The organism is Brevundimonas sp. A19_0 (assembly GCF_017744255.1).
GTDB lineage: Bacteria > Pseudomonadota > Alphaproteobacteria > Caulobacterales > Caulobacteraceae > Brevundimonas.
Map to the genome: position 1 here is coordinate 52,501 of NZ_JAGHQP010000011.1, position 41,958 is coordinate 94,458.

Annotated in this window: 41 protein-coding genes and 1 rRNA gene (1 of these 42 only partly in view); 22 read left to right on the top strand and 20 right to left on the bottom strand. The window is 67.5% G+C overall.

Annotated elements, in window-relative coordinates:
* From J7346_RS10810 to J7346_RS10820, 3 genes are all read right to left on the bottom strand, one after another.
* A 16S ribosomal RNA gene (locus tag J7346_RS10810) occupies window positions 1-42 on the bottom strand; it reaches 1,421 nt to the left of the window's first position.
* 742 nt (window positions 43-784) lie between these two features.
* Window positions 785-1,213, bottom strand: coding sequence for a CBS domain-containing protein (locus J7346_RS10815; RefSeq protein ID WP_209119943.1), 429 nt, complete (start codon window positions 1,211-1,213; stop codon window positions 785-787).
* A gap of 108 nt (window positions 1,214-1,321) precedes the next feature.
* Window positions 1,322-2,005, bottom strand: a complete 684-nt coding sequence (locus J7346_RS10820) for a rhomboid family intramembrane serine protease (protein WP_209119944.1) — start codon at window positions 2,003-2,005, stop codon at window positions 1,322-1,324.
* Between the two features lie 116 nt (window positions 2,006-2,121).
* Here J7346_RS10820 and hfaA point away from each other — a divergent pair, with 116 nt between their 5' ends.
* The 4 genes from hfaA to J7346_RS10840 all read left to right on the top strand — a co-directional run bounded on the left by hfaA (window position 2,122) and on the right by J7346_RS10840 (window position 7,785).
* Window positions 2,122-2,556 carry a holdfast anchoring protein HfaA gene (hfaA, locus tag J7346_RS10825; RefSeq protein ID WP_209119945.1) on the top strand — a complete coding sequence of 145 codons (435 nt, stop codon included), beginning with the start codon at window positions 2,122-2,124 and terminating at the stop codon, window positions 2,554-2,556.
* Entirely contained in the window at window positions 2,553-3,566 is a 1,014-nt protein-coding gene (hfaB, locus tag J7346_RS10830) for a holdfast anchoring protein HfaB (RefSeq protein ID WP_209119946.1), read from the top strand. Before hfaA ends, hfaB begins: the two co-directional genes overlap by 4 nt.
* Window positions 3,493-4,743, top strand: coding sequence for a holdfast anchor protein HfaD (gene hfaD / locus J7346_RS10835; RefSeq protein WP_209119947.1), 1,251 nt, complete (start codon window positions 3,493-3,495; stop codon window positions 4,741-4,743). Before hfaB ends, hfaD begins: the two co-directional genes overlap by 74 nt.
* A gap of 147 nt (window positions 4,744-4,890) precedes the next feature.
* On the top strand, window positions 4,891-7,785 hold the full coding sequence (locus J7346_RS10840; RefSeq protein ID WP_209119948.1) for a M16 family metallopeptidase: 2,895 nt from the start codon (window positions 4,891-4,893) through the stop codon (window positions 7,783-7,785).
* Between the two features lie 117 nt (window positions 7,786-7,902).
* Here the strand turns inward: J7346_RS10840 and J7346_RS10845 are convergent, their stop codons facing one another.
* Window positions 7,903-8,775 carry a hypothetical protein gene (locus J7346_RS10845; RefSeq protein WP_245157804.1) on the bottom strand — a complete coding sequence of 291 codons (873 nt, stop codon included), beginning with the start codon at window positions 8,773-8,775 and terminating at the stop codon, window positions 7,903-7,905.
* 144 nt (window positions 8,776-8,919) lie between these two features.
* Between J7346_RS10845 and J7346_RS10850 the strand changes: the two genes are divergently transcribed.
* Window positions 8,920-9,447 carry a PAS domain-containing protein gene (locus J7346_RS10850; protein ID WP_209119949.1) on the top strand — a complete coding sequence of 176 codons (528 nt, stop codon included), beginning with the start codon at window positions 8,920-8,922 and terminating at the stop codon, window positions 9,445-9,447.
* Here J7346_RS10850 and J7346_RS10855 read toward each other — a convergent pair.
* The gene (locus J7346_RS10855; RefSeq protein ID WP_209119950.1) at window positions 9,444-9,971 is read right to left on the bottom strand and encodes a gamma carbonic anhydrase family protein; all 528 of its coding nucleotides are present in this window, start codon (window positions 9,969-9,971) and stop codon (window positions 9,444-9,446) included. The genes J7346_RS10850 and J7346_RS10855 overlap by 4 nt on opposite strands.
* A gap of 315 nt (window positions 9,972-10,286) precedes the next feature.
* On the opposite strand from J7346_RS10855, the gene J7346_RS10860 reads away from it, so the two are divergent.
* Together J7346_RS10860 and J7346_RS10865 are read left to right on the top strand one after the other, a co-directional pair.
* Window positions 10,287-11,105: a PhoH family protein gene (locus J7346_RS10860; RefSeq protein ID WP_209119987.1), complete on the top strand. Its 819-nt coding sequence runs from the start codon at window positions 10,287-10,289 to the stop codon at window positions 11,103-11,105.
* Between the two features lie 89 nt (window positions 11,106-11,194).
* Entirely contained in the window at window positions 11,195-12,283 is a 1,089-nt protein-coding gene (locus J7346_RS10865; protein ID WP_209119951.1) for a mechanosensitive ion channel domain-containing protein, read from the top strand.
* On the opposite strand, the gene J7346_RS10870 is transcribed toward J7346_RS10865, so the two are convergent.
* The 6 genes from J7346_RS10870 to J7346_RS10895 form a co-directional block, all read right to left on the bottom strand.
* A complete protein-coding gene (locus tag J7346_RS10870) occupies window positions 12,255-13,472 on the bottom strand; it encodes a cation:proton antiporter (RefSeq protein WP_209119952.1) in 1,218 nt (405 codons plus the stop codon). The two genes, J7346_RS10865 and J7346_RS10870, sit on opposite strands and share 29 nt — an antisense overlap.
* 88 nt (window positions 13,473-13,560) lie before the next feature.
* Window positions 13,561-16,251 (bottom strand): pyruvate, phosphate dikinase, encoded by a 2,691-nt coding sequence (gene ppdK, locus J7346_RS10875; protein WP_209119953.1) that lies wholly within the window; start codon window positions 16,249-16,251, stop codon window positions 13,561-13,563.
* A gap of 133 nt (window positions 16,252-16,384) precedes the next feature.
* Complete coding sequence (locus J7346_RS10880) at window positions 16,385-16,765, bottom strand: DUF559 domain-containing protein (protein WP_209119954.1); 381 nt, start codon at window positions 16,763-16,765, stop codon at window positions 16,385-16,387.
* 157 nt (window positions 16,766-16,922) lie between these two features.
* Window positions 16,923-19,247 (bottom strand): glycine--tRNA ligase subunit beta, encoded by a 2,325-nt coding sequence (glyS, locus tag J7346_RS10885; protein WP_209119955.1) that lies wholly within the window; start codon window positions 19,245-19,247, stop codon window positions 16,923-16,925.
* Window positions 19,248-19,628: an endonuclease domain-containing protein gene (locus J7346_RS10890; RefSeq protein WP_348521498.1), complete on the bottom strand. Its 381-nt coding sequence runs from the start codon at window positions 19,626-19,628 to the stop codon at window positions 19,248-19,250.
* Between the two features lie 95 nt (window positions 19,629-19,723).
* The gene (locus tag J7346_RS10895) at window positions 19,724-20,611 is read right to left on the bottom strand and encodes a glycine--tRNA ligase subunit alpha (RefSeq protein ID WP_209119957.1); all 888 of its coding nucleotides are present in this window, start codon (window positions 20,609-20,611) and stop codon (window positions 19,724-19,726) included.
* A gap of 106 nt (window positions 20,612-20,717) precedes the next feature.
* Here J7346_RS10895 and J7346_RS10900 point away from each other — a divergent pair, with 106 nt between their 5' ends.
* Window positions 20,718-21,473 carry a polysaccharide deacetylase family protein gene (locus J7346_RS10900; protein ID WP_209119958.1) on the top strand — a complete coding sequence of 252 codons (756 nt, stop codon included), beginning with the start codon at window positions 20,718-20,720 and terminating at the stop codon, window positions 21,471-21,473.
* On the opposite strand, the gene J7346_RS10905 is transcribed toward J7346_RS10900, so the two are convergent.
* The 4 genes from J7346_RS10905 to J7346_RS10920 are packed head-to-tail and all read right to left on the bottom strand — an operon-like array spanning window position 21,470 to window position 26,897.
* Entirely contained in the window at window positions 21,470-22,393 is a 924-nt protein-coding gene (locus tag J7346_RS10905) for a hypothetical protein (RefSeq protein WP_209119959.1), read from the bottom strand. The two genes, J7346_RS10900 and J7346_RS10905, sit on opposite strands and share 4 nt — an antisense overlap.
* A 35-nt stretch (window positions 22,394-22,428) precedes the next feature.
* Window positions 22,429-23,319 (bottom strand): 4-(cytidine 5'-diphospho)-2-C-methyl-D-erythritol kinase, encoded by an 891-nt coding sequence (locus J7346_RS10910; protein ID WP_209119960.1) that lies wholly within the window; start codon window positions 23,317-23,319, stop codon window positions 22,429-22,431.
* 8 nt (window positions 23,320-23,327) lie between these two features.
* Complete coding sequence (locus tag J7346_RS10915; RefSeq protein WP_209119961.1) at window positions 23,328-25,079, bottom strand: tetratricopeptide repeat protein; 1,752 nt, start codon at window positions 25,077-25,079, stop codon at window positions 23,328-23,330.
* A 60-nt stretch (window positions 25,080-25,139) separates the two neighbouring features.
* On the bottom strand, window positions 25,140-26,897 hold the full coding sequence (locus J7346_RS10920) for an electron transfer flavoprotein-ubiquinone oxidoreductase (protein ID WP_209119962.1): 1,758 nt from the start codon (window positions 26,895-26,897) through the stop codon (window positions 25,140-25,142).
* Window positions 26,898-27,022: 125 nt separating this feature from the next.
* On the opposite strand from J7346_RS10920, the gene J7346_RS10925 reads away from it, so the two are divergent.
* Both J7346_RS10925 and J7346_RS10930 read left to right on the top strand, forming a co-directional pair.
* Entirely contained in the window at window positions 27,023-27,871 is an 849-nt protein-coding gene (locus J7346_RS10925; RefSeq protein WP_209119963.1) for a uracil-DNA glycosylase, read from the top strand.
* Window positions 27,872-27,997: 126 nt separating this feature from the next.
* Window positions 27,998-29,644, top strand: a complete 1,647-nt coding sequence (locus J7346_RS10930) for a lytic transglycosylase domain-containing protein (RefSeq protein WP_209119964.1) — start codon at window positions 27,998-28,000, stop codon at window positions 29,642-29,644.
* Window positions 29,645-29,831: 187 nt separating this feature from the next.
* On the opposite strand, the gene J7346_RS10935 is transcribed toward J7346_RS10930, so the two are convergent.
* Window positions 29,832-30,485 carry a glutathione S-transferase family protein gene (locus tag J7346_RS10935; protein WP_209119965.1) on the bottom strand — a complete coding sequence of 218 codons (654 nt, stop codon included), beginning with the start codon at window positions 30,483-30,485 and terminating at the stop codon, window positions 29,832-29,834.
* 103 nt (window positions 30,486-30,588) lie between these two features.
* Here J7346_RS10935 and purB point away from each other — a divergent pair, with 103 nt between their 5' ends.
* Together purB and J7346_RS10945 are read left to right on the top strand one after the other, a co-directional pair.
* Window positions 30,589-31,890, top strand: coding sequence for an adenylosuccinate lyase (purB, locus tag J7346_RS10940; RefSeq protein ID WP_209119966.1), 1,302 nt, complete (start codon window positions 30,589-30,591; stop codon window positions 31,888-31,890).
* Window positions 31,891-32,009: 119 nt separating this feature from the next.
* Complete coding sequence (locus J7346_RS10945; protein ID WP_209119967.1) at window positions 32,010-32,597, top strand: fasciclin domain-containing protein; 588 nt, start codon at window positions 32,010-32,012, stop codon at window positions 32,595-32,597.
* 149 nt (window positions 32,598-32,746) lie between these two features.
* On the opposite strand, the gene J7346_RS10950 is transcribed toward J7346_RS10945, so the two are convergent.
* A complete protein-coding gene (locus tag J7346_RS10950) occupies window positions 32,747-33,070 on the bottom strand; it encodes a DUF1476 domain-containing protein (RefSeq protein ID WP_209119968.1) in 324 nt (107 codons plus the stop codon).
* 278 nt (window positions 33,071-33,348) lie between these two features.
* Between J7346_RS10950 and purC the strand changes: the two genes are divergently transcribed.
* The 3 genes from purC (at window position 33,349) to J7346_RS10965 (ending at window position 34,882) form a co-directional block, all read left to right on the top strand.
* Window positions 33,349-34,107: a phosphoribosylaminoimidazolesuccinocarboxamide synthase gene (purC, locus tag J7346_RS10955; protein WP_209119969.1), complete on the top strand. Its 759-nt coding sequence runs from the start codon at window positions 33,349-33,351 to the stop codon at window positions 34,105-34,107.
* Entirely contained in the window at window positions 34,107-34,352 is a 246-nt protein-coding gene (gene purS, locus J7346_RS10960; protein WP_209119970.1) for a phosphoribosylformylglycinamidine synthase subunit PurS, read from the top strand. Before purC ends, purS begins: the two co-directional genes overlap by 1 nt.
* 65 nt (window positions 34,353-34,417) lie before the next feature.
* Entirely contained in the window at window positions 34,418-34,882 is a 465-nt protein-coding gene (locus J7346_RS10965; RefSeq protein ID WP_209119971.1) for a YbhB/YbcL family Raf kinase inhibitor-like protein, read from the top strand.
* A 3-nt stretch (window positions 34,883-34,885) separates the two neighbouring features.
* Here the strand turns inward: J7346_RS10965 and J7346_RS10970 are convergent, their stop codons facing one another.
* From J7346_RS10970 to J7346_RS10980, 3 genes are all read right to left on the bottom strand, one after another.
* Complete coding sequence (locus J7346_RS10970) at window positions 34,886-35,236, bottom strand: hypothetical protein (RefSeq protein WP_209119972.1); 351 nt, start codon at window positions 35,234-35,236, stop codon at window positions 34,886-34,888.
* Complete coding sequence (locus tag J7346_RS10975) at window positions 35,233-35,766, bottom strand: DUF4199 domain-containing protein (protein ID WP_209119973.1); 534 nt, start codon at window positions 35,764-35,766, stop codon at window positions 35,233-35,235. The genes J7346_RS10970 and J7346_RS10975 overlap by 4 nt, the downstream gene beginning before the upstream one ends.
* A gap of 92 nt (window positions 35,767-35,858) precedes the next feature.
* Window positions 35,859-36,272, bottom strand: a complete 414-nt coding sequence (locus J7346_RS10980; protein ID WP_209119974.1) for a LuxR C-terminal-related transcriptional regulator — start codon at window positions 36,270-36,272, stop codon at window positions 35,859-35,861.
* A 130-nt stretch (window positions 36,273-36,402) separates the two neighbouring features.
* Here J7346_RS10980 and J7346_RS10985 point away from each other — a divergent pair, with 130 nt between their 5' ends.
* From J7346_RS10985 to J7346_RS11015, 7 genes are all read left to right on the top strand, one after another.
* Window positions 36,403-37,050, top strand: coding sequence for a hypothetical protein (locus J7346_RS10985; protein WP_209119975.1), 648 nt, complete (start codon window positions 36,403-36,405; stop codon window positions 37,048-37,050).
* A 33-nt stretch (window positions 37,051-37,083) separates the two neighbouring features.
* The gene (purQ, locus tag J7346_RS10990) at window positions 37,084-37,746 is read left to right on the top strand and encodes a phosphoribosylformylglycinamidine synthase subunit PurQ (protein ID WP_209119976.1); all 663 of its coding nucleotides are present in this window, start codon (window positions 37,084-37,086) and stop codon (window positions 37,744-37,746) included.
* A 46-nt stretch (window positions 37,747-37,792) separates the two neighbouring features.
* Window positions 37,793-37,987: a hypothetical protein gene (locus J7346_RS10995; RefSeq protein ID WP_209119977.1), complete on the top strand. Its 195-nt coding sequence runs from the start codon at window positions 37,793-37,795 to the stop codon at window positions 37,985-37,987.
* 44 nt (window positions 37,988-38,031) lie between these two features.
* A complete protein-coding gene (locus J7346_RS11000; protein WP_209119978.1) occupies window positions 38,032-38,841 on the top strand; it encodes a hypothetical protein in 810 nt (269 codons plus the stop codon).
* A 33-nt stretch (window positions 38,842-38,874) separates the two neighbouring features.
* Window positions 38,875-41,088, top strand: a complete 2,214-nt coding sequence (purL, locus tag J7346_RS11005; protein WP_209119979.1) for a phosphoribosylformylglycinamidine synthase subunit PurL — start codon at window positions 38,875-38,877, stop codon at window positions 41,086-41,088.
* Window positions 41,089-41,168: 80 nt separating this feature from the next.
* Complete coding sequence (locus J7346_RS11010; protein WP_209119980.1) at window positions 41,169-41,486, top strand: hypothetical protein; 318 nt, start codon at window positions 41,169-41,171, stop codon at window positions 41,484-41,486.
* Window positions 41,483-41,812 (top strand): DUF305 domain-containing protein, encoded by a 330-nt coding sequence (locus J7346_RS11015; protein ID WP_209119981.1) that lies wholly within the window; start codon window positions 41,483-41,485, stop codon window positions 41,810-41,812. Before J7346_RS11010 ends, J7346_RS11015 begins: the two co-directional genes overlap by 4 nt.
* Window positions 41,813-41,958 lie beyond the last annotated feature (146 nt).

Consider the following 41,958-nt stretch of genomic DNA (forward strand, 5'->3'; position numbering starts at 1 on the left):
CCGCCAGCGTTCGCTCTGAGCCAGGATCAAACTCTCAGGTTGAGTTGACTTCTGACCTAAGCATGACGACCCGAAGGCCGTCTGGCATTAGTTCTACGTATTCTTGACGAGATCCCACGTTCACCGATCCGAAGACCGGTTACATGGTATGTCTTTTCAAAAAGACCGCAGATGTCAGTGTCGATGTCGGTTCCGTGGAACCGACGCCAGAACACCGCCGCCTGCGTTTCTCTTTCCAGATCAACGATTTCAAAGACCGTGAGCCACCGGAGCGGCCCGACCGTTTAGCGCCCGGCTGCGGCGGAGGCGGCGATGTAGTCGCCTCGGTTGTTGGTGTCAAGCGCCCCGAAGAGAACTTTTTCACCGGTCCGCCGTGGGAGCCTCGAGAGGCCCGTGGGCGGCGGGAGCGGCGTCTCTAGAGAGGTGCCTTTCCCGTGTCAACCGAACCTTCGGAGTTTTTTTGCTGCCCGTTCAACCCGTTCAGGTGACCAGGCCGCAAAGCACCAGGGGGAGATGGTAGGCACCTCCCCGAGGGCGATCCGACGATTCGATCGAAGGCGCGGAACCTAACCGAAGACATTGAAGGAAGCAAGAACTTCGAAGCTCTTTTTCCACCTGGATCACTGTGCGCCGTGGCGCCCCGCGTTCCGTCGTCGGCCCGTTTCCGAGCGAGGCGGCGATATACGAGGGGGACTTTCAGACCGCAACCCCGAAAAGGCCTTTCATGACGATTTTCTGAAAGACTCAGGGTCGCCGAATTCCGGCATCTTTCAGGCGCCTGCCGTCAGCCTGCGGCGATATAGGTCCTGAGGCTCTCGGCCTCGCGCGTGGCCTCGGCGATCTGGCACTTCACGATGTCGCCGATGGAGATCACGCCGATCAGCCGCCTGTCCTTCAGCACGGGCAGGTGACGGATGCGGCGGTCGGTCATGCGTTCCATCAATATGGTGACGGTCTCGGTCGGCTCGGCGAACACCACCTCGGCCGTCATATAGGCCGAGACCGGACGGGACAGGGCCCCTGCCCCCTCCCGCGCCACGGCGCGCACGACGTCCCGCTCGGACAGCACGCCCACCACGCGGTCGCCGTCACAGACCATGACGGCCCCGATCCGGCGAGAATGGATTTCGCTGCAGGCCTCAAGAAGGGTCTGGTCCGGCGCCACCGAGAAGACGGCGTCGCCCTTGTCCTTGAGAATCTCGGTCACCAGCATGCGTCGCTCCTCCCTGACGAGACCTGAACGACCGCGGACCGGGCCGCTCGCGCACCAAGGATCGCTCAGACCCGCCGGTTACGCAAATCCGGAGGGATTCGGGGCCTCTCAGCCCACCAGCGGCAGCCACCGGCGCGTGCGACGGAACAGCGGCCCGACCGTCAGATAGCCGACCAGCATGCCGGCGGCGTGCGCTTCCCAGGCGATACGCGCCCCCTCGGTGCCCGGGGCATAGCCGATCAGGCCGACGGCCACGTTGATGGCCATCAGGACACCCAACATGGTCAGGGCGCGGCGGTCCTTCATTGGGCCCGGTCCCGCCCAGGCCGGACGGCCCATCAGGCGCAGGGCCGCGCCCAGCAGGCCCGATACCGCACCGGAAGCTCCGACCATGGGATCGGTGCCGGACAGGTGCAGCAAGCCATACCCCAGGGAGGCGACGATCCCGCACCCTGTATAGAAGAGGAGAAACACGGCGGCGCCCCGCCCGCCCGGCAGCATGCGCGCAACGGGCGGCGCAAAGCACAGACAGGTCACCGCATTCAGCGCGGCGTGGCTCCAGCTGGCATGCAGCAGCATGGCCGTGACCAGCCCTGGCAGCCCCAGCGTGCGTGCAAGGTCGGCAGGATAGAAGGCCCAGTTCAGCCCTCCGTCCGGCAACTGAAGCTGCACGGCGTACAGAAGCGGCATCGACAGGGCCAGAAACAGGGCGGCGGCCGGAATCTTCAGGATCGGTTCGCGGACGGGGGGCTGCGGCTGGAGCGGGCCGGAACCCCAAGGCTGGCTGTTCATGGGCCTGAGATGCGCGCGCCGGTCCGCAATCTCAAGCGCTTCTTAATAACCATGATCCATTTTGGCACGGGGCTTGCTGTGCCTGCCCCACAGACCAGACAGCGCGGGAGCGCCTCATGCGACTCAAACTGGCGGCTGCGGCTGCAGTGACATTTCTGGCCCTGCCGGCCGCCGCCCATGCCCAGTCGGCGGGCAGCGCGGGCACCGGCAGCTATCAGGCCGGCTACGGTGGTGCGCGCTATACGACAGCGCGGCCCCAGACCGGCTCGACCCGCGACCAGAACGGCAACCGGCTGATCGTCAACGGCCTGATCCAGACCGGCGCCTCGGCCTATTCGCAGAGCAGCGGCGGCGTGAGCAGCTGGGGCAACTGGGGATCGAACGGCAACGGCAACGGCGGCACGACCATCGGCGGCGCCACGGCCATCGGCAACAATCTGAACGTCGTGGTCCAGGGCAATTGGAACACGGTGATCGTCAACTCGACCCAGACCAATACGGGCGATGTCACGGCCGGGACGGCGCTGAACGGAACGATCGACCTGCCATGAGCGCACTTCCGACCTTTCGCTGGTTGAAACCGGCCACGGCGGCCTGCGCGGCAGCGGCGCTGCTGAGCGGCTGCGTCCCCTCCGCCGGCAGCAACGGCCTTTATGCCGCGCCCATCGGCAATGCCCCGGTGACGGCCAATCCGACCGCCTATTCCACCGCCCTGTACTGCCTGGCCGACTATGCGCGGACCTATAATCTGCCCTCGCCGCGCATCGCGGTCGGCGCAATACCGGACTATACGGGAACAATATCGGCGGACGGCGGGCGTCAAATCACCGGCGGGGCATCGGTGATGGCAACAACAGCCTTGGCCAAGTCCGGAGCTGTTCTGGTCGAGCGGCTGGACACTTCGGTGTCCGAGCTGGAGCTGCGCTATGCCAACAACAAGCTGATCGGTGACGAGGGCACGGGCGCCGTCGATGACCCGGGCTACCGCCGTATCCTGGCCGGCCAGGTACCGGGCTCGGACTTCTATATCGTCGGTGGCATCACCGAGGTGAACTATAATATCCGCTCGTCGGGCTTTGATGTCGGCGGCGGGGAGGCGGACACCAACACCCCGTTCTCCGGCGTTTTCCAGGGCCGCACCTACATCATGAACGTGGCGCTGGACCTGCGCCTCGTTCAAACGACCTCGCTCGAGATCGTCGATGTGGTCTCCTACCAGAAGCAGATCGTCGGCCACGAAATCTCGTCGGGCGTGTTCGACTTCCTGAACGGCAATGTGTTCGACATCTCGGCAGGCGAAGGCGGCTTCGAGCCCGTCCAACTGGCCGTCCGCGCACTCGTGGAACGCGCGGTCATTGAAATCATGGCCAATCTGTACGGCGCCCCCGGCCCAGAGATCTGCCTCGATACGCGCAATGAACTGCTGCGCGACACCTATGGCCCCACGGGCAACTATTACCCCGCCTATCCCAATACGGAGACGAACAATGGCCAGACACGCGCCGATCCGTCTCGCTGGCATGATCGCCGCGACGGTGACGTGCGCCGCAGTCGCTACTGAGGCTGCCGCGCAGGACCAGGACCCGTCGATCGTCCTGAATGAGCAGATCCAGTTCGGCGACGTGTTCGCCGAACAGACGCTGGACGTGATCGATTCCTCGGAACAGGTGACCGTCAGCAATTCGGCCACCGGCAACAGCCTGGCCGGCGGGGTTGAGGGCGGCGACATGAGCGTCACCTCGATCCAGACGATGCAGGGCGATGTCCGCGCCGATACGACCTTCGTACTGGGTGGCGATACCGATGGCGTGGTCAGCGCCGTCACTCAGGCCAATGGCAACTATCTGGGCCTGAGCGCCTACGACGCCACGCTCGCGGTCGATTCCGCCCAGACAGTCAGCGAGGTCGAGATCGTCGCCACCTCGACCATGGACCAGGGCGACGAGCGCCTGCTGGGCGGGGCCTATGTCGACACCTCGGCCATCGCCAACACGGCGGCCATGGGCGGAGAGCGCAGTTCCTTCGAGGGCACGCTGGTGCAGTGGTCGGACGCCAATGTCCGCGCCTCCAACTATGCCGCGACCCAGTACATCCCGGCCGAGGCAGAGTTCACCGCCCAGGCCGTGGCCAATGTGGTGGCGGTGACCGGCACCTCGGTCACCGGCCAGAATATGACGATCGACCAGCGCTCGACCGGCGGCATCATCGATTCCGGTGTCAGCGCCAATGCCGGCAATGCCTGGGATCTGGCCGGGCGCGCCAATGCCGGGGCCAACCGGGCAGTCCTGACCAACCAGGGCGGATCGGTGGCCGCGACCACCCGCCAGGACAATTCCAGCCAGATCCAGTCGCAGGCGATCGTGACCGCCTATGACTATGGCTCGGGCGAATCCTATGCCCGCGGCGTCGCCAATGAGGTCTCGGTCGGTAACAACGACATCTATGTCGAGATCGACAACACCCAGATCAACACCGGTGGAGTGGCCGTGAACGCCCAGTTCGCCGGGGCCCAGGGCTATGACGCCTATGTCGGCGCCGATGCCGCGGGCAATGTGGTGACGGGCTTCGCCTGTGCCGACTGCGCCGGTTATATTACCGCGACCAACAGCCAGACGAACAACGGCAATGTCAGCGCCACGGCCCAGACCACCACGTCCGGCGCCAACCGCGCCGTGATCACCGGCACCAACGCTGTCGGCAATGCCGCGACCTTCTATGTGTCGCGCAGCGGGGATTAACTCGCGTTAATATTTCCGGGCCGGTCGTTTAAACCGGGCCTTCCCTCCGCTAGGGTGCTCCTGACGGCCTGTTTCCGGGCCTGCTGTTCGTTATGTCCCCGCTTTTCCAGTGAAAACGCCGGGCCGCGATCCCAAAGGAGCTCTCTGATGCGATCCCCCCGCCGCCTTCTGCTTGTTGCCGCCTCCAGCCTGGCCGTCCTGGCCGGCGCGGGCCTGCCCTCGATGGTCATGGCCCAGGACACGGCCACCGTCTCGGCCAACGCCATGCGCCCCTCCGACCCGTGGGCGCACGAGATCAGCGACATTCCCGCCGATTCCGCCGTCCGCTTCGGCCAGCTGCCCAACGGGGTGCGCTACGCCATCGTCCGCAACACCACCCCGCCGGGACAGGCCTCTCTGCGAGTGCGGATCGACGCCGGTTCTCTCATGGAACGCGACGACCAGCTGGGTCTGGCGCACTTCATGGAGCATATGGCCTTCAACGGCTCGACCAATATTCCCGAGGGCGAGCTGACCAGGACGCTGGAGCGTCTGGGCCTGGCCTTCGGCGCCGACACCAATGCGTCCACCGGCTTTGACGAGACGGTCTACAAGCTGGACCTGCCGCGTACCGACGACGAGACCGTCGATACTTCGTTGATGATCCTGCGCGACATGGTCGGCAATGCCACTCTGGGCGCCGATGCCATCGACCGCGAGCGCGGCATCGTCCTGTCGGAAGAGCGCACCCGCGCCGGACCGGGCCTGCGCTCGGTGATCGCCCAGCTCGACTTCCTGCTGAAGGACCAGCTGGTCCCCGACCGCCTGCCGATCGGCTCCACCACCGTGCTGGCCAATGCGCCGCGCGAGCGTTTCGTCGAGTTCTACAGCGCCTATTACCGCCCGGCGCGGACCACGGTGATCGCCGTCGGTGACTTCGACGTCGACGTCATGGAAGCCAAGATCGTGGCCACCTTCGGTGACTGGGAAAACCCGGCGGCCGATGGCCCCGAGCCCGAGCTTGGCACCGTCCAGCCGCGCGGTCTGGAGGCCGGCTCCTACACCGAGGCCGGGGTTCAACCCAGTGTGCAAATCACCTGGGTCAATCCGGCTGACACCCGCCCCGACACCCTGGCGACCCAGCGTGAAGACCTGATCGAGGGCCTGGGCCTGCAGGTCCTGAACCGCCGTCTGCAGAGCATGGCGCGCGGCGAGAACCCGCCCTTCATCGGCGCCTCGGGCAGCAATTCGAACCTGTTCGACTCGGCCGAAGTGGCCAGCGTGACGGCCGTCTATCAGGACGGAAACTGGGCCGGTTCACTGGCCGCCATCGAACAGGAACAGCGTCGCCTCGTCGAATTCGGCGTCACCCAGGAAGAGCTGGATCGCGAGATCACCGAGATTCGCACGGCGCTGGAGGAACGCGTCGCCGGCGCCGCCACCCGCCGTACGCCGGGTCTGGCCAACAGCCTCGCGAGCTCGGTCAACAACGACGAGGTCTTCACCTCGCCCGCGACCGATCTGGAAATCTTCGAGAGCGTCGTCGCCGGCCTGACGGTGGACGAGGTCAATACCGCCCTGCGTTCGACCTTCACCGGTCAGGGCCCGCTGATCTTCGTAACCGGCCCCGAGGCAATCGAGGGCGGCGATGAGGCCATCCTGGCCGCCTATGAAGCCTCGCAACGCACCGAGGTTTCGGCCCGCGCCGCCGAGGCCCGCGCGGAATGGCCCTACACCCAGTTCGGAACGCCCGGCACGGTCACCTCGACGGAGATGATCGAGGACATCGGCACCACCTTCGTCACCTTCGACAACGGGGTACGCCTGACGATCAAGCCGACTGACTTCACGGACGACCAGGTGCTGGTTTCGATCCGGACGGGCACCGGCTTCCTGTCCCTGCCGACGGACGAGCCGACCGCCGCCCTCGCGCTGGGGGCCGCCTTCAGCGAGGGCGGGCTCGGTCAGCTGACCGCCGAGCAACTGGAGACCGTTCTGTCCGGTCGCGTGTACAGCGCCTCCCTGTCCGCCGATGAAGACGCCTATCGCCTGTCCGGCACGACCCGGCCCGAGGATCTGGACCTGCAGTTGCAGGTGCTGACCGCCTATCTGACCGACGCCGGCTGGCGGCCCGAGCCGTTCGAGCGGGCTCGCGGCCAGTTCCGCCTGGTCCTGCCGCAGCTGGATGCCACGACCGGCGGCGTGTTCGCGCGCGACGCCTCGGGTCTGCTGCGCTCGGGCGACGCCCGCTGGACCATCCCGACCCTCGAGCAGGTCTCGTCCTGGTCGCTGGACGATCTGCGCACCATGGTCAGCCGTGATCTGTCGCAGGGCCCGATCGAGGTGATCATCGTCGGCGACGTCGATGTCGATTCGGCCATCCAGTCGGTTGCCGCGACCGTTGGCAGCCTGCCGGCGCGCGGCCCGGCTGCGGCGCCCTCGGCCGAGGCCCGTACCTCGACCTTCCCGGCCGGCACCACCGAGCCGATCGAGCTGAAGCACGGCGGTCGCCCGGACCAGGCCATGGGCTTTGTCGCCTGGCCGACCGGCGACAACTTCACCAACCCGCGTGAGGCCCGCATGGTGCGCCTGCTGGCCGACGTCCTGCGGCTGCGCCTGCTCGACGAACTGCGTGAAGGCCAGGCGGTGACCTATTCGCCGCAGGTCAGCACCAGCGCCTCCAGCACCTTCGAGGGCTACGGCTATATGTCGGCGGCCATTGAGGCTCCGCCCGAAAAGCTGGCCGGCTTCTTCACCGACGTCGACGCGATCGCCGCCGAGCTCGTGGCCAATCCGGTCACCCAGGACGAGCTGGACCGCGCCCGCAACCCGCGGATCGAATCGATGCGCCGCAACCAGAACACCAACGCCTTCTGGATGGCGGAGCTTCAGGACGCCCAGACCGATCCGGATCGCCTGCCGACCCTGCGCTCGGCGATCAGCGACATCGAATCGGCCACGCCGGCGGACCTGCAGGCCGTCGCCCGGAAGTATCTGGTGCCGTCGGATGCCTACCGCATCCAGGTGACCCCGCGCGCCGAGGCCGAAGCCTCCGCCGAATAAGAAAAAAGGCCCCGGAAGCGATTCCGGGGCCAGTTTCTCTCAGGACGATCGACGGAGCCGATCTCCCGTACCTTGCGATATGGCACCTGAAGGGGGGCTGAACCCGCCCGTCAGGGATCAGTAGCCGCGCGAGCCGACGCCACCGTCCAGCATCAGGAACGCGCCCGATACGGCCAGACCTTCGGTCTCGATGATCTCCTCGCGGTACTCGGTGTAGCTCTCCTCGCGATAGAGGGTCAGGATCTTGATGCCCGCGCCGTAGCGGCGCAGGAGCGACCGCTCGTTACAGTCCCGCTCGGGGCGCTGCGGGCGGCATTCCATGAAGCTCTCGCGGCCGCCGTACCACAGGGCCTCGCCCTTGCGGCACGTCAGGGTCTCGCCGTGGTCGAATCGCTCTTCGCCCTGATAGTCGGCGATGGTGATCTGCAGCCAGGTGCCGGCGATGCAGCGATAGATTTCGCCCTCATAGTCCTGAAACACCTCGCGGTCGGGCCGGACCTGGGACGCGGGATGGGGCACATTGCGATCGTCCAGACAGACAGCCTGGATGATCACGCGCTTTTCGAAGCGGCGCATGGCCGTATAGGGCACGCGAATCGTCTGACGGACGCGGCCGCCCTCGACGTTCAGGCCCTGAATGGTCGTCGGATAGCGCGGGGTGGAGCTGAAGTAGGCGCCCCCTCCCCCGCCGACCACGACGGTCGAGCCGGCGCGCGCATTCACCCGGGCCGAGGCCGAGGCATTGGCGTTCGCGTTCACATTGACGTTCACATTGATATTGCCGCCGTTGCCGCAGCACGGCGGCGCCGGCGGCTGCTGGCAGCAGGGAATCGGCGGCGGAGGCGGCGGGGGCGGAGGCGGCGGCTGACAGCACGGCGGCGGCGGGGGCTGACAGCCCGAGTTGCACTGGGCCTGGGCCGAATCGGCAACCGACAGCAGGGCAAAGAAGCCCGCCATCGCCGCCAGTCCCTGGATGATCCGCACCCGCATGCGCAGGTCTCCTTCAGTGTCCGGTCGGCCTGATCCAGCAAGAACCGGGCCGTTCAGCCTGCACCTTGGCGACAAAACCCTTTCGATTCCGTTGTGCGCGGCTCTGGCCCTGCCCTTGCGGCGAATCGGGCCGGAGCGAACGGAATGTTTCATGCTGAGACAAGACGGCTGATCGACACCTGGGCGGCGCTCCCGGGGGCCGGACGCATTCCCGATCGCCAGGATCTGGACGCCCTGTCGCTGGGGCCGCTGGTGACGCGGCTGTTCCTGCTCGATTATCGCCCGCGCAACAGCCGCATCCGGCTGGCGGGAGACTGGATCGAGGCCCTGCATGGCCGCCCTCTGGGCGGACGGGCGTGGAGCGAGCTGTGGGACCGGGCCTCCCTGCCGCTGGTCGAGGCGGCGCTGGCGCAGACGCTTCACGAAATCCGGCCGGTGATCCTGACGGGGGACTGCCCGCGCCTGCCCGGCGGAATCGAGATGCCGCTGGTCCCGCTGCGGGGGCCCGGTGGCCGCGCCGACCGGATTGTCGGCCTGTATCGCCCGCGAGGTCTGGAGCGCCCCGTCAGCCGGCCGCCGACCCGCCTGTCGGCCCACGCCAGCCTGGCGGTGGGCGAACCGCCCCGGTCCCGGCCGCAGCTGGTCGCCCTACAGGGCCGCCGCGTGGCCTAGGCCTCGGACAAATCGGTCACATAGCGCTTCCAGTTGGCGACATAGTGGGCGGCCGAGGCCTCGAGTGCCTCGATCTGCCCGGGCTCCAGCGTGCGGATCACCCGCCCCGGCTGACCGACCACCATGGAGTTGTCGGGAATCTCCTTGCCTTCGGTGATCAGGGTATTGGCACCGATCAGGCAGTTCTTGCCGATTTTCGCCCGGCCCAGAATCACGGTGCCGATGCCGATCAGGCTGTTGTCTCCGATCTCGCAGCTGTGCAGCATGACCATATGGCCGACCGTCACCCCGTCACCGATGGTCAGGGGCTCGCCCGGGTCCGAATGCAGGACGCTGCCGTCCTGGATATTGGTGTCGCGGCCGATGGTGATCGGGTCGTTGTCGCCTCGCACCACCGCCCCGAACCAGACACTGGCACCGGGCTTGAGAATCACGTCACCAATGACGGTGGCGTTCGGCGCGATCCAGTATTCCCCCTCGGGAGGAAGCTGGGGTTTCTTGTCGCCCAATGTGTAAACACTCATCCGAATACGCCTCTATATTCAGCAAATAAGGGGTTTAACACTCCTTAAACCACGTTAGCCTCAGGATGTTGAGGCGATTCGAGACCTTCGGGTCCCGGCCTCGCCGCCGGGTTTTATCCGGTGCAGTCGCTTTCGGAGGTGGCGCATGGCGTGCCGGGCTCGACGGGTTCACCCGTTGAACGACATTCCCCCCAAGGATCGGGCCGCCCCTGGCGGCCTCCGTCCCGACCCCGGTCGTCGCGCAGCCATCCGTCGCGATTTCCTCCCCCAAGCCCAGTCAGGCGATGCCGTTTCGGTGTCGCCTTTTTTCATGCCCTGGAGGCGTCCATGACCAAGCGTTCAGCCCTCAAGCGTCAGACCCGTGAAGCCGCCCGTGAATTCGGCGTCCTCGATACGCCGGAGTTCATTCAGGAGGCCAAGGTCCGGCGCCTGCCGCCGCATGTGGGGAATGGTCGGGGGAATCAGCGCTCCGGCTGGTCGCCCTATCCCTCCAACGATGACCGCGACCAGGCCTATCTGAAGACGCTCAAGCCCAAGTCCGACGGTCAGGCGGGGCTGATGGAGGCCATCGACGACCACAATATGGTGCTGGCGCTGGGCCCGGCGGGCACCGGCAAGACCTATCTGGCCGTGGCCAAGGCGGTTGAGGCGCTGGAAGCGGGCCGCGTCGGCCGGATCGTCCTGTCGCGCCCCGCCGTCGAGGCCGGCGAGTCGATCGGCTTCCTGCCCGGCGACATGGAGGACAAGCTGGCCCCCTATCTGCGCCCGCTTTACGACGCCCTGTCCGACCGGCTGTCGATGAAGCGGGTCAAGGCCCTGATGGCCGAGGGTGCCATCGAGATCGCCCCCATCGGCTATATGCGCGGGCGCACCCTGAACAACGCCTTTGTGGTCGTCGACGAGGCGCAGAACTGCACCTACGTCCAGCTCAAGATGCTGCTGACGCGGCTGGGCTGGAATTCGACCATGGTGGTGACGGGCGACCCGCACCAGTCGGACCTGTTGCCCGGCGTCTCGGGCCTGTCGGACATCGCCGAAAAGCTGAAACAGGTGCCGGACATCGCCGTGGTGCACCTGGCTGAGCGCGACATCGTCCGGCACCCGCTGGTCGCCTCCATGATCGGCGTGCTCTGAACGACACGGGGCCGCACTGAGCATCGGCACCTCGGAACTCTCTGCGGCCCCGCCCCTTCCCTGCAGATGACCGATCTGCCGGCAATCCGATGACAGACGTCGCTGCTGCATGGGCCGAAGCCCTCGAGCGATTCGACTGGCTGCCGCCGTGGGGCCAGTCGCTGATTCTGCTGGGCGGCGCGCTCGCTGTGGCCCTGATCGTTCACGCGCTGGGCGTGGCGCTGGTGCGCCGGGTGGTGAAGCAGGGCGATGTCTTCTGGCGCTCCCTCGTCAGCCGGACGCGCCGGCCCGCCCGTCTTGCCCTGGTGCTGCTGGCGATCAGCCTGGTCTCGCCGCTGCTCCCCCTTCGGGAAGAACTGGCCGCCCTGCTGCGACAGGGTCTGCACATCGGCATGGTCATCACGGTCGGCTGGGGCAGTATGGTCGCGCTGGACATCGCCGCCGCCCTTCACCTGCGCAAATACCGGATCGACGTCGCCGACAATCTGATCGCCCGCAAACACCTGACCCAGGTGCGGATCCTGCGCCGGGCGGCCGCGACCCTGATCATCGTCTTCACCATCGCCTTTGCCCTGATGACCATCAGCGGCTTCCGCCAGTGGGGCGTCAGCCTGCTGGCGGCCGGGGGCGCGGCGGGCATTATCGTCGGTCTGGCGCTCCAGCCCCTGCTGACCAATCTGATCGCCGGCATCCAGATCGCCCTGACCCAGCCGATTCGCATCGACGACGCCGTCATCGTTCAAAATGAGTTCGGCCATATCGAGGAAATCACCGCCACCTATGTCGTGGTGCGTCTCTGGGACCTGCGTCGCGTCGTGCTGCCGCTGACCTGGTTTATCCAGAACCCCTTCCAGAACTGGACCCGCGATTCGGCGACCCTGATCGGCAGCGTCTTCTTCTATCTGGACTATGCCGCCCCCATCGAGGCCATGCGCGAGAAGCTGGAAGCCATCGTCCGCCCCTCGCCCCTGTGGGACGGCGATGTGATGGTCCTGCAGGTCACGGATCTTCGCGAACGGGTGATCGAGGTCCGCTGCCTCGCCAGCGCGCGCAACGGCGGCGATGCCTTCGACCTGCGCTGTGCGATTCGCGAACAGATGATCGCCTGGCTGAAGGCCGAACACCCCGAGGCCCTGCCCCGGGATCGCATCACGGTTGCGGCGCAGCCGGTTCCCTGACGGGTGCGGGCCGGCCGCCCATCCGGTCGATCAGGGCGAACACCACCGGATTGAGCGTGATCGACAGCAGGGCCGCCGCCAGAATCAGGTCGTGCGTCTCGCGGCTCATGGCGCCCAGATACATGGACAGGGCCGCGAGGATGAAGCTGAACTCGCCAATCTGGGCCAGGCTGGCGGCGACCGTCAGGCTGGTGGCGCGGTCCAGCCGGAAGGCCGTGGTGATTGCCAGCGCCGCCAGCGACTTGCCGACGATGACGATGCCCAGCACCGCCACCACCGCCAGCGGCCGCTCGATCAGGATCGTCGGATCGAACAGCATCCCGACCGAGACAAAGAACAGCACGGCAAAGGCATCGCGCAGGGGCAGAGACCGCTCGGCCGCATTGTGGCCCAGCGGCGTGCCGTTCAGGACCAGTCCGGCAACAAAGGCGCCCAGGGCGAAGCTGGCCCCGAACACCGCATAGGCGATCCAGGCGATGCCCAGCGCGATCGACAGCACGCCCAGGGTGAACAACTCGCGCGAGCGGGTGTGGGCGATCCGCACCAGCAACCAGGGCAGCACCCGCCCGCCGACCACCAGCATCAGGCCGACAAAGGCCACCACCTTGCCCAGCGTCCAGACCAGGTCCTGGCCCAGCCCCGCCAGATCCAGCGCCTGTCCCTCGGGCAGCACCAGCAGCGGCAGCATGACCAGCGCCAGCACGATCACCAGATCCTCGACGATCAGCCAGCCGACCGCCACCCGGCCCACATCGCCCTTGACCTGTTTCCGCTCCTCCAGCGCACGCAGCAGCACCACGGTCGAGGCGACCGACAGGGCAAAGCCCATCAGCAGGGCCTCGACATCGCCCATACCCAGCGCAAACCGGCCCAGCGCCCAGCCGAGGACGGTCGCCGACGCGATCTGGAACAGGGCGCCCGGCACCGCGACCTTGCGCACCCGCATCAGGTCGGTCGGGGAAAAGTGCAGACCGACCCCGAACATCAGCAGGATCACACCGATCTCGGCCAGCTGCGGCGCCAGCTCGGTATCCGCCACCCAGCCCGGCGTGAAGGGGCCGACCGCCACGCCGGCCAGCAGATAGCCGACCAGCGGCGACAGCTTCAGCCGGTTGGCGATCATGCCGAACACAAAGGCGAGGACGAAACCGCCGACAAGAGTCAGAATCAGGCTGTCGGCGTGCGGCATCGGGCCTCCGTCGGCGGGTCAGGATGGATTGTAGCGGTCCGTCACAGATGGCGAACGGGCGCCATCCGCGCAAGGTGACAGATGCGCCCTACCGATCCTTCTCGCGTTCGGTGCCCGAGCGGGCGTCCAGAGCGGCCTGGGCGGCGGCAAGGCGGGCGATCGGCACGCGGTAGGGCGAGCAGCTGACGTAATCCAGCCCGGCGCCCTCGCAGAAGGCGATCGACGACGGATCGCCCCCGTGCTCGCCGCAAATGCCCAGTTTGACGTCGCCGCGCACGGCCCGACCACGCTCGGCCGCAATGGAGATCAGGTCGCCCACGCCGTCGCGGTCCAGCCGCACGAAGGGATCGGCCTCGAAAATCCCCTTGTCCATATAGGCTTGCAGGAAGCGGCCCGAGTCGTCGCGCGAAATGCCGAACGTCGTCTGGGTCAGGTCATTGGTGCCGAAGCTGAAGAACTGCGCATGTTCGGCCAGATCACCGGCGCGCAGGGCCGCCCGCGGCAGCTCGATCATGGTGCCGACCAGATAGGCGATCGACTGGCCGGTATCCTCGAACACCGCCTTCGCTGTCCGGTCGGTCAGCTCGCGCAGATATTTCATCTCGAGGCCCATGGCGACCAGCGGGTGCATGATCTCCGGCAGCGGTGCCTGGCCCGATGTGGCCTGCACCTCCAGCGCCGCCTCGAGGATGGCGCGCACCTGCATCTCGTAGATTTCCGGATAGGCCACGCCCAGCCGGCATCCGCGGTGGCCCAGCATGGGGTTGGTCTCGTGCAGCTCCTTGGCGCGGCGCTTCAGCTTGGCGGCATCCAGCCCCTGCGTCTCGGCCAGCGCATCCATTTCCGCCTCGCTGTGCGGAATGAACTCGTGCAACGGCGGGTCGAGCAGGCGGATGGTGACCGGCAGGCCGGCCATGATCTGGAACAGCTCGGCGAAGTCCGCCTTCTGGAACGGCGCAATTTTGGCCAGCGCCGCGCGCCGGCCCTGTTCGTCATCGGCCAGGATCATCTCGCGCACGGCGGCGATCCGGGTGTCATCGAAGAACATGTGCTCGGTCCGGCACAGGCCGATGCCCTCGGCGCCAAAGCCGCGCGCGGTCTTGGCATCCAGCGGCGTCTCGGCATTGGCGCGGACCTTCAGGCGGCGCACCTTGTCTGCCCAGGCCATCAGCGTCTGGAAGTCACCGGTCAGCTCGGGTTCGATCATCGGCACGGCGCCGTCCAGCACCTCGCCCTTGCCGCCGTCGATGGTGATCACCTCACCCGCCTTGAAGGTTCGCCCCCGGGCGGTGAAGGTGCCGGCCTTCTCATTGATGTGGATTTCGCCCGCGCCCGAGACGCAGGGGCGCCCCATGCCGCGCGCCACCACCGCCGCGTGACTGGTCATGCCGCCGCGCGCCGTGACGATGCCGCGCGCCGCATGCATGCCGTGGATGTCCTCGGGGCTGGTCTCCTCGCGGACCAGGATGACGGCGTCGCCCAGCTGGCTCATGCGCTCGGCCTCATCGGCGTCGAACACCACCTTGCCGGTCGCAGCCCCCGGGCTGGCCGGCAGGCCCGCCGCCACGACATGGCGCTCGGCCTTGGGATCCAGCGTCGGGTGCAGCAGTTGGTCCAACGCCGAGGGCTCGACACGGCTGACCGCCTCCTCCTCCGAGATCACGCCTTCGGAGGCCAGGTCGACCGCAATCTTCAGCGCCGACTTGGCCGTGCGCTTGCCGTTGCGGGTCTGCAGCATCCACAGCCGGCCCTGCTCGACCGTGAACTCGATGTCCTGCATGTCGCGATAGTGGCTCTCCAGCCGGCCGACCACATCGACGAACTGGTGGAACACCTCGGGCATGGCCTCTTCCATCGAGGGAGCCGTCTCGCCCATCTCCTCGCGGCCGGCGCGGGTCAGCGATTGCGGCGTGCGGATCCCCGCCACCACGTCCTCGCCCTGGGCATTGATCAGGAACTCGCCATACAGCCGCGCCTCGCCCGTCGAGGGGTTGCGGGTAAAGGCCACCCCGGTTGCCGAGGTCTGGCCCATATTGCCGAACACCATCGACTGGATGTTGACCGCCGTGCCCCAACTTTCCGGGATGTCGTGCATGCGGCGATAGAATTTCGCCCGGTCGTTCATCCAGCTGTCGAACACGGCGCCGATCGCGCCCCACAGCTGATCGTGCGGATCCTGCGGGAAGGGCTGGCCCAGCCGGTCCTCGACCACGGCCAGATAGTCGGCGATCACGGCCTGCCAGTTGTCGGCATCCAGATCGGTGTCGATGGTCACGCCCAGACGATCCTTGTGGTCGTCCAGCACTTCCTCGAAGTCGTCATGGCTCAGGCCGAGGACGACGTTGGAATACATGGTGATGAAGCGGCGATAGCTGTCCAGCGCGAAGCGTCGGTCCCCCGACAGGGCCGCCAGACCCTCGACCGTCTGGTCGTTCAGGCCCAGGTTCAGCACCGTGTCCATCATGCCGGGCATGGACGCCCGCGCGCCCGACCGCACCGAGACCAGCAGCGGGTTCTTCACATCGCCGAAGGTCTTGCCGGTGATCGCCTCGACCTTGGCCAGGCCGGCCTTCACCTGATCGGCCAGGGCGTCGGGATAGCTCTGCCCGTTCGAGAAATAGTGGACACAGGCCTCGGTGGTGATGGTGAAGCCCGGCGGCACGGGCAGGCCCAGCGACGACATCTCGGCCAGATTGGCCCCCTTGCCGCCCAGCAGGTTCTTCATCGACGACTCACCGTCAGCCGATCCCCCGCCAAAGCCATACACCCACTGAGTCATCGTGCCCGTCCTCGCCTCACTGCTCCGGTTCTGACTAGCGCGCCGCACCCGCGAAGGCGAGGCCGCACCCGTAACAATCCGTGAGCGCGTGTGACGTTTCGAGAAGAAGCTGTCTCTGCTCGGGGAGACGGTATCAGGCGAGGCCTGATGAATGAGGGAGACGTTTTCCCATCTGCTCCGCCCGCCGCCGGATCGCCGCAAACAGCCTATTCGGATTACTCAGGAAGGCTTCATTGCCGACGCGGATCACGTCAAAGCCCGCCAACCTGAGCCGCTCGTCGCGCGCGGCGTCCTCGGCCTCGCGGAGGCGATGCACACCCCCGTCCAGCTCGATGATCAGCTTCAGCTCCGCGCAGTAGAAGTCGACTGTCACTCCAGCGAGTGGCGCCTGTCGCCGGAACTTCAACCCGTCCAGCTTGCGATCCCGAACCATCTGCCAGAAGCGCGTCTCGGCCAGCGACATATCTGATCTCAGACGTCGCGCCCGGCGGGTCTTGTCCGGCGACTGATGCATCGTCCCTCCCCTTCTCCCCCCGGGGGAGAAGGTGTCGGCTGGAAGCCGACGGATGAGGGGGACGGTAGCGAAAAATCGGCGGTCGGACGAGTCGGGTTCAATCGCCCCCTCATCCGTCTCGCTCCGCGAGCCACCTTCTCCCCCGAGGGGAGAAGGATCAGCCCCCCACCCTTCCGAAATCCGCCACGCGGCCCATGACGGTGCGGACCTGGCCCAGCAGTTTCAGGCGGTTGTCGCGCTCGGCGGGGATGTCAGAGTTGACCATCACGGCGGTGAAGAAGGCGTCGACCGGCGCGCGCAGGGCGGCAAGCGCCGTCATGGCGGCGGCAAAGTCCTCGGTGGCCAGCGCCACATCGACCTCGGCCCCCGCTTTCGACACGGCGGCGATCAGGGCGGTTTCCTCGGCCGGCGCGCCGTCCAGCGCAACGGGAGCGCCCTCCGGCAGGTCGCCCTTCTTCGCCTCGGCGCGCAGGATGTTCGACGCCCGCTTGTAGCCGGCCAGCAGGTTCTCGCCGTCCTCGGTCTCGAGGAAGGCCCCCAGCGCCTCGACCCGCCGCACGATGCGGACCAGATCGTCGTCGCCGAGTGCAAACACCGCATCCACCAGATCGTGGCGCTGGCCCTGATCGCGGAGCAGGACCTTCAGGCGGTCGGCGAAGAAGGCGAGGAGGTCGTCCGCTTGTGCGTAGGTGAACGCTTTGGCGTCGGTTTGTGCGAGTTCGCCGTGTCGGTCACTGAGGCCTTCAACTCCGACGTAGTCGTACTTCCGCAAAAGAGTCTGCCCACGGAAGATATCAAGGCTAGCCTTCCGTTCTTCACCTCCCAAAGTCACGCTCATGTTGAACTCGGTCGAAGCACGGATCTGTTCGGCCAGCAGGCCCTTCAACGAGACGGACAAGCGATTCTCCAGCACCAGCCGGATGACCCCCAGCGCGGCGCGGCGCAGGGCGAAGGGGTCCTTCGAACCCGTGGGCTTTTCGTCGATGGCGAAGAAGCCGACCAGGGTGTCGAGCTTGTCGGCGAGGGCGACGGCGACGGTCAGCGGCGCGGTGGGCACCGCATCGTTCGGGCCCTGCGGCTTGTAGTGGTCGCGGACGGCGTCGGCGATGGCGTCTCCCCACCCGTCCGCTGCGCGGCCACCCTCCCCATCAAGGGGAGGGAGATCTGTGCCGTCTCCCTCCCCCGTGTGGGGAGGGTCCGCCCGGAGGGCGGGGGTGGGGGCAAGCCGCGCATAGTACCCGCCCATGATCCCCTGCAGTTCAGGGAACTCACCGACCATGCCGGAGGCCAGATCGCCCTTGGCGAGACGGGCAGCCTGTTCGGCCTGATCGGCGTCGGCGCCGACCAGCGGGGCGATCTCGCGGGCCAGGGCGGCGATGCGGTCGACCCGCTCGGCCATGGTCCCCAGCTTCGCGTGGAAGGTGACGCCCTTCAGCTTCTCCAGCCAAACGTCAAAGCCGACCTTGCGATCCTCATCCCAGAAGAAGCGGGCGTCGTTCAGGCGGGCGGACAGCACGCGGCTGTTGCCGGCGGCCAGCGCCGTGCCGCCGTCCGTCGCCTCGACATTGGCGACCACGACGAAGTTGGGGGCGAGCCCGCCGGTCTTTGGATCGCGCACCGCGAAATACTTCTGGTGCACCTTCATCGACAGGCGGATGACCTCGGGCGGCAGGTCGAGGAACTGCGGGTCCATGGCGCCCAGGATCGGCGTCGGCCATTCGGCCAGGCCCGAAACCTCGTCCAGCAGGCCGTCGTCGTCGACCAGCTCAAGCCCCTTGGCGTGACAGACGGCCCGCGCCGCCTCCAGAATCTTGAGCCGCCGGTCGGTGGCGTCCAGCAGCACATGTTCGCGCTCCAGCTTCGCGCGATAGTCGATGAAATCCTTGACCGCGAACGGTTTGCCCGAGCCCATGAACCGGTGGCCCTCGGTCGTATCGCCGCTTTTTAGTCCGCCTACCGCTTCGCTACTTGAGGCGGGAGCGATGCCGTCGATGGCGAACGGCACCACCGCCCCGTCGAACAGGCAGACGATCCGCTTCAGCGGCCGCACCCAGCGCAGGCTCCCGGTGCCCCAGCGCATCGATTTGGGCCAGGGAAAGTCGCGCACGATCCGCTCGACCATCTCGGGGATCAGGGTCGCGGTCGCCCGCCCCTTTTCCGAGATCACGGCGAACAGCACGCCGTCCCGCTCGACCAGCTGGTCGCGGGCGAGTCCCGTCTTGCGCAGGAAGCCCTCCAGCGCCTGTTCGGGGGCGCTGGTCTTGGGCCCCTTGATCTCTTCCTCGCGGTCGGGCGTCGCTGCCGGAAGTCCCTCGACCACCAGCGTCAGCCGCCGCGGTCCGGCAAAGGTCGTCAGCGCCTCCCACGTCAGGCCCGCGGCCTTCAGCCGATCGGTCGCCATCCGCTCCAGATCACGCGCCGCCCCGGCCTGCATGCGCGCCGGGATCTCTTCGGAAAACAGTTCAACAAGAAGCTGGGGCATTTAGCGGACGTCGTATCTATCTGCGCCCTTCCCCCTGGATGGGGGAAGGGTCGGGGTTGGGGGTGGCGCCGCCTGAGCAAGGATCTCTTCGATCACGGCATCCAGATCGTTTCGGACCCGGCTTTCCTCAAAGCGGATCACGCGAAAGCCCTGCGACTGCAGCCACAGGGTTCGAAGCTTGTCCTGCGCCTGACGCTCCAGCCTTTGGTGGTGGTAGCCGTCAACCTCGATCACCAGACGCGTCTCGAACTGCACGAAATCGACCACGAACCGTCCGATGGGCGCCTGTCGGCGGAAGTTCATCTTTTTCAGGCGCAGCCGCTGCCACAGCAGGCGCTCGGCCACGGTCTGTTCCCGGCGCAGCCTGCGAGCACGCGGCACGGCTCCCGGCGCGTGGCGGGGACGCGGCGTCGCAGCACCCCCATCCCCGGCCCTTCCCCCATCGAGGGGGAAGGGACGCGTGTGATCGCCTCCGATCATGCCCGGCTTCGCTCCTGCTCGACCCATTCGGTGGCGCAGGCCTTACACAGGTCCCGGATGCGGCCGATGTAGCTTTGGCGTTCGGCGACGGCGATGGCGCCGCGGGCGTCCATCAGATTGAACAGGTGCGAGGCCTTCAGCACCTGGTCATAGGCGGGCAGCACCAGGGCCTGCCCCTGCGGGCCCTTCATGGCCAGGAAGCGTTCGACCTCGGCCACCATGTCCTCGAACCGGCGCTTCAGCCCGTCGACGTCATAGCCGTGGAAGTTCGCTTCGGACTGCTGGCGCTCGTTCTCGAGGAAGACCTCGCCATAGGTCAGGCCCTCCTTGGTGAACTTCAGATCGTACACATTATCAACGCCCTGCACATACATGGCCAGACGCTCCAGCCCGTAGGTCAGCTCACCCGACACCACATCGACCTCGATCCCGCCGACGCCCTGGAAATAGGTGAACTGCGTCACCTCCATGCCGTCGCACCAGACCTCCCAGCCCAGACCCCAGGCCCCGACGGTCGGGTTTTCCCAGTCGTCCTCGACGAAGCGGATGTCGTGCAGGGCGGGGTCGATCCCGATGGCCTTCAGCGAGCCGAGATAGAGGGCCTGCAGGTCCTCCGGGTTCGGCTTCAGGATCACTTGGTACTGATAATAGTGCTGTAATCTATTGGGATTTTCGCCGTAGCGGCCATCGCCGGGGCGGCGGCTGGGCTGGACATAGGCGGCCTTCCACGGGCGCGGGCCGAGCGCGCGCAGCACAGTGGCCGGGTGCAGGGTGCCCGCCCCTACCTCGATGTCATAGGGCTGCAGGATCGCGCACCCCTGATCGCCCCAGTATTTGTGGAGGGTCAGGATCAGGTCCTGAAACGAAAGAGGTTCGGTGGTCACGTCTGGCATTTCGTCCGGGGAAGAAGGCGGCGGACCCTAGACGCGCCGGGCCGTGGCGACAAGGCGACTGCACCGTTCCTTAAACGTCGCCGGGCAGGATAGGGCCATGAGACAACTGGACCAATTCCGCAGGCGTGCCGCCCGTTATCTGGAGATCGAGCCGGTGACTGTCGCGCCTGCGCGCGGCCTGTTCAGCCTCAGCTTCGACGACTTCCCGGAGAACGCCTGGACCGAGGCCGGTCCGATCCTGGCCGACCACGGGGTTCTCGCCACCTATTACGTCTGCGGCGGGCTGGAGCGCGGCACCAATCTCGACCTGCCCCAGTTCACGACCGAGCAACTGCAGGCCTTGTATGCGGCGGGCCACGAGGTCGGCTGCCACACCTTTGGCCACGACAGCGTATTGCGGCTGGACAGCCCGGCGCTGGCCGAAAGCCTGGATCGCAACGCCCGCTGGGTGGCAGAGCGGCTGGACGGCTATCGCATGACCACCTTCGCCTACCCGTTCGGCGATGCTTCCCTTGGCGCCAAGCGCGCCCTGCGGCCCCGCTTCGATCTGGCGCGCGGCGTGCGCGAAGGTCTGAACGTCGGCCGCGAGGACCGTATGCTGATCAAGAGCTTCGGCATGGAGAGCCGCCGCCTGCCCGGCTACGACCTTGAGGCGATGATGGCCGAGGCGGCGACGAACCGGGGCTGGCTGACCGCCTATGCCCATGACGTCTCGGACCACCCGACGCCCTATGGCTGCACCCCCGCCGATCTCGGCCGGGTACTGACGCTGGCGAAACAGGCCGGCCTGACGATCCTGCCGATCGGTCAGGCGTGGTCGGAATGCGTGACGCAGGCCCGGGCAGCGGCCTAGGCCGCCTCGGCGATTTCCGCGGCCTTCCGGGCATCGGCCCAGCGGATCAGCGCGGCGCGGGGCCAGGCCATGATCCACGAGCGAGCCGTGTACTTGCCTTCCTCGATCAGGGCCTTGCGCGTCGGGGAGCTGGTGGCCGCGCGCTCGGTATGGATCTCGCCCGGGCCCTGATGGACCATGAAGGCGCCGTGCTGAAGCGGATTGAGGCGCAGATAGGCCAGACGCGGGCTGATCGTCTCCAGCGGCGGATCGTAGAACCAGCTGGAACCCAGCATGCCGGCCATGTGCGGACGGGTCTTGAGGATCTCGGCGGCGGTGGCCCAGGCCCGGTCCCAGCCGGCCGCGTTGAAATCGGACAGTTCGCGGCTTTCGGTATGGACCTCCAGCCAGGGCTTCCAGGCTTGCGCGGCGGCATAGGCCGGGATCACCGACCAGCCCCAGCCCTCGCGGGCGTGGCGCAGGACCTGTCCGGGCCCGAGCGGCGAGGAGAGGTCGATCATCTGGGTGCGGGCACCCGGCACGCTCAGCGCCAGCGACAGCCGCACATCCTTGGCCCAGAAATCGCGGTCATAGGGGTCGGCGGCCTCAGTCAGGAAATCCGCCATCCGGCCGATCCATTCGGGATAGAGCGCCAGACTGGCCTCGGGCAGGTGCTCGGCTGCAATCCGGGCCGGTAGGTCCAGCGCATAGTGGGCGATGAGGGCCCGACGATGATCATCACTCAGCCGGTCGCCGAAGGCCTGCTGCAGGGCCTCTTCCACGCGGTGGCCGGGCTGGTCAAAGTCCCAGTGCGGGGCCGAGGCCGCGGCAGACTCGGCGGCGGCAGGCGCCAGCGCGGCCAGGGTATCGCGGTCCACGGCGGACACACAGTCCCGGACGGCGGTGAAGCGGGCGATCAGGTCGGGGCCGAGGGCTTTCATGGCGAAAGCCTAGCCGATCACCGGTTTGCGCCCGGTTAAGCCGCAGGTCCGGCGCCCAGCGTCGTGGCGCGCACCCACCAGCCGGGATGGTCGGCCTCGATCGCCCGGGCCGCACGGGCCGCGTCGGCCGCATCGTCGTACAGGCCAAAGACGGTGGCGCCCGACCCGGACATGCGCACCAGCCGCGCCCCGCCCGCCAGTCGCAGGGCCTCCAGAGCCGGGCCGATGGCGGGGGCGTTGAGCACGGCAGGCCCTTCCAGATCGTTCCGCTGGTGCGCCAGCCAGGCCATCACGGTCGCCGCGTCCCAGGCTGCGGGCGGCGCCGGCCGGTCGGCCTCGCCGCGCGCCAGGGCGTCATAGGCGCGGTAGACCGCCCCCGTCGGCGAGGGCACGCCCGGATTGACCAGAACGGCGTGAAGGGCCGGCAGGCGCGGCTCGACCGTCAGCACATCGCCCCGGCCCTCGGCCCATGAGGGCACGGCCGCCAGACACATGGGGCCGTCGGCGCCCAGCACGGCGGCGACGCCGGCCAGCACCTGCATATCCATGTCCGGAGCCAGATAGCGCCGCGCCAGCCTCAGCACGGCACCCGCATCCGACGACCCGCCGCCCAGCCCGGCGGCGATGGGCAGACGCTTGTCCAGCGTCAGCGACAGGCCGGAGGCATCCACGCCGGTCATCCGCTGCAAGGCATCCCGGGCCTTGGTCACCAGATTGCCCCCGGGCCCGACCGGATCTTCGAGGAGCGCATCTGCGAACGACCCCGCCACCGTCAGTCCCGGCGGCCCGTCCGGGTCCAGCGTCAGGCCGTCGCCGACATCGGCAAAGGCCACCAGACTGCACAGCGGGTGATAGCCGTCGTCGCCGACCGGCCCGACATGCAGGAACAGATTGACCTTGGCCGGAGCGGCCTCGTGCCATTGCATGGCGGGCGTCAGAACGATCCGTCCGCCGGAGCTCCGGGCAGCGGCAGGCCATTCTCCAGCTTGCGCTCGACCTCGGCGCGCAGTTCGGCATCAGGGTCGAGGGTCAGCACCCGGTTCCACTGGAACACCGCTTCCCGCCGACGACCCACCTGCCAGTAGGCGTCGCCCAGATGGTCATAGATGACGGCATTGGCCGGGGCCTTGTCGAGCGCGCCCTCCAGGATGCCCACGGCCTGTTCGTACTGGCCTTGCCGATAGCGGGCCCAGCCCAGCGAGTCCTGGATGTTGGCGTTGCCCGGATCGATCTCGGCGGCGCGCACGATCAGCTCCGTACCCTGCTCGATCCGGCGCCCTGTATCGACCCAGAGGTAGCCGAGATAGTTGAGAATGGTCGGGTCGTCCGGCTGGGCGACGTGGGCGGCCCACAGTTCGGCCTCGGCCTCATCGATCCGGCCCAGCGCATCCAGGATCCCGGCCCGCAGATAGCGGACCGTGTAGTCCTGACCGGCCGTGTCCAGTAGAGGCCCCTCGACCAGCGCCAGCGCCTCCGGATAACGCTCCATCGACGAGAGCTGGCTGGCCAGCATAAAGGCGATCCCGCGGTCCGACGGCGCGGAGGCAAAGGCCTTCTCCAGCTCGGCCAGCGCCTCTTCCGGCATGTCGCCGCGTTGATAGCTCAGCGCTGCCTGGACCCGCGCCTCGGTGTAGTAGCGACCCGCGTCGGGACCGATCCGGGCAAAGGTGTTGCGGGCGGCCACTTCCAGCTGCGCCTCGGCCAGGCTGACGCCCACATTCAGCAGGGTCTCGGGAGCCGGCGCCAGCCCGTAGGCCAGCCGCAGATAGACCGCCGAAAACTCATGCGCGCCTTCGACGCTGGACTGGAGCGCGGCGTTCTCGAGAGCCTGGGCGGCCCCCTGTTTCAGGGTCGGCAGGGCCGGTGCCCGGCCGCGGCCGGCGGCGCGCTGACGGGCGCGTTCAATGACCGGATCGTCGCCCACCTCGGCGCGGGTGGCGTCGTACAGGGCCAGCGCGTCGGCCCGGCGTCCGCGCCGCTCCAGAAACTCGCCATAGCTGAAGGTGAACAGCTGTCGTCCGCCACGCATGGCGATCAGTCGCTGATACTCGGCATCGGCCTCGGGATACTGGCCGCGAATTTCCAGCAGGAGCGCCCGGTGCGCGCGCCGGAACAGGGTATCGGCACTGGTCGTGCTGCCCGTGACCGGGGCGAGGGCCGTATCCCAGTCCCCGGCGGCCGCAGCGATAAAGGGGGCCACATACTGGCCCGCCCGCGCGTGGGGCCGCCCGACGGGCTCGGCCTGCAGCAACGCCCAGGCGGCGTCCGGACGGTCCTGCATCGTCAGTTCCACCACCTCGACCAGATGTCCGATCTCGGACAGGACGGGCGGCGCATCGGTCCCCTGGGGGGACACCCGGCCGGCATAGGCGAGGTCCCCGCCGATCAGGGAAGACGTGAAAGCCTGCAACTGCAGCCATTCCAGATCCGGCTCGAGGGTCTGGGCGCGGCGAAGATAATCGGCGGCAATGGCCGCTTCGCCCTCAGCGGTTGCCAGACGTCCGACCAGGAAAAGGCCATAGGAGGACCGGCCTTCGGCGTCGAAGGCCACCGGTCGATCGTCGGACACCACCGGCGCCTCATCGGTGTCCGGAGCTGCAGTCTCCTGGGCCAGTACGGGCGGCGCCAGAAGCGCCAGGCCGAGGGCGATGAGGGAACCGGCGGTGAGGGGGAGGTTACGCATCATGCGTTCAAGCCTTCACGGTTTGCGGACGGTCCGCAAGAGCCCCCTCGCCCCGCGCGAATCCTACATGTTCGGATAGTTGGGTCCGCCGCCGCCCTGCGGGGTCGTCCAGACGATGTTCTGCGACGGATCCTTGATGTCGCAGGTTTTGCAGTGGACGCAGTTCTGGGCGTTGATCTGGAAGCGCGGATTGGACTTGCCGTCCTCGTCGTACAGCACCTCATAGACCCCCGCCGGGCAGTACAGCCGCGCCGGTTCGCCGTACTTGGGCAGGTTGACCTGGATCGGCACCGACGGGTCCAGCAGCTTCAGGTGGGACGGCTGGTCCTCGTCGTGGTTGGTGTTCGAGATGAACACCGAGCTGAGCTTGTCGAAGCTGAGTTTCCCGTCCGGCTTCGGATAGGCGATCGGCTTGTGCCTCGCGGCGGGTTCGGTCGAGGCCGCATCGGTCTTGCCGTGGCTGAGCGTCCCGAACGGCGACCAGCCGCGGAACAGGCTGGTGATCTGCATGTCGATCCCGCCCAGCAGGGTGCCGAGGAACGCGCCGTACTTCGACAGCAGCGGCTTGACGTTCCGCACCAGCTTCAGCTCGCGGGCGATGTCCGAGGCCTCATAGGCGGCCTGATATTCGACCAGTTCGTCGCCGGCGCGCCCGGCCTTCAGCGCCTCATAGGCCGCATCGGCCGCGAGGATGCCCGAGCGGACGGCATTGTGGCTGCCCTTGATGCGCGGCACGTTCACGAACCCGGCCGAACAGCCGATCAGCGCGCCGCCCGGGAAGGCCAGCTTGGGCACCGACTGATAGCCGCCCTCGGTGATGGCGCGGGCGCCATACGAGATGCGCTCGCCGCCTTCCAGATGGTCGGCAATGGCCGGGTGGTGCTTGAAGCGCTGGAACTCGTCGAACGGCGACAGGAACGGGTTCTTGTAGTTCAGGTGCACCACAAAGCCGACCGACACATAACGATCACCGAAGTGGTACAGGAACGAGCCGCCGCCGGTCTTGTCGTCCAGCGGCCAGCCCAGGGTGTGCTGCACCAGACCCGGGCGGTGCTTCTCGGCCGGTACCTGCCACAGCTCCTTGATGCCGATGCCGAATTTCTGCGGCTCGGCGGTGTCGCACAGGTTGTGGCGGGCCATGATCGTCTTGGCCAGCGAGCCGCGCACGCCCTCGCCGATGAAGACATATTTGCCGCGCACCTCGATGCCTGGCTCGAAATCCTCGGTCGGCTTGCCCTCGCGGTCGAGGCCGAACACCCCCGCGACCACGCCGGCGACGCGGCCGGACGGCTCGTCCCAGACCACATGGCTGGCGGCCATGCCGGGATAGACCTCGACGCCCAGCGCCTCGGCCTGCTCGCCCATCCAGCGCGCCAGATTGGCCAGCGAGCCGACGTAGCAGCCGTGGTTCTTCATATAGGCGGGCTGCGGCAGCAGGGTGATGTCCAGCTGACCCTGCGGGCCAAGCACCAGGAACTTGTCCTGGGTGACGGCGGTCTCGAGCGGAGCGCCCTTTTCCTTCCAGTCGGGGAACAGTTCGCTCAGACCCGACGGATCAATGACGGCCCCGGACAGGATGTGCGCGCCGACCTCGGAGCCCTTTTCAAGCACAGCGACCGAGACCTCGCGCCCCTCGGCGGCGGCCTTCTGCTTCAGGCGGATGGCGGCGGCCAGGCCGGCGGGACCGGCTCCGACGATGACCACATCGTATTCCATGGCCTCGCGCTCGGCGCCGGTCAGGGCCTCCACGGCGGGCAGGCGGTCGATGACGGCTTCCTGCCAGGCGTTCTTCGCTCCGCCTTCGGTGGCATCCTCGGCCATGTGGTCGGCTCCCCTTGTCTTGCTTGTCCGAACCGGGTTCGGTCCGTCGTTGATCCCTTATCAGAAGGTGACGTGGGGGTGGTCAAGGCTTACACCCGCATGATCAACCCTGTGATCCGGCCTGTATGAACGCTTCGCCCGCCGCTTCGGATGCCCTGACCGCGCTTCTTGCCTTCTGGCATGAGGCCGGGGTCGAGGATTGCTACGAGGCTGCGCCCGTCGATCGCACGCGCGAGACGGCCCCGCCGCCCCGGGCCCCACGCCCCGCATCCGCTCCACCGCAAACGACGGGCACGGTCACGCCGCTTCGCCCGGCACCGTCAAGCATGGGCGCGACCGAAGCCCTGGCCGATGCCGTGGCCCGGGCGCGCGCCGCGGCCCGCACCGCCGACTCGCTGGAATCCCTGACCGATGCGATTCGGGCCTTTGACGGCTGCCCCCTCAGCGGCATGGGCGCCCGACAGGCTGTGGTCTGGCGCGGCGAGGCCACAGCCCCGGTCATGATCGTCGGCGAGGGGCCGGGGGCCGAGGAAGACGCCCGGGGCCTGCCCTTCGTCGGCAAGGCCGGGCAGCTGCTGGACCGCATGCTGAAGGCGGCGGGTCTGGACGGCCGGGTGATGATCACCAACACCGTTTTCTGGCGCCCGCCCGGCAACCGCACCCCGGCCGCGGACGAACAGGCGGTGTGCGCGCCCTTCGTCGCCCGCGCCCTTGAACTGGTGAAGCCGAAACTGGTCCTGACCGTCGGCGCGGCCGCCGCGCGCGCTGTGCTGCACACCACCGAGGGCATCACCCGCCTGCGCGGGAAGTGGGGTGAATGGCATCTGGCTGAAGGCGGCGTCTCGGCCCCGGTCATGCCCACCCTCCATCCCGCCTTCCTGCTGCGCCAGCCCCAGGCCAAGGCCATGGTCTGGGCTGATCTGCTGGAGCTGGCCGTGCGACTGGACGGCGACGACTCAAAATCGCCCCATTGAGGCGACAGCTATGCGCGCTTCGGGGCGCCGGGCGCAGGCTGGCATCCGCCTTGCGCGTGCCCCCTCATCCGGCGGTGCGCTGACCGGATACGGGACAGACGGCGCAGAGTGATCCAGAGGGGCGGCATGATCCGACGGCTTTCAGACCTTGCGGCGCGTGGGCTCTTCGCGGCCCTGCTGGCAGTGCTGATCACGACGGGCCTGACGACCCCGGCCTCGGCCCAGGTGCGGGTGCTCAGCAGCTCTGACCGCCTCAGCTACACCAATGCCTATGACGCACTGCGGCGCGGCGACCTCGAGGCCGCGCGCGCCTCGGCCCGGCAGGCCGACGACCATGTGCTGCTGGGCCAGGTCGAGTTCGAGCGCCTGTTTCACCCCGACTATGTGTCCAGCTTTGAGGAGCTGAGCGCCTGGCTGGAAGACTATGCCGACCTGCCCGAAGCGCCCCGCGTCTATGCCCTGGCCCTGCGCCGGCGGCCGGACGGCGCGCCCGAACCGCGTCGCCCCCGTCGCGTCGACGGTCGCACCTGGGAGAGCCTGACCGAGGCCGAGGGCGCCAAAGCCGCCCGCATCGCTTTCAACGACAATGACCTGGACCGGGCCCAGGCGACCGGGGTCGCGATCGGCGACTGGTGGGTCGTCGGCCTCTCGGCTTGGCGGCTGGGCGATTTCGCCACTTCCTTCACTGCCTTCGAGCGCGTGGCCTGGGACCCGACCGAGGATGCCTGGGTCCGGGCCGGGGCGGCCTTCTGGGCCGCACGCGCGGCCGCCTGGTCGGGCCAGCAGGATCAGATCGACACCCTGCTTCGCCTGTCCGCCTCCTGGCCGGCGACCTTCTATGGCCAGATCGCCCTCTACCAACTCGACATCGAGCCGACCCTGCGCAACTGGGGTCCCCAGCCGTATGGCGTCGTCGAGGATGACGGCCTGCGCGCCATCGCCTTCACGCCCGACATCCGCATCGACGATGACACCCTGATCGCCTTTATCGAGCGCGAGCCCCAGGCCCGCCGCGTGGTCGCCCTGATCGAGCTCGGACGGCTGGACGAGGCCCGCGACCAGTTCCGCAGCGGCTTCCGCTCGGCGCCGGGCGAAGAGGACCGCAAGCTCTGGTCCGCGCTGGGCCGCGCCTTTGCCCGCCCCCTCACCCCGCGCAATCGCGAGGCCGAGATGATCGACGCCGCGCGCTATCCGATCCCGGAGCTGCTGCCCGAGGGCGGCTTCACCATCGAGCCGTCGCTGGTCTACGCCATTGCGCGCAAGGAGACCGGCTTCAATCCGCGCGTCCGCTCCTCTGCCGGAGCCTATGGCCTGATGCAGGTCATGCCGACCACCGCCGCCGAGCTGAGTGGCGATCGCGGCTTCATCTCGGATCCCGAGCGGCTGTTCCAGCCCGAGGTCAATATGCGCCTCGGCCAGGGCTATGTGCTGAAAATGCTGCGTCTGTCGGCCTTCAACGGCGACGTCTTGCGCACGGTGGCGTCCTACAATGCCGGACCCGGGCCGATGCTGGGTGCACTGCGCAAGCTGGGGCCCGAGGCCGATCCCCTGCTGCTGATCGAGACGATCGATGTGCCCCAGGCACGGGACTATGTCGAAAAGGTCGTCGCCGCCTACTGGATCTACCAGCGCATGCAGGGACGCCCGTTGAACACGCTCAAGGCCGTGGCCTCGGGCGAGACGGCGATTTCGCTGTATCTGGACTATGTGCCGCCGCCACCGGCGCCGGAAGCGCCCGCGGCCGAACCGAAATCAGAGCAGGCTGCTGAGTAGCAGGGCGCACAGGCTGCACGCCACGACGATGCTCACCAGAACGCTTACCCAGCCCGGCTGGGCGGCGGTAGCGGGTCCGGGGACGAGGGGCGAGGACATCGGGGGCTCGAGGGGCTAGGGGGCAGTGTTCGAAATGAACGCCGACCACCCTGCACATGTTCCCCTAAAAAGCGGTGTTCGGTGACGGTTAACCGATCTCTGCCAGCCCGGCCGCACTCCACTCCAGAAAGTCAGGCTGGGCCAGCAGCGCCCGGCAATAATCCGCCGCCGTGCCGTCGTCGCCATGGGCCGTCAGATCGATGCGGAAATGGCGGAACCGCGCCGCCACCGGGGTGAAGAAGGCGTCGGCCACGGACCATTCTCCGAACAGGTAAGGCCCGCCCTCGCCGAACCGGCCCTTGGCGTCCTTCCACATCGCGACCATCCGCCGGATGTCGGCGGAGAGGGCGTCGGACGGCGCATGCGCCTCGCCCGGCTCGCCGACCATCGGATGATCCGGCCCCATGCCCAGATCATTGCGGAGTGTGCCAAAGGCCGAATGCATCTCGCAAACCACCGACCGCGCCACCCAGCGGGCATGGTCATCCGCGGGCCACAGGGCGGCGTCGGGATAGCATTCTTCGGCCCACAGGGCGATGGCCAGACTGTCCCAGATGGTGACGCCCTCCACCTCCAGCGCCGGCACCTTCCCCGCCGGGGCGTGGCGAGCGATCTGCTCGGCCGTGTCGGCCTCGTTCAGGCCGATCATCACCTCGTCAAAGGTCGCCCCGCACCGCTTCAGGATCAGCCACGGCCGGAGCGACCAGGTAGAATAGGCCTTGTTGCCGAGAATCAGCTTCATCACGGGGCTCCCTTGCTCGACGCTTCCATGAACGGCGCTCGCCCGGCCTGCAAGCCCGGCCCTGCCCTTGACTCCCCCGGCCCGGCGACCGAAACGCCAGCCCATGATCACGCGCTATTCCCGCCCCGTCGCCGCCGACCTCTGGTCCCAGGAAACCAAGTACCGGATCTGGTTCGAGATCGAGGCCCATGCCGCGACGAAGATGGCCGAGCTGGGCACCATCCCGGCCAGCGCCGCCGAGGCCATCTGGTCGAAGGGCAAGGACGCGACCTTCGATGCCGACCGCATCGACGAGATCGAGCGCACGACCAAGCATGACGTCATCGCCTTCCTGACCCACGTCGCCGAGATCGTCGGCGAGGAGGCCCGCTTCCTGCACCAGGGTATGACCTCGTCGGATGTGCTGGACACCTGTTTCTCGGTGCAGCTGGCGCGCTCCGCCGATCTGCTGATCGAGGGCGTCGACCGGGTGCTGGTGGCGCTGGAGACCCGGGCGAAGGAGCACAAGTTCACGCCCTGCGTCGGCCGCAGCCACGGCATCCATGCCGAGCCCGTCACCTTCGGCCTCAAGCTGGCCGGCTATCACGCCGAGTTCCAGCGGGCGAAGCGGCGCCTGATCACGGCCAAGGAAGAGATCGCCACCTGCGCCATCTCGGGCGCCGTCGGCACCTTCGCCAATGTCGATCCCCGCGTGGAAGCCTATGTCGCCGAACAGATGGGCCTGTCGGTCGAGCCGGTCTCGACCCAGGTCATCCCGCGGGATCGTCACGCCGCCTTCTTTGCCGCCCTGGGCGTGGTTGCCTCGTCGGTCGAGCGGCTGGCCGTCGAGATCCGCCACCTGCAGCGCACCGAGGTGCTCGAGGCCGAGGAGTTCTTCGACAAGGGGCAAAAGGGCTCGTCGGCCATGCCGCACAAGCGCAACCCCATCCTGACCGAGAACCTGACCGGTCTGGCCCGGCTGGTCCGCTCGGCGGTGACGCCGGCGATGGAAAACGTCGCCCTCTGGCACGAGCGCGACATCAGCCATTCGTCGGTCGAGCGCGGCATCGGCCCCGACGCCACCATCCACCTCGACTTTGCCCTGCACCGGCTGGCCGGCGTGGTCGAGCGGCTGAACGTCTATCCCGCCAATATGGAAAAGAACCTCGACCGGCTGGGCGGACTGGTCCACTCGCAGCGCGTCATGCTGGCCCTCACCCAGGCGGGCGTCAGCCGCGAGGACGCCTATGCCGCGGTTCAGGAGAACGCCATGAAGGTCTGGCGTGGCGAGGGCCGGTTTCTCGACTTCCTGAAGGCCGACGAGCGGGTCGTCCTGTCCGAGGCCGAGCTCGAGGCCCTGTTCGATATCGGCTATCATACCAGGCACGTGGACACGATCTTCGCCCGGGTGTTCGGCGAGGGCTGACCGAATGACTCGCGAGGCGGGTGTGCGGTCGTGTCGCGCCCCCTCGATGCATCCTTATAGCCGCTGATCAGTATCTGTTGGAGTGCCGCATCAAGCGGCTCGCCTCAGGAGAAGCGACCATGAAATTTACCCGTACCCGCACGCTGACTGCCGTATCCGCCGTGGCCCTGCTCGGCCTTGCCGCCTGCAACAGCGAGCCGGCCACGCCCGAGACCGACGCCATGGAGCCCGCTGCGACGGATATGACGACGCCGGCGGCCGACGGCACGATCGTGACCGTCGCCCAGGGCAACTCTGATTTCTCCACCCTCGTCAGCGCCGTTCAAGCCGCGGATCTGGTGGAAACGCTGAACGGCCCGGGCCCCTTCACCGTCTTTGCGCCGACCAACGCCGCCTTCGACAAGATTCCCGCCGAGACGCGCACCAGCCTGATGGAGCCCGCCCAGAAGGAAGACCTGTCCGGCATCCTGACCTATCACGTGGTGCCCGGCCGGGTTGATGCTGCGGCCCTGACCCAGCAGATCGAACAGGGCGGCGGTTCGGCCACCCTGACCACCGTCCAGGGCGGCACGCTGACGGCAACCGTCGTTGACGGCACGGTCACCCTGACCGACGCAGCCGGCAACACCTCGAAGGTCGTCATGACCGACGTCGCGGCCTCGAACGGCGTGATCCACGCCATCGACACCGTGGTGATGCCGAACTGATCCCACGCGATTCGCTTCCGCGCAGCCCTCATCCTTCCTCGCGCGGAAGCGGACGGCGCGGAGCCCGGGCTGATACCGCGGGCTCCCCGCACGGAAATGGCCACGTCCTAGCGGGCGTGGCCATTGTCATGTCCGGGATGTGAGGGCGATCAGCTCTCGGTGCGGATCTGCTCGCGCGCCACCGAGGCCAGCTCGTCCATCTTGCTGCGGATTTCGCCTTCCGACACCGTCAGGCCCGCGCCCTTGAAGTCGCCGGCGATCTTGCGGAACACGTCTTCTTCGCCCGGCTGTTCAAAGTCGGCGCGGACGACGGCGGCGGCGTATTGCTCTGCGCTCTCGGCCGACAGGCCCATCTTGTCCGCAGCCCACAGGCCCAGCAGCTTGTTGCGCCGGGCGACGGCCTTGAACTCCTGCTGTTGATCGAGGGCGAACTTGGACTCGAACCCTTTTTCCCGATCGTCGAAGGTGGTCATAGGCGTCAACTGCTCCTGTCGCGCGCCCGTGATGGCGCGCAGGGCGGTCTATACCCCGCCCGCGACCGAACGCAACAAAAGTCGTTGTCGCATGCCCCGACAGGGGCCCCGCCCGTTTGTCACCCGGCCCGGCTTCCGCTAAGGAGGGCCGCAACCTCTTCCCCTCAACGGCCCGGTCCTGCCTTTCTCCGCATGCCCCGGAAATCTCCGCGGCCCGAACGGCAATTCCAGCCCGCGAGTCCCTTCGTCCCGCCGGTGAGCCGGCCTTCGGAATGCACATGAACGCCAAGCGCAAGAAGCTCTATGAGGGCAAGGCCAAGATTCTCTACGAAGGCCCCGAGCCCGGCACCCTGATCCAGTACTTCAAGGACGACGCCACGGCCTTCAACGGCGAGAAGAAGGCCCAGCTTGAGGGCAAGGGCGTTCTCAACAACCGCATCAGCGAATTCGTCATGTCGCGCCTGAACGGCATTGGCGTGACCAACCACTTCATCAAGCGACTGAACCTGCGCGAGCAGCTGATCCGCGAGGTCGAGATCGTGCCGCTCGAGGTGGTGTGCCGCAACATCGTGGCCGGTTCGATGAGCCAGCGCCTCGGCATCGAGGAGGGCACCCCCCTGCCCCGCTCGATCATCGAATTCTACTACAAGAAGGATGAGCTCAACGACCCCATGGTCACCGAAGAGCACATCACCGCCTTCAACTGGGCCACGACCCAGGAGCTGGACGACATCCTCGCCATGACGGTCCGCGTGAACGACTATCTGTCGGGCATGTTCGGCGCGGTCGGCATCACCCTGGTCGACTTCAAGATCGAGTTCGGCCGCATCTGGGAAAACGACTTCAGCCGCATCATCCTGGCCGACGAGATCAGCCCCGACAGCTGCCGCCTGTGGGACACCTCGACCGGCGAGAAGCTGGACAAGGACCGCTTCCGCCGCGACCTGGGCAATGTGATCGAGAGCTACACCGAGGTGGCCCGCCGCCTCGGCATCATGAAGGATATGCCGACCGTGATTCAGGGGGGACTGCACTGATGGCCAAGGTGAAGGTTCATGTGTTCCTGAAGCCCGGCGTGCTGGACGTGCAGGGCAAGGCCGTCGAAGGCGCCCTGAACGGCCTGGGCTGGACCGGCGTCAGCGAGGCCCGCGTCGGCAAGCTGATCCAGTTCGACTACGCCGGCCCGGAAGACGACTCTGGCGTCGAGGCCGAGGTCAAGAAGATGTGCGACACCCTGCTCGCCAACACCGTCATCGAGAGCTACCGTATCGAGGTGGAATAGGCGTCCGGGAACCTCGACGGCGGCGCATCATTGCCTAGGCAACGCCACACAAGAGGGAACGCGCCATGACCTTTACCCTGACCTCAAACGATCTCACCGACGGGGGCGTGCTGCCGGATGCCCAGGTGCAGGCGAAGGGGAACATTTCCCCCCACCTAAAGTGGTCCGGGGCCCCCGAGGGCACGAAATCCTACGCCATCACCGTCTTCGATCCCGATGCCCCGACCGGCTCGGGATTCTGGCACTGGACGGTCGCCAACATCCCCGCAGATGTGACCGAGATCGCGGCCGGCGGTCCCCTGCCCTCCGGGGCGGTCGAGGGCCGCACCGATTTCGGTGAGCCGGGCTATGGCGGCGCCGCCCCGCCTCCCGGCCACGGCCCGCACCGCTACATCTTCACCGTCTTCGCCGTCGACACGGACCGTCTGGAGGTCTCGCCCGAGGACTCCGGCGCCAAATACGGCTTCAACCTGCATTTCCACACACTCGCCAGGGCGGCGATCACGGCCACCTACGAGAACGTTGGCTGAGGTTCAGGCGCCGTCCACGGCGGCCCTGACCCGCGCGGTCAGGACCTCCAGTTCGTCGAGCACGGCAGGCTCAAGGGCCTTGAAGTTGAAGCAAGTCTTGCCCTGCCGCCGACTTTCCAGTTCGTCCGAGAGGGCCCCGGCCAGCGCTGGATGATCGTAGAGAGGCGGCAGGTGGAAGGCGACATAGCTCTTGCGCGCCGTCACCGTGCCGAACCAGCCGGGTTGCCCCTTCGCATCCGGCTGGCGCGTCCGCACCACCAGATCGCCCGGATGGTCCCGCGTGACGTCCAGGCCATCGGAGTGATGCAGCATCAGCGCCCGCAACGCCTCGAACACAGCCTCCCCCTCACTCATGCCCGCGCCCTCGCCGGCAGGAAGCGACTGTTGCGCAGCAGGATGGCGCTGACGATCGAGACCAGCAGGCCTACCGGGAAAATCTCTGCAAAGGTCATCGGCAGGCGATACAGCGGCGACTGATAGGCCACGGCCATCTCGCGATAGCTGGCCTCCAGCTGGCGATAGGCCTCACCCGACAGGCCCTCGGCCCGGCGCGCTTCCAGCGTCGCGGTGATGTACTGGTCCATAAAGGCATAGTTGGTCGCAGCCAGATAGATCTCCCACACCAGCACATAGGCCAGCGAGGCCATCAGGGCGATGGCCAGACCCACGCCCAGCGCCGGCAGGAAGCGGACGACCCCGCCGCGCTCGCGGTCGCGATAGCGCTTCACCCCCATGAACACCGCCGACATGCCCAGCAGCATGATCAGATAGCCCAGCCAGACATTGCCGTGCGGCTGGTCGCCCGCAAGCGCGACCGTGCCGATGATTCCGGCAATGATGATCAGGCCGGCAACCAGCCCGTAGATGAAGATGATGCGCGCCATGACGGCCTCCCCGCTGATGTGAGGCCCGACCCTGCGCCGGGATCGGGCCCCCGCCTATCACCCGAACGGGTGAATTCGACCGCTTCACCCGCTCAGGGGATCAGGCCGAGGTCGCGCGCCCGTCCTACCGCCTCGGTCCGGGTGCCCGCCTCCAGCTTGGCGAACAGATGGGCCAGATGGGTCTTCACCGTATTGGGCGACAGGCCCAGCGCGCGGGCAATGTCCTTGTTCGCGCCCCCCGCTGCCAGCGCCGTCAGCACCCGCATTTCCTGACCGGTCAGCCCCAGGGACTGGACGGCGGCCGTGTTCAGCACGAAGCGCGGCCCGTGCCGTCGGGTCGCCAGCCACCACCCGCACCACAGCCCGCCCAAGGCAAAGGCTGCGGCGACCACCGCGACGTGGATTTCCGGCGCGATCACGCGGGTCGCCTTCTGGATTTCCAGCCAGGTGAGGAGAAAGGCGCCGCCGGCCAGAACCAGCGCTGCAGTGGCGATCGTACGGATCATGGCGCCATGATGCGCGCGCCGCCCCGGCGGTCAATCCATCGGCCCTGCCACACACCCAATGTCAGATACCGTACACTGGCGTTTCGATGGGCGACTGCTACGCTTCCTTCATCAGGAAAAGGGGACCGACATGGAGCGATCGCGCCACAAGGGCACAACTGTATTCATCGTGGGGGCCCTGCTGGCCCTCGGCGCCTGCGGGCGCGAGCCCCCTGCTCCGGTCGATCCCAACACCAAGGCGGCGGTCAACTTTGCCAGCCAGTTCGCCCTTCTGTGTCCGACCGCCGGCTTCACATGGGAGGCGTTCGACGAAGCCGCGAAAGCCCTGGGCGCCACCCCGGACGACGGCGAACCTCGCCGCCCGCATGGTGTGCGCGACAGCGAGATCGTCCGCGAACAGTGGGTGGCGCTCAACCATCTCGGCCGCCGCACCACCGCATGGATCGGCGAGCTGGGGCCCGGCACGCGCTACGTCTATGGCGTCGCCGGTGTCGACCACACATCCGGACTGGTCTGTGCCGTGCACGACCCTGGCATAAGCCGCTCCGAAGCCCTTGCCCTGACGCACGGCTGGGAAGGTGGTACGACCACCGGGGCCGAGAAGACCGGCCCGAACCCCGAGGATTTCATCGTGCGCGCCAGGACCTGGGTGAACACGACGCGAGGCAGCCCCTTCTATCAGGATGTCGAGATGTACACCTATGCCGAGAAGGACAACGACGGGGCCATTCTGATCCGGCATCGCTACAACTACGGCGATGCGTCGCCGGCGTCCTGACAAGCGCCTCGAACCCTGCTAATGGCCCGCGCCATGAGCGCAGCCGTCATCGTCTTTCCCGGGTCCAACTGTGATCGTGACTGCAAGGTCGCCGTCGAGCGATCGACCGGCGCGCGCGTCGAGATGGTCTGGCACGGTGAGACCGAACTGCCTTCGGGCCTCGACCTGATCATCCTGCCGGGCGGCTTTTCGTATGGCGACTATCTGCGCTGCGGGGCCATGGCAGTGCAGTCGCCGATCATGCAGGCGGTCAAGAAGGCGGCCGATGACGGCGTGGCGGTGCTGGGCATCTGCAACGGCTTCCAGATCCTGTGCGAGGCCGGCATGCTGCCCGGTGCCCTACTCAGGAACGCCGGGCTGAAATACGTCTGCAAGCCGATCTCGCTGCAGGTCGCCAACCCGAACACCCGCTTCACGGCCGGCTATCAGGACCAGTCCGAGGTCATCATGACCCAGGGCAATGGCGACGGGAATTTCTTCGCCGATGCCGAGACGCTGGCGCGCATCGAGGGCGAGGGCCAGGTGGTGTTCCGCTACGTCGACAACCCGAACGGCTCGGTGAACGCCATCGCCGGCATCCAGAATGCGCGCGGCAATGTGCTGGGCATGATGCCCCACCCCGACCGCGCCTTCGAGGCCGAACTTGGCTCTGCCGACGGCGCCACCCTGTTCCGCAGCATCATGGACGCGGCCTGAGAAGCCTTCTAGATTCCCGAAGATTCGTCTTGGGGAAGTGTCGACCATGAAGGCTGCCTCCGTGATTCTGGGCCTGGCGGTGCTGGGGCTTTCAGCCTGTGCAACCACGCCAACAGACTCCCCCTACTGCGAGAGCCTCGCCACGGACGCCTTCTTCGGCTCCCCCGCAGAAGAAGCGGAGGCGATCCGTCTGGCCAAGGCTGCCAATTGCCCATGGGCCCGCGATCGTCAGGTCGGCTAGCGGTTATCCTTTGAACCTTTGCCGTTCCGGTGCGTAATGCCGTCATGCAAACGCCCAACTCGGTCTCCACCAGCCTCATCCGCCGCCTGATCCTGCTTTCGGCGGTGATCTTTGCCATCGCCATCGGCTATTCCCAGACCGCCATCGGCTGGGGTCAAAGCCCGGCCGAGTTCTCGGCCGACAGTGACGAGACGCTGAAGGTCGCCAGCTATGCCTTCGCCATATGGGGCCTGATCTATCTGGGCCTGTTCGCGCATGCGGTGTTCCAGCTGCTGCCACAGGGGCGTGACCGGCCCCTGACCGAGGCCCTGGGCTGGCCGGCCGTCGGCGCCCTGCTGGGCATCGGCTGGTGGGTCATGGCGGCGGCGCTGGATGCCGAGACCACCACCATCGTGCTGATCTTCGCCTCCCTGCTGGTGATCCTGATCCCGCTGCTGCTCAAGGCGCGCCAGATCCGGGCGCTGAAGCCGAAGGATCCCGAGCTGTGGCTGACCGCCTGGCCGCTGATGCTGCTGGCCGGCTGGCTGACGGTTGCCGCGCCGGTCAATCTGATCACCGTGCTGACCGGCAACGAGGCCCTGCCCGAGGTCCTGCCGCCGACTTCCTGGGCCATTCTGGCGGTGGGTGTGGTGTCCCTGACCGCGCTGATGGTCACCGCCCGCCTGCGCCAGATCGCCTATGCCCTGCCCATCGCCTGGGGTCTGCTGGCCGTGTTCGTGGCCGAGCAACCGCGCAACACCCTGCTCGCCTATGTAGCCCTGGCCGCCGGCGTCGCCGTTCTGGTCGGCGCCATCATCCTCAGCTTCCGGCTGCAGCCCGTCAGAAATACGCAGCCAGCCGATCCGCAAGGCTGACTTTGGCGAGGAACATCGCTAGAAGCGCCAGCCATGAGCGCTCCCAAGTCCATGGCCGAACTGGCCGCCGAATACGGCCTGTCTCCCGCTGAATATCAGGTCGTCCTCGACCGTCTGGGGCGAGAGCCCAATGACGTCGAACTGGGCGTCTTCTCGGTCATGTGGTCCGAGCACTGCTCCTACAAGTCGTCGAAGATTCACCTCGGCAAATTCCCGACCAAGGGGCCTCGCGTCATCTGTGGTCCGGGCGAGAACGCCGGCGTGATCGACATCGACGACGGCGACGCCTGCATCTTCAAGATGGAGAGCCACAACCACCCCAGCTTCATCGAGCCCTATCAGGGCGCGGCGACGGGCGTAGGCGGCATCATGCGCGACGTCTTCACCATGGGCGCCCGGCCCGTGGCCCTGCTGAACGCCCTCCGTTTCGGCGATGTGAACCATGAGAAGACCCGCCGCCTGGTATCGGGCGTGGTGTCGGGCATCGGTGGCTACGGCAATTGCGTCGGCGTGCCGACCGTGGCGGGCGAGACCAATTTCCACCGGGGCTACAACGGCAACATCCTGGTCAACGCCATGTGCGTGGGCCTGGCGAAGGCCGACAGCATCTTCTACTCCGCCGCCCCCGGGCCGGGCCTGTCGGTCGTCTATTTCGGCTCCAAGACCGGCCGCGACGGCATCCACGGCGCGACCATGGCCTCGGCCGAGTTCGACGAGGACTCGGATGAGAAGCGCCCCACCGTTCAGGTCGGCGACCCCTTTGCCGAAAAGCTGCTGATCGAGGCGACGCTCGAGCTGATGGCCTCGGGCGCCGTGGCCGCCATCCAGGACATGGGTGCCGCAGGCCTGACCTCCTCCTCGGTCGAGATGGCCGGCAAGGGCGGCGTGGGTATCGAGCTGGACATGGACGCCGTGCCCCAGCGCGAAGAGGGCATGACCGCCTATGAGATGATGCTCTCCGAAAGCCAGGAGCGCATGCTGGCCGTCCTCAAGCCCGGCCGCGAGGAAGACGGTTATCGGATCTTCAAAAAGTGGGGCCTCGACGCCGCCGTCATCGGTCGCACGACCGACACCGGCCGGCTGGTGCTGAACCACAAGGGCCAGGTCGTCTGCGACGTGCCGCTGGCCCCGCTGTTCGACGACGCGCCCCTCTATGACCGGCCCTGGGTCCAGCCCGCGCTGCACCCCCGCATCGATCCCAAGGATGTGCCCGCCCCCGACAGCTGGGCCGACGCCGTGCTGAACGTGGTCTGCTGCCCCGACATGGCCTCCAAGCGCTGGCTGTGGGAGCAGTACGACCGTCACGTCATGGCCGACACCCTGCACGACTCGGCCACCGGCGCCGACGCCGGTGTGGTCCGCGTGCACGGCACGGACAAGGGGCTGGCGGTGACCAGCGACTGCACTCCCCGCTACGTCCAGAACGATCCCTACGAAGGCGGCAAACAGTGCGTGGCCGAGGCCTGGCGCAACCTGACCGCTGTCGGCAGCCGCCCGATCGCCATCACCGACAACCTGAATTTCGGCAATCCGCAGCGGCCCGAGATCATGGGCCAGATCGTGCGCGCCATCGACGGCATGGCCGAGGCCTGCCGCGAGCTGAACTTCCCCGTCGTGTCGGGCAATGTCAGCCTCTACAACGAGACCAATGGCACAGCCATTCCGCCGACCCCGACCGTCGGCGCCGTCGGCCTGCTGCCCAACTATGATGTCGTGACGGGCTTTGGCGGCATGACCGAGGGCGAAACCCTGGTCCTCATCGGCGAGACGCGCGGCGAGCTGGGCGCTTCCCTGTATCTGCGCGAAGTGCTGGGCCGCGAGGACGGCGCCCCGCCGCCCGTCGATCTGGCCCTGGAGAAGAAGACCGGCGACTTCGTTCGCGATCGCATCGAGGCCGGCGAGCTGACCTGCGTCCACGACCTCAGCGACGGGGGCCTGATCGGGGCGGCGGCCGACATGGCGCTGGCCAGCGATTGCGGCGTCGAGCTGGACGCCACCTCGCCCGAGCATGCCCACGTCCTGCTGTTTGCCGAGGACCAGGCCCGCTATCTGGTCGCTGTGTCCGATCCGTCGACCCTGATCGAGAAGGCCCAGGCCGCCGGCCTGCATGCCTCGGTCGTCGGTACGGCCAAGGGCAAGGACTTCGCCTCCGGAGCACCGGGGGCCGACCTGTTCCGCATCCCCCTCGATCACCTGCGCGAGATGCACGAGGGCTGGATGCCCAACTGGATCGAAGGCCGCGCCTGATGCGGGCCCTCGTCGCGCTCTGTCTGCTGGTGGGGGCCTGCGCCTCCGCGCCTCCCCCCGCCGACACGAGCGGGGAGACGATGGTGATCCTCAAGCACGGCTGCGACGTGACGGTGAGTTTCGGCAGCTACGGCATGGGCGTGGATCAGGAGCTGAAGGCCCGCGTCCTTGCCTTCGTTGAGGACGGTTCCGACGCGGCGGCCTGGCCGGAGGACACCTGGGGGCGCGAGGGGGAATCCTCCCTCTGCATCCTGACCGACACCGTTGCCGCCACCAACCGCCTCTACGACGGGATTGTCGCCCTCATCCCGCCCTACAGCACTCGTGCGCCCACCATGGTCACCCACATCGACGGGCGCACCCATGCCTCGCGCATGCCGCCGGAAAGCGGACAATGATCCGCTCTGTGGTCCTCGCCGCCCTCGCCCTGACCCTCACCGCCTGCGACGGCGGTGGTGACCCGGTCCAGCAGGCCCTGCGCGATGCCTCGGCCGAGCGCCAGGCGGCGCTGGTCAAGGACGGTGAGGTCTCGGGACCGGTCGCGGCCCCTGACGAAGACACGGCCCGCGTACAGAAGATGATCGCCGGCCATGAGGCGGCCCTGATCGACGCTCGCGCGGCCCTCGACTCCCCCGATCCCGAGGTCCGCCGTCTGGCGGAGCAGGCCATCGAGAGCCACACCACCCAGCTCGCCGACCTGCGCGCCTGGCAGGCGGGGCGGTAGCTCGCAACTTCGTCATCCTCCGGCTTGATCGGAGGATCGGTCCGGGCAGGCGGGCAACTGTTGCGGGCGACACCGATCCTCGGGTCGAGCCCGAGGATGACGTGGGTTCAAGCGGCACGGATATGAAACCCGCCCGCCGATTCCCC

Bases quoted from the DNA above. Each gene is read 5' to 3' on its own strand.
- J7346_RS10815 (WP_209119943.1), bottom strand. From the start codon at position 1,213: ATGCTGGTGACCGAGATTCTCAAGGACAAGGGCGACGCCGTCTTCTCG.
- J7346_RS10820 (WP_209119944.1), bottom strand. From the start codon at position 2,005: ATGAACAGCCAGCCTTGGGGTTCCGGCCCGCTCCAGCCGCAGCCCCCC.
- hfaA (WP_209119945.1), top strand. From the start codon at position 2,122: ATGCGACTCAAACTGGCGGCTGCGGCTGCAGTGACATTTCTGGCCCTG.
- hfaB (WP_209119946.1), top strand. From the start codon at position 2,553: ATGAGCGCACTTCCGACCTTTCGCTGGTTGAAACCGGCCACGGCGGCC.
- hfaD (WP_209119947.1), top strand. From the start codon at position 3,493: ATGGCCAGACACGCGCCGATCCGTCTCGCTGGCATGATCGCCGCGACG.
- J7346_RS10840 (WP_209119948.1), top strand. From the start codon at position 4,891: ATGCGATCCCCCCGCCGCCTTCTGCTTGTTGCCGCCTCCAGCCTGGCC.
- J7346_RS10845 (WP_245157804.1), bottom strand. From the start codon at position 8,775: ATGCGGGTGCGGATCATCCAGGGACTGGCGGCGATGGCGGGCTTCTTT.
- J7346_RS10850 (WP_209119949.1), top strand. From the start codon at position 8,920: ATGTTTCATGCTGAGACAAGACGGCTGATCGACACCTGGGCGGCGCTC.
- J7346_RS10855 (WP_209119950.1), bottom strand. From the start codon at position 9,971: ATGAGTGTTTACACATTGGGCGACAAGAAACCCCAGCTTCCTCCCGAG.
- J7346_RS10865 (WP_209119951.1), top strand. From the start codon at position 11,195: ATGACAGACGTCGCTGCTGCATGGGCCGAAGCCCTCGAGCGATTCGAC.
- J7346_RS10870 (WP_209119952.1), bottom strand. From the start codon at position 13,472: ATGCCGCACGCCGACAGCCTGATTCTGACTCTTGTCGGCGGTTTCGTC.
- ppdK (WP_209119953.1), bottom strand. From the start codon at position 16,251: ATGACTCAGTGGGTGTATGGCTTTGGCGGGGGATCGGCTGACGGTGAG.
- J7346_RS10880 (WP_209119954.1), bottom strand. From the start codon at position 16,765: ATGCATCAGTCGCCGGACAAGACCCGCCGGGCGCGACGTCTGAGATCA.
- glyS (WP_209119955.1), bottom strand. From the start codon at position 19,247: ATGCCCCAGCTTCTTGTTGAACTGTTTTCCGAAGAGATCCCGGCGCGC.
- J7346_RS10900 (WP_209119958.1), top strand. From the start codon at position 20,718: ATGAGACAACTGGACCAATTCCGCAGGCGTGCCGCCCGTTATCTGGAG.
- J7346_RS10905 (WP_209119959.1), bottom strand. From the start codon at position 22,393: ATGAAAGCCCTCGGCCCCGACCTGATCGCCCGCTTCACCGCCGTCCGG.
- J7346_RS10910 (WP_209119960.1), bottom strand. From the start codon at position 23,319: ATGCAATGGCACGAGGCCGCTCCGGCCAAGGTCAATCTGTTCCTGCAT.
- J7346_RS10915 (WP_209119961.1), bottom strand. From the start codon at position 25,079: ATGATGCGTAACCTCCCCCTCACCGCCGGTTCCCTCATCGCCCTCGGC.
- J7346_RS10920 (WP_209119962.1), bottom strand. From the start codon at position 26,897: ATGGCCGAGGATGCCACCGAAGGCGGAGCGAAGAACGCCTGGCAGGAA.
- J7346_RS10925 (WP_209119963.1), top strand. From the start codon at position 27,023: ATGAACGCTTCGCCCGCCGCTTCGGATGCCCTGACCGCGCTTCTTGCC.
- J7346_RS10930 (WP_209119964.1), top strand. From the start codon at position 27,998: ATGATCCGACGGCTTTCAGACCTTGCGGCGCGTGGGCTCTTCGCGGCC.
- J7346_RS10935 (WP_209119965.1), bottom strand. From the start codon at position 30,485: ATGAAGCTGATTCTCGGCAACAAGGCCTATTCTACCTGGTCGCTCCGG.
- purB (WP_209119966.1), top strand. From the start codon at position 30,589: ATGATCACGCGCTATTCCCGCCCCGTCGCCGCCGACCTCTGGTCCCAG.
- J7346_RS10945 (WP_209119967.1), top strand. From the start codon at position 32,010: ATGAAATTTACCCGTACCCGCACGCTGACTGCCGTATCCGCCGTGGCC.
- J7346_RS10950 (WP_209119968.1), bottom strand. From the start codon at position 33,070: ATGACCACCTTCGACGATCGGGAAAAAGGGTTCGAGTCCAAGTTCGCC.
- purC (WP_209119969.1), top strand. From the start codon at position 33,349: ATGAACGCCAAGCGCAAGAAGCTCTATGAGGGCAAGGCCAAGATTCTC.
- purS (WP_209119970.1), top strand. From the start codon at position 34,107: ATGGCCAAGGTGAAGGTTCATGTGTTCCTGAAGCCCGGCGTGCTGGAC.
- J7346_RS10965 (WP_209119971.1), top strand. From the start codon at position 34,418: ATGACCTTTACCCTGACCTCAAACGATCTCACCGACGGGGGCGTGCTG.
- J7346_RS10970 (WP_209119972.1), bottom strand. From the start codon at position 35,236: ATGAGTGAGGGGGAGGCTGTGTTCGAGGCGTTGCGGGCGCTGATGCTG.
- J7346_RS10975 (WP_209119973.1), bottom strand. From the start codon at position 35,766: ATGGCGCGCATCATCTTCATCTACGGGCTGGTTGCCGGCCTGATCATC.
- J7346_RS10980 (WP_209119974.1), bottom strand. From the start codon at position 36,272: ATGATCCGTACGATCGCCACTGCAGCGCTGGTTCTGGCCGGCGGCGCC.
- J7346_RS10985 (WP_209119975.1), top strand. From the start codon at position 36,403: ATGGAGCGATCGCGCCACAAGGGCACAACTGTATTCATCGTGGGGGCC.
- purQ (WP_209119976.1), top strand. From the start codon at position 37,084: ATGAGCGCAGCCGTCATCGTCTTTCCCGGGTCCAACTGTGATCGTGAC.
- J7346_RS10995 (WP_209119977.1), top strand. From the start codon at position 37,793: ATGAAGGCTGCCTCCGTGATTCTGGGCCTGGCGGTGCTGGGGCTTTCA.
- J7346_RS11000 (WP_209119978.1), top strand. From the start codon at position 38,032: ATGCAAACGCCCAACTCGGTCTCCACCAGCCTCATCCGCCGCCTGATC.
- purL (WP_209119979.1), top strand. From the start codon at position 38,875: ATGAGCGCTCCCAAGTCCATGGCCGAACTGGCCGCCGAATACGGCCTG.
- J7346_RS11010 (WP_209119980.1), top strand. From the start codon at position 41,169: ATGGTGATCCTCAAGCACGGCTGCGACGTGACGGTGAGTTTCGGCAGC.
- J7346_RS11015 (WP_209119981.1), top strand. From the start codon at position 41,483: ATGATCCGCTCTGTGGTCCTCGCCGCCCTCGCCCTGACCCTCACCGCC.